This is a genomic window from Synergistaceae bacterium DZ-S4 (assembly GCA_025943965.1).
GTDB lineage: Bacteria > Synergistota > Synergistia > Synergistales > Synergistaceae > Caenicola > Caenicola nitritireducens.
The window spans coordinates 1-57,671 of the sequence record JAPCWD010000001.1 but is presented as its reverse complement, the minus strand read 5'-3'; the positions used below and the strand labels follow the sequence as shown (position 1 = coordinate 57,671).

Here is a 57,671-nt window from a genome sequence, read left to right as displayed (position 1 = left end):
CTCTGCGCCAGCCTCTGCCCGCATCCTCTTTCACAGTGTAACCCTTTTCTTTGGCTATCTTTTTTGCTTCTTCTTCTGTGTAGAACGGGCCAATCGGTTTAGTCGGATTCTGGAAAGCCTTGTCATGTTCATCCACTATTACCTGTGTGACCAACGTTACTACCGGAACGTTGCGGTTCCTGTTCCTGAGTGCATCTCTGAGGCACTGCTGGATCTGGTAGCCTATGTAGCCCTGGCTCATTGCGCCGCAGACGTCAAAGGGCATTGCCGGAAGCTTGGGATTTATCTTTTCCGCTGTTTCCTGGGAAAGTGTGATATTGCCCACTTGGGGGCCGTTTCCGTGGACAACTGCCATCTCATAGCCTTTACAGCTTATGTCAGCAAGATACTCGCAGGTCTTTTTTACAACTGCCAGCTGGGCCTCTGCTGTAGGAGGGCTCCCTGCTTCCTGCAAAGCGTTTCCGCCCAGAGCCACAACCACTTTTGTGAATTGTGAGGACATTGATCGAACACACCCCTTGGATTTCAGATTTGTCCCAATATTATAAACTAATCATCCAAGGCAGTTCAATATATTTTTTTGTTATGCCCTTTCCTACTTAATAAATTCTGCGATCCCGGAAACCGAGAAGGCGCACCAGGCCAGAAGGGCTCCCATTATCAGCGAGATCAGGCGGCCCTGCTTCGAGAAGAAGCGTCCCTGAAGGTCTCCGAAGAGAGACCAGATGGTGAAAGCCACGGCGCAGTTGAGCGTAAGAAAGAGGCCACAGAGCAGGAATATGAGTTTTGAGTCGGTCCATGGGGCGATGAAGCTCGACATGGCAGTGAAACCAAAGAGAATGACTTTCGGGTTTATAAACTGGAGGGTGAACCCGTCCCTTATACCCGGAACTTTTTCCTGCTCAATGTTTCCTTTTGACGATGCCGCAGCCTTTGGAAAGGCTATCTTCCAGGCAAGCCAGAAGAGGTATGCCGCACCGATCGATCTGAGCCATGGGAGTACCCTGGGGATGTAAGCCCCGATAAAGAGGTTGCCTAGGGCGTTCAGTATCATTACGGCGAAGAGGCCTACGGTCATGCCTGCCATCAGAGGTATCGTTTTCCTGAATCCAAAGAGGCGGGCCGTATTCATCGCTAAAATGATATTGGGCCCGGGCGTATAACAGGCCGCCAAAACAAAAGAGAGAAATGGGATCCACTGCATATCCTGACCACTGACAGCTGCTAAAGCAGCTTTTCCATTTCGTCCAGGGTTTTGGTAAATACCCGCACTACCTCTTTTATCGGTTTCGGAGAGCTCATATCCACCCCGGCATTTTTCAAAAGTTCGATCGGATAGTCCGAGCCTCCCATTGAGAGGAATTCAAGGTATCTGTCCCTTGCCGGCGCACCCTTTTTTAGTATCAGCTGCGCCAGGGCAGTTGCTGCCGAGAAGCCGGTCGCGTACTGATAAACATAGAATGGATTGTAAAAATGGGGTATCCTTGCCCATTCCATTTTAAGTGGCTCATCAATGACGATATCCGGTCCGTAATATTTTCTGTTAAGCTCATACCAGAGAGCCTGAAGCCCATCCGGAGTGGTATCTCCGCCCTCTGCCGCGCGCTTGTGCACCTCGCGTTCAAAAGAGGCGAACATAGTCTGCCTGTAGACGGTGGTCCTGATGTTCTCAAGGCGGCGGTTGAGCAGATAAAGCCGTTTTTTCTTATCCTTCGTCTCAGCTATCAGGTCGTCGAGGAAGAGGACCTCGTTTGTAGTCGAAGCTACCTCTGCCGTGAAGATGCAGTAATCAGAAGTCGGATAGGGCTGCTTCTTCCTTGAATAGTAGCTGTGCATGGAGTGCCCCATCTCATGGACAAGGGTCGAGACATCATTGAGGTTGTTTGTGTAGTTCATCATTATGTATGGATGTGTTGCGTAACTGCCCCACGAGTAAGCGCCGCTGCGTTTGCCCCTGTTGGGGAAGACATCGGTCCAGCCGCTTTCCAGTCCTTTTTTGACAATTGAAAGGTATTCATCACCCAGAGGCCTCAGAGCCCTGAACATCATTTCTTTTGCTTCGCTCCAGGATATCGCTTTAAAAGGGTCTTTCACGAGTGGAGTATATAAGTCGTACATATGCAGCTCTTTGACCCTCAGCACCTTTTTTCTCACTTCAAGGTATCTGTGGAGCGGTGCCAGGCTGGATTCAAGGGTCTCCACAAGCTTGCTGTATACGGAGACAGGAATGTTGTCGCTGTCAAGCGCGGCATCAAGGGGTGAGGAATATTTTCGTGCCTCGGCGTAAAACTTTGATGCTTTAAGCATTCCGTCAAAAGTCGCGCCGAGAGTGTTTTTCATTTCGCAGTATGGCTTGTAGAGCGACTCAAAAGCCGATTTCCTCACTGAGCGATTGCGTGAGCGGAGGTAAGAGACGGCCCTCTCTTCGGACATCTCAACTTTTTCTCCCTTTTCGTTTATTATTGATCCAAATTTCATGTCTGCATTCGTGAGCATTGAGAATACGTTGTCTGAAGTCCCTGCCATGTCTCCTGTCTTGGCAAGGAGAGCCTCCTCCGACTGTGAAAGCACATGTTCTTTCTGACGAAGAAGTTCTTTGAGGCTGAAGGAATAATCTTTGAGGGATGGCTCAGCGATAAATTCTCTTAACTTCTCTTCCGGCATTGAAAGTATCTCTGGAGTAATGAAGCTTGAGACAGCGGACATTTCAACGGCCAGTGACGATACTCTGTTTACCGGCCCCTGATATTTTGAATCCCCGGTATCCTCGTGGCTTTTCATGTTGGCGTAGACGATAAGTTTGCCCAGAGTCACGGAAATTTCATCCCTGAGCTTGAAGCATTCAAGCATGATCTTCTCAGATCCATCCAGTCTGCCCTTATAGGCCGCGATCTCGGGAAGGCGCTTTTTAACAGATTTATAGTCTTTTTCCCATTTGGAGTCGTCAGGGTATATATCTTCAAGCTTCCATTTAAAACGGTCCGGCACCTCGTCTCTTTTTGGAAGCAGCGAGCCTCCTCCAAGCTCTATTTCAATGTTTTTATCATCGTTGATGTCACTCATTAAGATCCACCCCTTTATCTCCTGCTGAACTATTGTCTTGTTTAAAAGGATAATATGCAAGCTTTTTCTGTCGTGCGTGAGAGTACTAAAAGCTATAGAATTATGGTACTCTTGTCATCATAACAGCTTTTCCAAAGATCCGGCCTTAAAGACGCTTTCTGAGTTGCCCTGGCAGATCTTTTGCTGATCATTCAGTTTCTTCGGGAGGTCATGTATTTGAAATATGATTTTGGAGTTCATATGGAAAGACGGGGTACCAACTGCGAGAAATGGGATCTTCTGGAAGAGGAGTTCGGCAGGAAAGATCTTCTGGCGCTCTGGGTCGCAGACATGGATTTCCCGGCTCCCCCGGAAGTTTTGGAGGCTCTCCATAAAAAGATCGACGAGGGTGCGCTTGGGTACCCGATAGCTCCGGACTCACTCGTTAACGCCGTCACTGAATGGCAGAGGATCCGGCACGGATGGGATGTAGGGAAAGATGCTGTGACCTGGGCGCCGGGAGTTGTAGCCGGCCTTGCCTTTTCCCTTATGGCATACACGAAGCCCGGTGACGGGGTGATCATACAGACCCCGGTCTATCCTCCCTTCTATGCAACAATAAGCGAAGCCGGCAGAAGGGTCGTCAAAAATCCTCTAAAGCGCGAAGAGGGCCGGTATGTAATGGACCTCGAAGGACTTGAAAAGCTGGTCACCCCCACATGCAGGACGCTGATATTGTGCAGTCCCCACAACCCTGTAGCGAGGGTCTGGACTAAAAAAGAACTTGAAGCACTGTCCGAGCTGGCAGTCCGTAAAGATATGCTCATAATTTCTGACGAGATCCACCAGGACTTGGTCTACAGCGACGCGAAGCACATAAGCATAGCATCCCTTTCGGAGGAGATGGCCTCGCGCACAGTCACGTTCGTTGCTCCCAGCAAGACATTCAACATCGCGGGCATGAATTCATCGGTCGCGCTTATACCCGATGAAAAATTGATGGCCCGTTATGTATCCGTTATGAACAGACTGCACCTCGGATCACTGAGCATACTTGGGCTCACTGCGATGGAGACGGCCTATTCAAAGTGCTCCTGCTGGCTCGATGAGCTAATGGCATACCTTGAAGGGAACAGGGACTTCACAGAAAAATTTGTGAGGGAGAGACTGCCGAAGGCCAGGATGGACCACCCCGAGGGGACATACGTTTTCTGGATAGATTTCAGGGGATATGGATTCGACTCCGGGACCCTGATGGAATTTCTCGTGAACAATGCGAAAGTTGCCCTCAACAACGGAAGGAACTTTGGGATCGAGGGCGACGGATTCGCAAGGATAAACATTGGGACAAACCGAGCTATGCTCAAAGAGGCGCTCGAAAATATCGCAGGAGCGCTTGAGGCAAGGTCTTAAACGATAAACAAAGATTTGACACATATAAATCAACAGGGAGGAAAATTTTAATGGCAAAAAAAGAGCCGCCCGTCCGTTACTGCCGATTCTGGGTGGATGGCAGGACATATTCGGGCAAGATCCGTGACAATTCTGTCGATATCGTTGAGGGAGACCCCTTTACAGGTCTTTCTCCCATAAGGCTCAGCTACCCGATAGAGAGGGTGAAGTTTCTGCCTCCTTTCATGCCTAAAAAGATCTGGTGCGTAGGCAGGAACTATCTGGGGCATGTAAAGGAGCTCAACAATGACGTGCCTAAGGAGCCCCTCATATTCATGAAATCTGTCTCAGCCATAATAGGGGCCAACGATTTTATCAGGATCCCTGAATGGGCGGGAAGGATAGACTACGAGGGCGAACTTGCGGTAGTCATAGGCAAGGCGGGACACAACATCAGTGAAGAGGATGCTTTCAGCCATGTTCTTGGTTACTCGATAATGAACGACGTGACCGCAAGAGAACTGCAGAAATCAGACGGACAGTGGACACGGGCCAAGAGTTTCGATACCTTTGCACCCTTTGGCCCCTCTGTCCTGATAGCGGACGAGATGCCTCAGGAAGCGGTGATACGCACGACCCTCAACGGCAAGACGGTACAGGAAGCCTCATTCTCACAGATGATCTTTCCCCTGCCAAAGCTGATCTCACACATCAGCAGATTTGCGACCCTTGAGCCCGGCGACGTGATCGCAAGCGGGACCCCGCAGGGTGTGGGGCCGATGAAAGTCGGAGACCTGGTCGAGGTGAGCATAGACGGCATCGGGAGCCTCAGGAACATCTGCGCCAGCTGAGCGAAGGCAGTACCTGGATGAATATCAACGTGGTGTGCCATAATGGTACGCCACGTTGTTTTCAGGATTTCATGCCGAGCGATATTATTTTTGTGAAGGCCTTTTCAGGCGTCATATCTACAAATTTGACCCTTTCCTCGGGGAAAAACAGGACAAGGCCTGTTGTCGGGTTGGGAGAGGTGGGAACAAATACAGTGACAGTAGAACTTCCGTCCTCCTCAGTCTCCTTTTTCGTGACAAAGCCTATCATGTAGCCCTCCCCGCAGGGTACCCTCGCCGTTCCGAGATATCCTCTCTCGCCTGCTCCGGTCGTGAAGGTCTGGACCATATCCTGGAAAGTCGAATACCAGCCGCCGACTACCGGGATCTTTGAGATGACCTGATCGACAAAATTCAGGAACCACTTCTCTTTTCTCCTAAGCTTTCTGCCGGTGTAGATCAGCATTATCACTATGATCATCGTAGCTGCGACCGTAGTCTCCACCGACTCCGTAAGCCCGAAGATCATTCTGCCAAGGGCCTTGAAAAGCAGTATGAGGTAATAAAAGATGAACACGAATACTGCCAGTGGGATGAACGCGATACATCCGAGGAAAAAATCTTTGGCTACCCTTCCCAGCTTTGACCCGGCAGCGGTCTCTCTGTCCTTTGGTTCTTTATTGCTCTCCATCGTGATCACTCCAAGACTTGTCAATTTGCTCATTTCTGGGATATCCTTAGCTCAGATGCAGCCAACGGGAGGAATCCTTAAATGTTATACCAGTTGACAAGGTTTATAGTCTCAATATATTTTACCCTTTATCACCGCCTTTCGGTCAGCGGGAAAGAGAAAATACCCAAAGACATACCCGTAATAGTTGCGTCGAACCATGCAAGTTACCTGGATCCCCCGCTGGTCGGCTATACCTTCTGTCCACGGGTGCTCAAATTCGTTGCATGGGAAAAGCTTTTCAAGTTCCCTCTTTTCGGAGCATATCTGAGGAGAATGGGAGCAGTTCCTGTCACGCCTGAGGATAAAAACAGCTCTGCAGCTCTCCTTAGGATGATCATGGGATTCATACATGACGGATACAGCGTCTACATTTGCCCCGAGGGACACAGAACAGAGGATGGTACGCTCCAGCCCCTTGAAGGCGGGGTCGCCATTCTTTCGCTCAAGACCGGAGCGCCTGTTGTGCCTGCATGGGCCGGAGGCACTTTCAGAGCAATGTCTCCCCACATGAAATATCCCCGTCCGAGAAAGCTCTATGTGGTTTACGGAGATCCCATCTTCCCTTCACAGATACCTCAGGAGCTGAATGATAAGGAAAAACGTAAATTCATTCTTGATAAAATAGAAGAATTTTTCGTGGCAATGGATGCAAAAGACAGAGAAAAATATCCCAGATAGCAGAGAATCGGACAGAATAAAGAAGGCGCTTCTGATCACTGCAGGAGTTTTCTCACTGGTGCTTGGAGGCATCGGAGTCTTCCTCCCGCTTCTTCCGACAACGCCATTTGTGCTGCTTGCAGCCGGATGTTTCGCAGGGAGCAGCCCTGATATGCACAGGTGGCTCTGCAGGTCGCGCTTTTTCGGAGAGTATATAGAGAATTATCGGACAAACGCAGGAGTCAGCAAGTCAGTAAAAATCAGGGCGATCCTTTTCCTTTGGGCAGGTCTCGGTTTGTCCGCGGCAGCTGTGCATAAGCCGCTTGTCCGGATAATTTTGGCTGTAGTCGGGGTTTGTGTAAGCACTCATCTGGTCATGATGAAGACAAAAGTTGAGAACGAGGAGATCTGTTGACCGGAATAAAGGTCCGGGTGTCGACGAACATCAGTTTATTTTCGTGCCAGGTCTTTCAGTTCCTGGAGTTCCTCAGGGGAGATATTCCCGGAGATCCATGACGAGTATACGGAATTGTTTTGGAGAAGCGGTTCATTTCTGAGCTCAGGTAACTTTTCGGCGGCCTTTTCAAATGAGGGAGTCCCTGGTATCGGCGAAAATTCGGCCAATTTTGGCTTTCCCCCCGCAGCGTGTACAAAGTCTATGGTATCCTTCACCGAAACAATGTCCTGTCCCGGAAGTCCGAGAAGGATATATGTCTCGCAGTCATTGCGTGAATAACCTGCATCAAGAAGATGCCCCACAGCTTTTATGTACTCCTCTCTTGCCACCTTGCCCGAACCCGCCCCCGCAATTTTGGGGTCGATGCTTTCAAGCGAGAGTCTGATGGTCCTGAATCCGGCCCCCTTAAGCGTCATTGCGCACTCTTCATCTATCTCCCTTACATGGAGCCCATTGGGAGTATGGAAAGAGAGGTCATCCTCATATCTTGACCTCAGTTCACGACAGAGGGGGTAAAAATACTTCTCCTTATCCAACAGCAGAGCATCGTCGTAAAATGCGAAATCTTTGACCCCAAGGGAGACCTGATAATCTGTCTCACAGAGAACGGAAAGAGCAGATCGCCTCAGATATTCTGGCCAAAGGAGGCGGGAGGCGCAGTAACTGCATGAGAGAGGACACCCGAAGGACGTCATCGTGACGCCGTAAGGGAGCTTATCATAAAGGTCCATTGCCGGGTATGGAGTGTCCGGGATCCAGTGGCCGGTGACTATGCGGTCTGCTCCAAGTTCCTTTGCATGTTCGGGGCAGAGTTTGGAATAAGTGCCTCCAAGTATTACCGGGACCTCCGGCAATTCTTTTTTAAGGATCGAAATGGTCCATTTTAGTCCGCCGTACCAGTAAGTCATGGCTGAAGTGAGAAATACTGCATCGGGCCTTGGGATCTCAGCCAGTCTTTCTTTTACACGCTCTTCGGATAGTCCGAACCGGTGGTATTTTCTTTTGATACCGCTGTACACAGGGGGCTTTTCGATTTCCTCGCAGCCGATCTTCTCGCGTCCGAAGGATCTTTTGCCGACAGCGGCCTCATGTATGCAGTCGAGCAGACATACCTCATTGCCGTTTATCCTCATCCTCTCAAGAAGATAGAGGAGACCGGCGGGCTTTGACCACAGATCGAAAAAGGCGAAGTCCTCAACAGGGGGGTTGATCCCCAGTATCCTTCGCCCTTTCATCGATAATATCTCTTTGAAGTCCATCTCAGTTGTGATCGTTCTCAAGACCTCTCACAGGCATATGTTTAGTGTCATACGGGAAGCGGTACGCAAAAAGGTTATTTGCTGATTATTGTAATAACTGCTTCATGCCCGGCTTGGTAGGGTGAAGCGACTACACCTTCCAGAGTCAAATTTGGCATATCGGCAAGATCTCCTCCGTAAAGAGACGATTCTTTTGATTTTTTCTCAAGTACTTTTCTTACCCCCGGATCAAGTTTGGAAACATCGGCAGCTGCATAAACGGTGGAGTCTTGTTTTCCTTGCATTGCTACCAAAATATAGCCGTCTCCTTGCTTTGTGAGATCACTGTACTTTGAGGGTAGAGCTTTACCATAAGAATCGTGGTAGGCTTCTCCGGCATAAAACCATCTTGGCCAGCTCCTGTTATCCGCCCAGTACATGAGCGCCGCGGCTTTCATGTTCCTGAGGTCCGATATGATCCTTGCGGCCTTTGCGGAGTCAGTCGCAGATCCCGCCGACATGAGCATCATACCTGCAAGTATTCCTATGATCATCACTGCTATAAGGAGTTCCACAAGGGTAAAGGCCCTCTTTTTTGAAAATACTCCAAGTTTTTCTCGTGGCATTCCCTTAAGCCTCCCCTTAGCTCTTTTCACTCCCCAAGATATTATATGCCTCATATATCCAAGTCAACCTATGCGACATTCCTGACCTATATCATTATGAAACAATTAAACAAGTGGTCCGACCACCAGGAACGCCAAATTTAAATTTTTAAAATAAACAATAATTGTAGTGGTTACTGATTTTACTCCTGCTCCGGCAGAGATACTCACTATTTCCCCTTTGGTCTGAACCAGTGCGGATCCGCCGCCGGTGCCAATATGCGCGGCAAATAGAGCAAAGGACCCTTTGCCGCTGAATAATCAGACTATTTAGACTATGGTTTTGCCCTTGAATTTTTCTTTTGGGCATGCTATAAGGTATACTGGGTGGTCCAGGAAAGGAGTTTTTTCACATGATCGAAACTCAAGTCTCACGGGGGACCCGTATATATGAGAAGGTTGTAGAAAAATTAAAGGAATCCATTTCAAAGGGAGAAATACTTCCGGGAGATCCGCTTCCTTCGGAAAGGCAGCTCATGGATGACTTCGGCGTCAGCAGGAGTTCCTTGAGGGAGGCCTTCAGAGTCATGGAACTGCTGGGGCTGATCGAATCGGTCCCTGGAAAGGGCCGTTTTGTGCGCCACCCCAAACCCCCCGCAGAAGACGAAAAAAATATTCGCCTTGAGGACTCTGCAGTGCTTGAGCTTATGGAGGCCCGGAGGATCCTCGACCCCGCAATAGCGGCCGAAAGCGCAATGAGGGCAACTTCATCTGATCTGACAAGGCTGCTGCGGGTGCTGACCTCCACAGAAAAGAGACTGGGAGATCCAAACCAGAGGGCTCAGTCGGATTTTGACTTCCACCTTGCGCTTGCGGAGGCGACACATAATTTTGTCTTCGTAAACATAACCAGGATGAATTTTGATCTGATAATGGCTACTCACGACAAGATCTACAACCTCCTGGATGACAAGGAAGCCTTCCTCGCCGAACACCGTGAGATGTACGAGGCTATTCTCGACCATAACGTTGAACTGGCCAGAGAAATGGCGTCGAACCACATCGACAGGATATACAAAACACTTCATAAGGGCATTGCGGCCCAGTAACTGCGGGCTGGCCGGACATAGAGCAAAAGGCAACTCGGAAAAACAATAGAAAAACAGGAGGAATCATCATGGAGAAAAGAATCAGAGAGCTGTTCCCTGAAATCGAGTGGATCAAGGATAAGGGTATGCAGGACAAGGTCGTAGCTTCTTATGTCGACGCACTTAAGACAGGCGGCTGGGAACCCGATGACATGGATAAGATCCCATTCACCCTTCTTATCCCCAACTGTCCCTTTACATATCTGGATCACGTCAAAGGCGTGACCCGCATCGCAAAGAAATCAATGGACGAGTTCAATGCCATCTATCCCGCAAAGGATCCCAAGTTCATGATGGACAACGATCTTCTCGTGGCAGGGGCACTGCTCCATGACGTAGGCAAGCTCGTCGAGTACGAGAAGAACGCAGCAGGTGAAACAGTCAAATCAACAATGGGCAAGAACCTTCGCCATCCCTTCTCAGGGACCGTTATCGCGCTTCGCAACGGATGCCCCGATGAGATCGGACACATCATCGCAAACCACGCACATGAGGGCGACGGTACACTCCGCAGCCCCGAAGGCGTAATGGTAAACAAGGCCGACTTTATGAACTTTGAGAGCGTGAAGTCGTTCCTTGGAATGAAATAAGCAGCTTCAAAAAAACGGAGGGATAACCGACATGGGCAAGACAGCAATAGTCAAGATCATGGAGCGGGCAGCAGGTAAACCCGTAAAAGTTGGAGACCGCGTATGGTGCAAAATAGACTGGTCGACCGCACGTGACTTCGGCGGAGCAAACTGCGTACTGCAGTTCGAGAAGGAAATGGGAGCTGACGCAAAAGTATGGGATCCTGATAAGATCGCATTTACTTTTGACCTCCAGGCACCTTCACACTCTGAGAAGGTTTCCGCAAACCAGAAGATAATCCGCGAATTCGCAAAGAAACAGGGCATCAAACGCGTATTCGACATCAACTACGGCATCGGACAGCACGTAATGCTTGAAGCCGGAATGATCAAACCCGGAGATGTGGTCCTCGGGACAGACAGCCACATGAACCTCCTTGGCGGAGTAGGCGCATTTGCGACAGGCGTCGGCAACTCAGACATCGCAGCCTCCTGGATCAATGGTACCAACTGGTTCCGCGTTCCAGAAACGATGAAGATCGAAGTTACGGGAAAGTTCCAGAAGGGTGTCTGCATGAGAGACCTCCTCACACATATCGTCGGAGATCTCGGTGCCGGCGGCATGGACTTCCTCGCGGTCGAGTTCACAGGCGAGACGATCGAAAACTCGACCCTTGCAGACCGCATAACCCTCTGTTCAATGGTAACGGAGATGAGCGGAAAAGTTCCTATCATCATGCCGAACGGCGAAGTCCTGAAGTGGCTCGTCGAGCGAGCCGGACCGGAAGTTGAGCAGAGAGTGAAAGAGCTTTCGGCAGACGCCGATGCAGAGTACTGCAAGGTCCTCAAATACGACGTCACCAACCTCGAACCCCTTGCGTCATGCCCGGATGCCCCGGACAACGTGAAGCCGGTCAGGGAAGTTGCAGGAGCAGTAGTAGACCAGGTCCATATCGGATCATGCTCTAACGGACGTTTTGAAGATATCAAGGCAGCCTACGATGTCCTCATGGCAGGCGGCGGCAAGGTCAGCCCGAAGGTCCGCACGATAATCACTCCCAGCACGACCGAAGTGCAGCTTGCATGCGCAAAGGCTGGAATGATCGAGAAGTTCCTCGAAGCAGGCATCGTATTCACCAACCCGACATGCGCACTCTGCACAGCGGAGCACTACGGAGCCCTCCCCAGCGGAGATGTCGGATGCTCGACCACTAACCGCAACTTCATAGGCAAGGTAGGCAAAGGAAGCCACACTTACCTTATGAGCCCCATGTCTGCAATGGCAACCGCAGTCAAAGGCGTCATCACAGACCCCAGGGACATTCTGGGCTAGAGGAGGAAGATTGACATGAGCGAAATTCTCAAGGGCAGAGCGTGGGTATTCGGTGACGACGTCGATACTGACCTCATCTACCACAACAAGTATCTTGCCGAGACAGACCCAAAGAACATGCCTCAGTATGCGTTCGAGTACTACCCCGGCAAAGAGCATTTTGCCAAGGAAGTAAAACCAGGAGATTTTGTGGTCGCCGGAAAGAACTTCGGATGCGGCTCAAGCCGTGAGCACGCGGTCTACTGCATAGAATACTCCGGCATTCCTGTAGTACTTGCCGAGACATGCTCACGTATCTACTACCGCAACGCCATCAACAACGGCTATCCTGTCCTCTTTGTAAAGGGCATCTCAGATGCCATCAAAGAGGGAAAGATCAATGACGGAGACCAGCTTGAAGTTGAACTTTCAACGGGTACCATCAAGGATGTGACCAGCGGGCATGAATTCCACGGCGATGCGGTCAGCGACCTTGAAAACGACATAATGCAGGCAGGCGGCCTTATGGAATACCTCAAGGCCCAGGCAGCTGCGAAGAAATAAGCAGATAAAGAGTAAAGCGGCTGTTAAGCATCAAAGAAAAAAATGACAGCCGCTTCACTCTTAAGACAGGCAACTCGCTTAAACGATCAGAAACTTTTAATATATTTATACAGGGAGCGTGAAAGTAAGATGGGCAAGACATTTGCCGAAAAGGCACTTGGCAGGGCGGCCGGCTACGACGTAGTAGCCAACCAGGTCGTAACAGTCGAACCTGACTGGTGCATGAGCCACGACAACGGGGCTCCGATCGCAAGAACATTCAAGAAAATTGGCGTTAAGAACGTATGGAAGCCCGAGCGCATAGTCTTTATCCTTGACCACGCAGTCCCGGCACCTTCCAGCGACCACGCGGTGAACCACAAGGAAGTCCGTGAGTTCTCCGCAGAGCAGGGCATCAAGCATTTCTACGACGTGACCAGCGACGGCGGAGTGTGCCATCAGAAGATGTGCGAGGAAGGCTTCGCTCTCCCCGGACTTATCATGGTGGGAAGCGACAGCCACACCTGCACATACGGAGCCTACGGCGCATTCTCGACCGGTATCGGGCGTTCGGAGATGGCAGCGGCATGGGCGACAGGCAAGATCTGGTTCAAGGTCCCCGAAAGCATGAAAGTTGTAGTCACAGGCAAATTCAAGCCAGGCGTTTCCGCAAAGGATTTCATCCTTAAGTTCATCGGAGATGTAAAGGCTGACGGAGCCGACTACATGAGCGTAGAGTTCCACGGCGAAGGCATCGACAACATGAGCATCGCTGAGAGGATGACCCTCTGCAACATGGGCATAGAGTTCGGAGCAAAGAACGCCGTCTGCAGACCCGACCAGAAGGTCCTCGACGCGATCAGGGACAACGCGAAGTGCGACCGCTGGGAGCCCCTCTGGGCAGACGACGACGCAGTCTACGCAGCTGAGTACCACTATGACCTCGGCGACATCGAACCCGGCGTGGCGAAACCGCACAAGGTCGACAACTATGCCCCGATCAGCGAAGTCAAGGGCACAAAGATCCACGAGGCGTTCCTCGGAAGCTGCACGAACGGACGTATTGAAGACCTCCGCGCGGCTGCAGCGATCCTTAAGGGCAAGAAAGTCGCAGTCCGTACGATAGTCATCCCCGCCTCCTGGATAGTCTACCGCCAGGCAATGAGAGAGGGACTTCTGGATGTATTCCTTGATTCCGGATGCGTCATCTGCAACCCGGGATGCGGACCATGCATGGGTAACCACGAAGGCATCCTTGCGCCTGAAGAGGCAGCCATCAGCACAGCAAACCGTAACTTTAAGGGCCGCATGGGCGACAAGGACAGCTTCATCTACCTTGCAAGCCCGATGATGGTCGCAGCATCCGCCTTAAAGGGCGAGATCTCCGATCCGAGGGAGGCGCTTTAACATGTCTGTCAAAGGTAAAGTTTGGAAATACGGAGACGACGTAAACACGGACGTTATTTTCCCCGGCAAGTACACCTACACGATCAAGGAACGCGCCGACATGGCGAAGGTCGCTCTTGAAGACCTTGACATGGAATTCAACAAGAACGCAAAACCGGGCGACATAATCGTCGGCGGCAAAAACTGGGGCTGCGGTTCCAGCCGCGAGCAGGCCGTATCATGCATCAAAGAACGCGGTATCGCAGTCATCATCGCCAAGAGCTTTGCACGTATCTACTATCGCAACTGTTTCAACGAAGGTCTTCCGATCATCGTATGCCCCGAAGCAGTTGATGCCATCAGCATGGGTGACGAGGTAGAGGTCGATTTCGAGAGCGGCGTGATCAAGGCAGGCGGCAAAGAATTCAAGTTCCCCGCATACCCTGAGTTTGTACAGGGACTGATCAAAGACGGCGGACTTATCCCACACGTCAAGAAATCACTGGGACTCGCCTAAGGCCTGACAGAAGTCAGGTATCGCAGGTTTTAGGCTGTCCGGTCGGGATCTTAAGCAGGATCTTGCTTTATGCAAACATGGACCGGATGGTTATCAAATAAAAAGTAAAAATCAAGAGGAGGAAATAATATGTCAGGCAATGCTCTGAAAGTGAAGGAACAGAAGGACCGCTACAAGGTGTGTTACATGGCCGGGGACGACTCCGGATTCGACATGATGGAGGGCGCGCTTCTGGTCCTCGAATCCCTCAATCTTCCCATCGACTGGGTCCGTGCCGACCTAGGCTGGTGCATGTGGGAAAAATCAAACAAGAAATTCGGCGAAGGCGATCCCCGCTGCAACACAGTCCCGCCCGAAACCATCAAATCGATCCGTGAGACAGACGCGACACTCATGGCAGCCATCACATCAAAGGCCGGGGTAAAGGGATTCAAGTCAGCCATTCTCCAGATGCGCCAGCTCTTTGACCTTTACATCAACCTCCGCCCTGCGAAGAAACTTCCCGGGATCGGAACTCCTCTTGCTAACGACCCCAACATCGACATCGTCCTATTCCGTGAAAACACAGAAGACCTCTACGCGGCAGTCGAATTCTACCCGCTTCCGGAAGCTATGTTTGACCTGCACAAGGGCATGGAGAGATTCAAGGGCCGTGAAGTGGCAGTTTCATGGCGCGTCTTCTCCAAAGACGGCTGCGAGCGCATAATCCGCGCAGCCTTTGAATATGCGAAGGCTACGGGCCGCAAGACCGTTCACTGCTGCAACAAGGCAAACGTCATCCGCGAGACAGACGGAATGATGAAGAGGGTATTCCTCGAGATCGCAAAGGAATACGAGCAGTACGGCATCAAAGGCATCGAAGAGAACGCCGACGCTACAGCAATGTGGCTGATCAAGAACCCGCAGGATTACAGCGTAATAGTCGCAAGCAACGTCTTCGGAGACATCCTCTCTGACGAAGCTTCACAGCTTACGGGCGGCCTGGGATTTGCCCCTAGCGGCAACATAGGCAAAGATGCAGCACTCTTTGAACCCAGCAGCGGTTCCGTGCCGAAATATGCTCACCAGTACAGGGTAAACCCGAGCGCAATGGTGCTGACATCAAAGATGATGCTCGAGTACCTCGGCCTTGACGAAGCAGCCCAGAAGATAGAGAAGGCTCTTGGCGAAGTCCTGGTTGAAAACAAGCCGGGCACACTTACATACGACGTTCTCCGTGACTTCCGCGGCGATCCCGACTGGGAGAAGAACGCAGCCAGCACCATCGACATGGCAGCAGCAATAGCCGGCAAGATCGATCCCGCATTCAAGGGAGAGAAGCTCGAAGCGGCGAAGGCTAAAGTCCGCAAGATGTGCGCGTGGGACGAGGACAGCCTCATAGGATTCAACGATTAAATCCTAAAATTAAGTCGGCTTTGCAGTTTCAGTCAAGCAGCAAAACTAAAAGATCAAAAAACTAAACAAATAAACGGCCTGCCTTCCCAGCTCTCGGTTGAGAGGGGCAGGCAGGCCGTTTCTCCATGACATCAACAGGGAGGTAAAATACCATGAATACAGCTCAGGCAGGGACTCTGGAATCAATGGACTGTCTCGTAACGGTCTCTGATACAGCCCAGGGCGCAGGCGTAAAAATACAGATAGCCGGGAGCAGTGCGGCAAGATTCAGATCAGCCATGGAAAAGAAGGTCTCTGAGGTAATCGCTTCCATGGGTGTAAAGGATATCGACATTTCGATCCAGGACAACGGTGCCCTGGACATAGTTTTGGGTGCAAGGGTGGAGGCCGCTGTAAAGAGGCTTATGGGAGGTGAGAGGTAATGCGCCGTACGATGCTGTACCTTCCGGGCAACAATCCAAACATGCTTACAAGAGGGTATCTCTTCGGTTCGGACGGTCTGATACTCGATTTGGAAGATGCCGTAGCAATGGCTGAAAAGGACACGGCCCGCATACTTGTCCAGCATTTCCTCAGGCAGGGTGAATTCGGCAGCTGTGAGGTTACAGTCCGCATCAACGGAGTTGACACCGAGTACTGGAAGGACGACCTCGCGGCCGTTGTTCCTTTCCCGGCGCTTCAGGGAGTAAGGGCGCCCAAGGTCGATGACGCTAATACAGTCAGGATGATCGATGAAGAACTCTCAATAATTGAGGATAAAAACGGCATACCTGTCGGACGAACAAAGATATTTTGTCTGCTTGAAACTGCAAGGGGGATTTGGAATGCATTTGACATAGCTTCGGCATCTTCGCGCGTTGCAGCGATAATCCCGGGCGGAGAAGACCTCACGGCAGACCTTAAGACGAGCCGTTCAAACGAAGGGACCGAGCTTGACTGGGCCCGCCGCATGCTTGTGTTCGCTGCCAGAGCAGCCGGTGTTGACCCGATCGATACAGTCTTCCCCAGGGTCACAGATGACGCGGGACTGCGCAAAGAGACGGAATTCATAAAACAGCTTGGTTTTGAAGGAAAGAGCGTCATCCATCCAAACCAGATACCGATCATACATGATGTCTTCAACCCGACGGAGCAGGAAATAGAGAAGGCCCTCAAGATAGTAGCGGCAGCGAAGGAAGCTGCGGAGCGCGGCCAGGGCGCAGTCTCTGTCGACGGAAGAATGGTCGATATCCCGGTCGTCAAGAGAGCGGAATACACACTTCTCAAGGCCGGACTTTTGGAGGTGAGGTAAGATGGCGAAGAACGCACTGGGCCGAGAGATACCTGAATTTATTGAAGGATACGGCAAAACAAAGCTCTTTCAGGGCGCATTTGCCTTAAAGCCTGAAGGGTACAGGGCAGGCGGAAAGATCCGCTGCATCGACAGCACATGCACCGATAAGCGCGTAAGCGACATCAAGGCTGCGATCGCCGCTTCCGGACTTAAAAGCGGAATGACGGTATCATTCCACCACCACCTTCGTAACGGCGACTATGTCGTCAATATGGTCATCGATGCCTGCGCGGAGATGGGGATCAAAAACCTGACCCTCTTCCCGACAGCCCTCTTCGGTGTACATAAAAAACTGATCGAACACATCAAAAACGGTGTCATTTCCAGAATAATGGGATCTGTAAACGGGCCGATAGGACAGCTTGTATCTGAGGGGGGAATGGATGTCCCTGTAGTATTGAGAAGTCACGGCGGACGCCCCCGGGCGGTCATTTCAGGAGATGTCCACATAGACGTGGCCTTCATAGCCGCTCCGACAGCCGACAAGTATGGAAATATCTGCGGCACCCAGGGTAAGTCCGCATGCGGATCGCTTGGATACGCCTTCACGGATGCCCAGTATGCCGACTGTGTCATTGCAGTAACAGACAATCTGCAGCCATATCCGGCGGCTCCTATATCGATGTCACAGCTGAACGTCGACATAGTTGTCGAAGTGCCGAGCATCGGTGACCCCGCGGGGATAGTTTCAGGAACCACGAAAGTGACAAGGGACCCCCTCCGTCTGCTCATAGCAAAATATGCTTCAGAGCTGATCGAGGCCAGCCCTTACTTCAAGGAAGGCATCTCCTTCCAGACCGGTGCGGGCGGCATACCCCTTGCAGTCACGGCATTCATGAAGGAAGCCATGATAAAGAAGGGCATCAAAGGCAGCTTTGGCCTCGGAGGCATCACGGGCTACTTCGTTGAACTCCTCAAAGAGGGATTGGTAGAAAGGCTGATGGACGTCCAGTCCTTTGACCTTGAAGCCGTTCGTTCTATAGGGGAAAACCCGAAGCACATCGAAATATCGGCCGACTGGTACGCCAACCCATGGAACTCGGGCGCAGCTGTCAACATGCTTGACGTCGTTATCCTCGGAGCGACTGAGGTCGATGTAAACTTCAATGCCAACGTAAACACCGAGGCCGACGGAGCGTTGCTGCACGGGACAGGCGGACACCAGGACACAGCCGCCGGAGCCAAGCTTACGATAATAGCCCAGCCTCTCCTCCGCGGACGCATCCCGTGTGTCACTGACAATGTCTACAGTGTTACAACTCCGGGTGAGGTAGTGGATGCGATAGTCACGGAGTACGGTATAACGATCAATCCCAAGAGGAAGGATCTTCTTGATGCCTGCTCAGCAGTAAAGGGACTCCCGCTTGTCTCGATGGACGAACTCGTTTCAAGGGCGCACAAGATGTCCGGCCCGACAGACCCCGTCGCTACGGAAGACCGCATCATAGGAGTCGTTGAGTGGCGCGACGGAACGGTGATCGACGTAGTCAGGCAGCTTAAAACGAAATAAAATCAGCCTGAAAGCCGGGTCAAGAAGCTAAGCGACGGGCCGGAACATCCTAAATGTGTTCCGGCCCGGTCTTGATCTCATAATTGTTTAAGGTCCCGCAGCGGATCCACGATCAGCAAATGGCTGTGTCTGCGGGACTCTCTTTTTTCAAAAGGACCTTGTCAATGAATATATCCACGATATCCGGGTCAAACTGCTTGCCGCGGCACTTTTTGAGTTCCTCTATAGCCTCTTCCCGGCTTATCGCTCTTTTATAAGGCCTGTCAGAAGTCATTGCCTCATATGCGTCTGCCACGTTGATTATCCTTGAATGGAGCAGTATGTCGCCTTCTTTCAGTCCCTCCGGATACCCCTTGCCGTCCCACCTTTCATGGTGCTGGAGGACAGATTCCGCAAGCGCTGCGTATTCGTCTATTGACTTCAATATCTGATAGCCTTTCTCCGAATGCATCTTTATCTGCTCGTACTCTTCTTCGGTCAGTTTATCGGGTTTGTTGAGCAAAGACGCAGGTATAACGATCTCGCCGATGTTGTGGAGCAGGGCTGTAGTTTTGAGATCAGCCGTCTCTCTGTCAGAGAGATCCATAGCATTGGCGATCCTTTCGCAGAAACCCATGACCCGTTTTGAATGATCCTGGACCGCGGCATGTTTGCTCTCTGTCAGCCTGATCAGATTTTCAACGATCGTGTTTCTCATCATTTTTCCGCTCTTCAATTTGTTTCTGTACATCGAAGATTCAGCTCTTTTAAGTACATCATAGATATTTTGGTCCTCTTCTGTTTTAACTGCAGATCCGACCGCTACTGAGGGTACCAGGGAGCCTGCGTTAGTTTCGGAAATTGCTTTGAGTATCCTTTCCGATATTTTTTCGGCACCCTCGTTGTCCGTCCGTGGAAGGAGGATCAGGAATTCATCACCGCCCAGCCGCCCCACAATGTCGTCGCTCCGGAGCATATCTCTGAGCACATTCGCTACAGAGACTATGAGCCTGTCTCCCATCTCATGCCCGAGGGAGTCGTTGATCAGCTTCAGTCCGTTCAGATCCATATAAATCATTGAAAAGGGAAGGTTTCGTCTTGTGTCAAGCCTTTTTATTGAATCATGCATGTATCTCCTGTTGTACAGGCCGGTCATGTGGTCATGGAGACTCAGGTACTCCACCTGCTTCAGCCTTTCTATTTTTTCCGTACTGTCCCTGAAGACAAGGATCATTCCCGTCACATTTCCCCTTTTGTCTCTCACAGGGGCAGCAGAGTATTCGATGAGGAGTTCATTCCCGTTTTTGGATATCAGGAGTTTATGGTCCCGGTCGTTTATTTGCTCACCTTTTTGGAGAACTTTTTCAAAATGTGACGGCATTTTGTCTTTTGTCGTATCGTCCCTTATGTCGTAAATCTCATTTATCTTCATTCCCAAAACATTTTTCAGCTTCCTCCCGGTAAGGTTTTCAGCTGCCTTGTTCATTAATGTTATCCTTCCGTTCTTGTCGGTGGAGATCACACCGTCACCCACGGAGAGAAGGGTCTTTTCGATCTGTTCTTTCTCGATATAGAGAGCCTCTTCAAGTTTCTTTCTCTCCGTGATGTCATCTGACACGACTGCGAATTGCCCGTATTTGGGTGAGTATGATGATACGCGGTACCACTTGTCGAAATGGGCAGAGTAGCTGTCGAACTGGATCGGTTCACCTGTAAGCGCTACCCTTCCGTACTTCTCTATCCAGACCTTCTCTGTGTTGGGCAGGACTTCCAGAACGGTCTTTCCTATAACATCCTCTGCCCTGAGGCCCGTCTGTTCCTCAAATTTTTTGTTTATGCTGATGAACCTGTAATCATAGGGACTGCCGCTATCGTCGCAAATGATTTCATGAACGGCCAGCCCATGGAGCATCTGGTCAACGAGAAGCTTGAAGTGCTGCTGGCTTTCGTAGAGTCTTGTCTGGGTCTTTTTGAACTCTGTCGTCTCCCTTATTATGTCTCCTGTCCCAATCAAATTGCCGGCAGAGTTATATACGGGGAATTTTTTTGAGATGATGTGCCTGTCTTTGAATTTCGGCAGGTCGATGATATTTTCTGCGAGCAGGTAATCTCCCGGTTTGAGTTGCTGCGCCTCCATATCCCGTTCCAGATAAAATTTCCCGGGATCCGCGTCCGGCGAAAACCCGAAAATTTCGGCACAGTTCTTTCCCAGGATATCCCGGGCCGAAGAATGGCCGGACAGTTTTGCGTACGAATCATTTGCGGCGACTACCTTAAGGTCCAGGTCTTTGAAGGCTATCATATCGTCGCTCTGTTCGACGAGTCCGGCCAGGTATGTGATCCTTTCCTCAGCCTTTGGCCTGGCGGAAATGTCATTGAAGGAGCACATTATGACATTTTGCCCGTTGCAGCATTCAAGGAGACAGCCGGCGTTCATTTCAACCTTTAAAGGTTCTCTTGCCTTTGAGATGAATATTGTTTCGATGCTCTCTTTTTCAGGATCGGGCGCTTTGCCTTCCTTGATAAGGACGAAATACTGTCTGCATCTTTCAAGATGATCCGGGTGTATCACATCCCACAAGGTCATCAGGCAGGCCTCTTTTTCGCTGTAACCGAGCTTTGCTTTCCAGCACTTGTTGACATACATCAGATTGCCATCCATGTCGGCACAGAAAATCAGTTCTGAAGCCTTTTCAATAAATTCACGGCACTGCCTTTCCGTGAATTTAAACGGCTTTTCCATCTCATCACCTGCATAAAGAGTCCAGGGGTAGTGTGGTGAAGATCATTACTCTCTGTCTGCTCGTTAAATTTGTAATCTAAAGCAATTATACATTCTTTTTTAATTTACAGAATAGTTGATCTTGATGTTCAAATTTTACCACATAACGGAAAGCAGCAGGATCCTTTTACTCGGAACTATTTGTTATAATCAGTAAGGCATTATTTATGAGTCAGGTCTTTATGCAGACCCAGAAAGAACTACTTGCCCGGAGGGGAGTTTTATCTTTTGAATGTGCTTACCGAGAAACTCAGGGAGGTCCTCCTGGCGGTCCTGCCGATAACGATTATAGTCACCATTTTGAACTTCACCATCACTCCCCTTGGCGCTGACCTTTATATAAGATTTATTGTGGGCGCGCTTTTGATCGTTGCAGGTCTGACAGTGTTTCTTCTCGGGGTCGACATCGGGATAACGCAGATAGGCAATCTCATGGGTGCTTCGATCGCTAAGACAAACAGGCTCCTTATCGTCATAGCGGCCGGTCTTATACTCGGTTTTGTGATATCCGTCGCGGAGCCGGATCTTCACATACTGGCTCAACAGGTGGAAAATGTGACCGCCGGCAGCATAGGAAAAGCGGGTATAGTGCTGGTCGTATCTGCAGGGATCGCGCTTATGCTGGCCCTGGGTTTTATAAGGATACTCTACAATCTAGCCGTCAACAAGATATTCACGGTGCTCTATCTTGTAGTATTTTCCCTTGCCTGTTTTACGCCGAATGAATTTATGGCGATATCCTTTGATGCCTCAGGAGCGACCACAGGAGCCGTGACGGTGCCTTTCATACTGGCTCTGGCAGCAGGGGTATCGGTACTGAAAAAAGATAGCAAGGCCTCCGAAATAGACAGTTTCGGCATGGTAGGCATAGCGTCTGTGGGAGCGATCATCGGGGTCATGCTCATGGGTATACTGTCAAAAACCGAGAAACTTACAGGGGGCCTTCCGGCTGAAGATGCTTCCTATCATTCGATAATGAGCCCTTTCTTAGAAAAACTGCCGACAGTTTCAGTGGAAGTATTATTGGCGCTGTTGCCTGTCGTTGTTATCTTTGCGGTTTTCCAGAAGCTCTCCTTCAGACTGTCATACAAAGCCGTAAGAAGAATAGTAAACGGCCTTGTTTTTGCATTTGTCGGCCTTGTCCTATTTCTTGTCGGAGTCAATGGAGGATTCATGGAAGTGGGAAGTCTTATAGGGCGAAATCTCACCCTCATAGAAAACAAAATTTATGTCATATCTGTCGGATTCATTCTGGGCCTTGTTACCGTGCTTGCTGAACCGGCCGTCTATGTACTGACACATCAGATCGAAAATGTAACGAGCGGTTACGTCAAAAGGAGTCTTGTAATGGGGACACTGAGCATAGGGGTCGGCTCGGCAGTGGCCCTTGCTGTGATCAACATCCTAATGCCTCAGATAAGTCTCTGGCATTTTCTCCTTCCCGGTTACATAATATCTATCGCAATGTCGTATTATGTACCGAGACTGTTTGTGGGCATCGCCTTTGATTCCGGAGGGGTGGCGTCGGGACCTATGACCGCAACATTCGTTCTTGCTTTTGCCCATGGAGTCGCAGATGCTGTGGAGACTGCAAGCATCCTCTCAGACGGTTTCGGGGTCATAGCGATGGTCGCCATGACCCCTATAATCGCTCTTCAGCTTCTGGGTGCGGTCTTTCAGATGAAATCAAAGAAAGAAGGTCTGAAAAGTGATGATAAATGATACAGAAAAAGCATGCTTTGAACTCATCTGGGCGATAGTGAATTTCGGAAAGGGCAGCAAGGTGATGCAGGCGGCAAAAAAATTCGGTATTTCCGGAGGGACGATATTCTTGGCCAAAGGAACGGCAAACAGTTCAATAGCTGATTTTTTGGGCCTGTCGGATATTCGGAAAGAGATAGTGCTGATGGGAGCGAATAAAATGACTGCCAGATCGGCATTGGAGGCACTTGATAAAAAGTTTGAATTTGACAGACCAAACCACGGGATAGCTTTTACTGTTCCGGTAAACGAAATGATAGGATCAGTAGGATGCAAAGCTGCTGAAAGAGAAATGGAGGAAGGGGCTGAAGAAGCGATGCACTGCTTGATAACAGCAGTAGTCGACAAGGGCAAGGCGGAAGATGTCATCGATGCTGCAACTGCTGCAGGTTCGAAGGGAGGGACCATAATAAATGGAAGGGGGTCGGGCATACACGAGACAAGCAGGCTTTTTTTTATGGACATCGAGCCTGAGAAGGAAATAGTTCTTATCCTTTCCGAGAAAAAAGATTCTGAAGCAATAGCCTCCTCCATCAGTGAAAAAATGGAGATAGAAAAACCGGGGAAGGGAATAATTTTCGTTCAGGAGGTAAGCAAAGTCTTCGGGCTGGCGAAATAAGCCCTGCCGTGCATTTACTCTTGCCGAAGCTTATGTCCGCATCTCGAGCAATATTCACCGGCGGTCTTCTTTTCCGGATCCTCTATTTCGCTGATCTGTTCGATGAATCCGGCGGAAAGTATGCCAGTAGGTACAGCTACCATTCCGACCCCCAGGAAGGTCAGTATGATGCCCACCACCCTTCCCAGAGGGGTGACAGGATAGATGTCACCATACCCGACGGTAAGAAGGGTCGACGTTGCCCACCAGAAGCCTGAAAATGCGTTCCTGAATACATCCGGCTGTGCTTTATGTTCTATCCCGTACATGAGTATTGATGCGGAGATCATAAGAATAAGGACCAGAAAGACAGAAGAAAGAAGCTGATTTTTCCTCTTGATAAGCACATCAGTTATTACATTGAGGGAATCCTGGTATCTGGTAATTCTAAAGAGCTTGAATATCCTAATGACCCTGAATATCCGAAAAGCTACCACACCGAAGGGCATAAAATTGGGCAGATAGAAAGGGAAGAAAGCCAGGAAGTCGACAATGCCCATCGGAGAAAAGAAAAATTTGAGTGCAGCGGCCGGGCGGCTGCCCTTTTCAGGGTATAAAAAGTCTGCAGTCCAAAGCCTCAGAGCGAATTCCACTGTAAAGAATATCACTGTCATAAATTCTGTTATAAACATTATTTTTTGATATTTAACCGATTCTTCAAATGTTGAAAAGAGAGCGATAAATAGATTCAGTATAATAAACGCGACCAGTGCATAATCAAACATCCTGCTTTCATGGTCGTTATCACTTCCGACCTGGATTATCTCGAAGGTCCTTTTCCTCGTAAACATATAAGCACTCCCCAAAAGAGTATTTTTATCCTGACTTTTCAAAAATAATTTTACTGCATATTTTTTATGCAAGATGTTTTTCAGAGGCAACTTCAATATCATCCGGCAAAAACTGAAAATTACGCCGGAACGGCCATTTCACCTATTAAGGACATAGTTGTGTGACTTGGTCACAAACGGTGGCAGCAGCGTCATATATAATAACTATGTAAATAAATGTTCTAAAAATTTACACTATTATAAGGGAGGCGGCAAATGGAGATGAATGAAAATTCCCACGCTTGGCTGTTCAAAGCGGTATTTCTGGGGTTTGTCTTCGCGATTTCGGTCCTCGTTATCAAGCCGGTCGGAGTTTCGACCCAGTTTTCGATGATAGGTGGAATGATCCACAGCGTGATCGATCCCTCGGTAATTACAGAAGACAGTTCACGCAAGAGCGGCTACCGCAGTACTAATCCATATTATGACAAAAGTGAAGGGACTCTTGCAAAAGAGATAAAAGAACCGCTCAACTTCCCGATGGTATTTCTGCTTGCTATCCCACTTGGAGGATTCATCGCCTGGAGCATGGATCCCAATAAGAGGAAAAAGATGTCGCAGGATGCTCTCAGAGCGCCAGGACCAAAGTCTGCCTTTGAGAAATATTACATCCGTGAGTTGTTGGGTGGCTTTATCTTCGTCTTCGGTGCCAGACTTGCGGACGGCTGTACGAGCGGCCACATGATGAGCGGTATCATGCAGGGAAGCATAAGCGGTTTTGTATTCGGGGCGTGTGCCTTTGCTGTGGCGATCCCCGTAGCCAAAGCGTTGAAAAAACTGGGATAGGGGGTATCAGAATGGATCTTTTTATCGGTCTTGTAACAGGAGCTTTATTTGGAGCCGCACTGTATCTGGCTGATGCCGCAAGTCCTGTCAAAATGCGCCAGATGCTGAGACTCGAAGACTATACGATTTTTAAGATCATACTCTTTGCAATAGGACTTTCCAATGTGCTGCTTTTCGCTTTCAACATGTTGGGGATACTCAACCTATCACACCTAAGCGTCAAGACGATGCATCTTGGAGTGATCATCGGTGGTCTTATCTTTGGAGTAGGATTCGGAATGGTGGGCTCATGCCCTGGAACATCCTTTGCTGCCATAGGTACCAATGTCTATAAACAGGCGCTTATGATCGCGATTGGAGGCATAGTCGGAGCGCTGATATTCTCCCTTATGTACGGAAGCTTCGAGGCGACCGGAATATTCAAAGCCTTCAACTTCGGAAAATTGACACTCTTTAAGATCTCCGACAAATATCCTTCTGTGACTGAAATAGGATATGCCGGACTCCTTGTAATGGGTGTATTATTTATGGCGATAGCATGGTTCATTCCTGATAAGCGCAGAGCATAAGGATCAGACACATCAGATAATTAATTATTCAAAGGGGCGGATCCTCAGGGATCGGCCCCTTTGATATACTTACATTCTGCATTTAACATAAACGTTGCCTCTCCGGCATTGTCTGTGCTATTGTTTCCGAATTAGCCCCGGCAAAAGATATTTTCTGAAAATGAGAGGGGGATGGTCCGATTGGATAAAGAAAAGAAAATGCGTATTGGGTTCATTGGAGCAGGAAAAGCCGGTGTTTCCCTCGGAGCGTATTTTCGCAGCAAGGGGATCGAAATTTCTGGTTACATGAGCCGCAGTATGAATTCAGCTATTTCAGCTGCTGAAATAACATCATCCAATGCCTTTACTGTTCTGTCTGACCTTGCTGCCTCCTCCGACATGATAATTGTTTCGACTCCTGACGGAGTTATCGGGAAAATCTGGGAAGATCTGCGAAAATACGATATCAGGGGCAGGATCATATGCCATCTCAGCGGGGTGCTCTCCTCTGAAGTCTTTGAAGGTATAGAGGCAAAAGGCTCTTATGGCTGCTCTGTCCATCCGATGTTTGCCTTCAGCGGAAGAGACGGCGATTTCGAAGATGTGGAGAAAGCATGCTTTACCATAGAAGGATCAAAAGATAAGCTGGATGAAGTCAGGGATCTCTTCCGTTGCATGGGCAACAAAACCTTTGTCATAGACAAAAACCAAAAACACCTCTATCATGCTTCGAACGTAATGGTCTCAAACTTGGTCACAGCGCTTCTGAGCATTGGCACGGAAGCCTTTGGAAGATGCGGAGTTTCAGGGGAAGAAGCTCTGGAGGCAATGTTGCCCCTTATCAAAAGAAACATCGAAAACATAGCTGAAAAGGGTTTGCCGGGCTCGCTTACAGGACCTGCAGAGCGTAATGACACAGATACGATCATGAAACATCTGGATATTCTGGAAGAAGAGGAGAGGCTGATTTACAGTCTGCTCACCAAAAGACTGGCGGAACTCTCGAGGGTAAAGCATCCCGGAAGGGATAACTCTGAATTGCTGGAACTTCTTAAAAAATAAAAATCATGCACTTGCCTGAATGAAAAAATGAAAGGACTAAGATCATGAAAAAAACAACAGCCACATTTCTTGAAGCAAAGTCAAAGGGGAGAAAGCTAGTTGTAATAACTGCTTACGACTATTCTATGTCCAGGCTTGCAGATGCATGCGATGTAGACGCAATACTGGTCGGAGACTCACTTGGGATGGTCTGTCTCGGATACAGGGACACTCTGAGGGTGACCATGGAGGATATGATCCACCATACGAAAGCTGTTTCAAGGGGAAGGGACGAGGCTCTCCTGATCTCCGACATGCCATTCATGTCTTATCAGGTATCTGTAGAACAAGCCGTCAGGAATGCAGGCAGACTCGTCCAGGAGGGGTATGCCGAAGCTGTAAAACTTGAAGGCGGAGCAGATGTAATAGACCGGGTAAAGGCAATAGTTAAGGCACAGATCCCTGTAATGGGACACATAGGACTTACCCCGCAGTCAGTAAATATTTTCGGCGGTTTTAAAGTCCAGGGCCGTCAGCTGGAGGCAGCGAAAAAACTGATCGATGATGCGAAACGCCTGGAAGATGCTGGAGCATTTTCCATCACGCTTGAATGCGTTCCTGCAGCTCTCGCCCAAAAAATAACCGAGGCAGTGTCTATACCTACGATAGGCATAGGAGCCGGGGCTTCATGCGATGGCCAGGTGCTGGTATTTCACGACATGCTCGGCATGTTCCCGGATATGAGGCCTAAATTCGTAAAAGTATTCTCCGACGCAGGGGCGTCTATGCAAGAGGGGATAAGAAAATACGCTGAAGCTGTAAGGAACGGAGCATTCCCGACAGCGGAGCACTCCTTCACGATAGATCCGGAAATAATTGAAAAACTATAGATCAGCTTTTTTTTATTTTGAAAAACTGAACAATGAAAGGTGTGAAACAGGATAAAATGATAATATCAGGCAGTGTTCAGGAAGTCAGAGAGTTAATAGGGAACTGGAAAAAAAGAGGTTTCTCCGTCGGTCTGGTACCGACCATGGGATATCTGCACCCCGGACATATGAGCCTTATAGAGAGGGCCAGAAAAGAAAATGACATGGTCGTGGTCAGTATCTTTGTAAACCCGATCCAATTCGGTCCCAACGAGGATCTGGATAAATATCCGCGTGACATGGCGCATGACAGGGAAGTCTGTGAAAAAGCCGGTGCAGAACTCATCTTCGCGCCGCAGCCATCGGAGATGTACCCATCTGACAACTTTGCCTTCGTAGACATAAAAGAACTCGGCGACGGACTGTGCGGAGCAAAAAGGCCGGGCCATTTTCGCGGTGTATGCACGGTAGTCTCAAAGCTTTTCAACATCGTCCTGCCCAACAGAGCATATTTCGGAGAGAAGGATGCCCAGCAGCTAGCGATAATAAGGAGAATGGTCAGGGATCTCAACTTCGGGACAGAGATCGTTTCATGTCCCATAGTGCGCGAACCTGACGGACTCGCGATGAGTTCGAGAAACCTCTACCTTTCGCCTGAGGAAAGAAAAGCCGCACTCTCCATATCCCGAAGCCTCGGTGAAGCAAAGGAGCTTATGAGAAAAGGAGAAAAAGATGCTGTGAAGATAAGGGATATCATAACTGCAGGAATATCTGCAGAGCCTCTCGCAAAGATAGATTATGCAGAAATAGTGGACTCATCTGACCTAAGGCCTGTCCAAAGGATAGAGAAGCCTGTGCTTGCGGCAGTTGCTGTTTATATTGGCAAAACGAGACTGATAGACAACTTTACCTTCGAAGGGGCAGCAAAATGATAATCACTATGCTTAAAGCAAAGATACACAGGGCAACAGTAACAGAATCAAACCTCCATTACGTTGGCAGCATAACGATAGACAGGGATCTTATGGAGGCGTCGGGCATACTTGAATATGAAAAGGTCAGCGTAGTCGACATAGATAACGGCAGCAGGTTTGATACATATGCAATTGAGGGGGACTGCGGAAACGGCGTGATATGCGTGAACGGTGCGGCTGCCCGCCTGGTACAGCCCGGTGATAAGGTGATAATACTTGCTTACTGCCAGGTCGATTCCAAAGAGGCAGATTTCCATTCTCCCAAAATAGTATTTGTAGGGAGCGGCAATAAGATCCTGGAGATCAAAAGTTCCGAAGAACATGGAGAGATAAGATAAAAAGGCCGGGCAGAAGCCCGGCCTTTTTATGCCGTATCAGCAGAACCGTAGGATCATCACATAGTGAGCGGTACTTCCGAGTATTACAAAAATATGGAAGAGTTCGTGAAAGCCAAGCCAGCCCGGAAGTATGTTCGGTTTTTTGATGGCATATATGATACCTCCCGCTGTGTAGAAAAGTCCCCCTGCGAGCAGCCATATCAGAGGAAGAGGTCCGCCTGCCCTGTAAAGGGGTACTATGACAAAGACCGCGATCCATCCCATTATCAGGTATACCCCGGTGTAAAGCAGTCTTGGTATATCAAAGAAGAACATCTTCATAACTATTCCGGCTGCGGCACAGGACCATATAAGGGCTAGAAGCCAGTAGCCCAGCCGCCCCCTCAGCAGGGTCAGGCATATCGGGGTGTATGTCCCTGCTATGAGGACGAATATCATGCTGTGGTCGATCTTCTGAAGTATACGTATTGCTTTTTCGGAGGCATTGACAAGGTGATATGCAGCGCTTGCAGAATACAGGAGTATCATGCTTGCCCCGAATATCGAAAAGGAGACTATCTGCCAGACGTCCCTGTTAGTTATGGCCGCATAGAGCAGTAAGATCAGCCCTGCTACCGACAGCAGTGCTCCTGCAAGATGGCTGAGCCCGCTTGCCGGCTCACGAAAAAATTTCCCCATTAGAAGCTCCTCCCAAATTCATCTGATGTGCAGACCTGCATTCCGCGCCCGGTCATCTCAAGAACGAAATCTTCGCCTAATTTTTCAAATCCTTTTACCGAGCTTGTAGTGTCTGTCAGCAGCACCAGTTTTTTGATGTCTTCCCCGTTCGAGTTGTCTGCCAGATCCCTGACGCTGTTTGCGACACAGTGCGAAAGAGCCTGTCCCGATATGGCCAGGATGTCTGTTTCATGAAGCCGCTTTATAAGTTTTTCATTGAGCTTGGTGGACGGATCTTCCGGATCCTCGACATCGGCTTTGAGTGCCGAATAATGTTCGGTCCACATATTAAGTCCTTTCAAGGTGTAGTCGACAAAAGAAAAGCGCTCTTCCCACTCAAGCAAGGCTTCATAGACAGGCTTTGCAATGTTGTGTCCCCATGATCCTATAAGGCAGTGGGGAGGCCAGATGCAGAGCACGTAGCGATCGTTTTTTTCCAGCTCTTCCACGTAGCTTACAGCCCTCTCCATGTGCCCCGGCACTGTTGTGTGCCAAAGTCCCTTTTTGAGGTCTTCCTTTGTGATCAGAGTAAAAGGATTTGGATGTCTGCCTTCAGGGTCCATCCAGAAGATGGGGTGGGCGATGTCTATAAGACGATGTGTGTCCAGAGTAACGCTTATATGGCTGACCTTATCCCTGAGTCTCTTTATTGTATCAGCAAGCCTGACGGAGTCCTCACGCGCTCCGGGCACGTAGAGGGCGCCTTTTGGATCGCAGAAATCGTTCTGCGGGTCAACGATAAGAAACTCAAGCCTTGTGCTGCCCATGAGATGCCTCCTTGGTCATGTGTCACAGTCTTTTAATATTATCACTTCCGGCCCCATATTGGAGGAGAGAGAAAAACGAAGACCATTATAAATTTTTATTGCAATAGTATTCAGAATAGAACATTTTAATTGTCAGTTTATACTAAATGTTGACAGACAGATTGCTGCATGTTATATATACTGTCAGGTCATATATAAAGCGGGAGATGACAATATGAAAACTTCTGATCTTATACATGAAAGATCTATAGCCCTTGCTGACTGCAACAACTTCTTTGTTTCATGCGAACGCCGGGTCGACAATGACCTCGACAGCCGGCCGGTCGTAGTTCTTTCTTCCAATGACGGCTGTGTGATCTCCCGTTCCAACGAAGTCAAAAAAATGGGAGTAAAAATGGGGGATCCCTATTTCAAGATAAGGAACATGCTTGCTTTCAACGGCGTTGCCATCAGGTCCACAAACATGTCTTTATACCAGGAGATATCTGCCGAAATTATGTCCCGGATCAAACTCTATACAGATGCAGTCGAAATATACTCTATAGATGAATCCTTTTTCAACATGGGGATATCAAACGTAAAAGACCCTTTATCCTACTGCCGTATGATAAAGAAAGACATATGGGACAAATGCCGTATTCCCGTATCCATAGGCATAGCGCCTACAAAGACCCTTTCCAAGCTGGCAACTGAATATGCCAAAAAAAACGATGAGACGGGGGGAGTCTTCTGGATGGACAGGGCGAGATATATGGATATGGGTTTCATGTCACAATTTGAATGTGCCGACATATGGGGCATAGGGCGTAAGATAAGCACAAAATTGGATAAGTCGGGAATAAAAACAGCTGCGGATTTTATCAAAAAAGATGAGATGTGGGTTAAAAAGACTTTTGGCATAATGAGTCTCTACACGTCATGGGAACTCAAGAGCCATCAGGCATATGCACTGGATACCGGCGGCAGGCCTCCAAAGTCTATAATGGTCTCCCGTTCGTTCGGAAATCCCATAACTACATACGAAGAGATGCTGGATCCACTTCTCTGTTTTACGGTCTCAGCGGCGAAACAGCTGCGCAAGGCCAGGCAGACGACGGGGAAAATGTCTGTTTTCATATCGACAAGCAGGTTTGATCCGGAAAAATTTTATGCCAACGGCCGCGAGACAACTTTTATAAGGCCCGTATCCCTCGACGCAGACCTCATGAGCAGCGCTGAAAAGATGTTGAAGGAGATCTTCATCCCGGGATACAAATATAAAAAGTGCGGTGTCATACTTTCTAATTTTTCAGATATTTCCGCAGGAAGGCAGGCAGCTCTCTTCGAAGAAGAAAACGGGGGAGATGAAAAGAAACTCAGGGTAGCCTCGGCCGTGGACTCCATCAACAGGGAATTCAAACAGGGCATAATAAAACCTGCTGCCCTCTTCGAAGCGCCGGAACATGAAAAAAAGTGGGCCCCCAGATCAGAGTTCAAGTCGGGGGGAGAAAGCAAAAAAGATTCTCCGCTGCCAGATGGCCTCCGTTTCCAGAACCATTCCGAAGACTTTGCTTCCTGATGAAGGGCTTGCGGCATTGATCCCCAAAACAGACTCAAACTCAGTCCCGGTAACTAAACAGCAAGATTTGTATTATCGATTTATCTCGTCATCGTGTAAAATATTACTTAAAACACAATGCCCCGATCATCAGGGTGGAGGAGAAATTATCCCCCTGCCTTGTGTAAATCGTCTCGTCATATATAGAGATCAGAATGAGATTGACTCGTTTTGCCGCTCAGACAGGAAACAGGCAGGAAAGAGGAAGGGGAGTTGCCATATGACCGAGATCACACAGAAAACGCTTGCTATAGTATGCGGGGGCGGACCAGCTCCGGGGATAAACAGCGTTATAAGTTCCGCAGTCATCGAAGCAAAAAAATCAGGCTGGGATGTTTATGGAGTCTATGACGGTTTCTCGGGTCTTGCAAAGGGAGAGAAAAATGTCGTACCGCTCACGATAGAAATGGTCAGCCGTATACACTCGGACGGCGGCAGCGTGATACGCACCTCAAGGTACAACCCGACCAAAAAAGAGGAAGACCTCCGCAGGGTGGTCGATGCGCTGATAGAGCTCAGTGTCACTCATCTTATAACTATAGGCGGTGACGATACGGCCTACACGGCTTCATGTGTTGCGGATTACGCAATGAACAAGCGGGGGCTTACCATAAGCTTTGTCCACATACCGAAAACAATAGACAATGACCTGCCGCTGCCTGAAGGTATCCCGACATTTGGCTTTGAGACAGCAAGGTCGCTGGGCACACAGCTAGTATCCAACCTCATGGAAGATGCCAAGACGACCGGACGCTGGTTCATAGCAGTAGCAATGGGCAGAACGGCCGGACATCTTGCGCTTGGCATCGGCAAGAGCGCCGGCGCAACAGTCACTGTCATACCGGAAGAGTTCTTGGGCAAGGAGCATATCCCCATGTCGCTGATAGTTGATATCCTTACAGGGGCGATCATAAAAAGGCTTGCCTCAGAAAGGAAATACGGAGTTGCAGTAGTTGCGGAGGGATTGCTTGAGAGGATAAGGGAAGAAGATCTTGAGGCTCTCAGCTGCATAGAGCATGATGACCACGGACATGTCCGCTATGCAGAGATCAGCTTTTCAAGCGTGCTCAAGCGGGAAGTCCAGGCAAACCTTGCAACGCTGGGAATAAAGATGGACATAACCAACAAGGAGATAGGGTACGAAGTACGCTGCGCCCCGCCGAATGCCTTCGACATCGAGTACACCAGAAACCTTGGATTTGCGGCGATAGAGTTCCTCAAGGAGGGCGGCACAAATGCCATGGTTTCAATACAGAATAACATGATAGTCCCGATACCTTTCGACGACATAAAAGACCCGGAAACGGGCAAGACCCTTGTTAGAAGGGTCAACACGAAATCCATCCAGTACAGGATAGCAAGACAGTACATGATAAGGCTCGAGAAGAAGGATTTTGAGCCCGGGCTTGAGTTTGTACAGCTTGCGGTCGCAGCGCATATGTCCCCCGAGGAATTCCGGGATAAGTTCGAGTATGTGACCAGATACTGACCGATCCTTTATTAGCTGTGATCAAAAATAGATGCGTGAGTTGTTTGCTCTGGTTATAAACAATTTCGCGCATTTTTCTGTATTTCGTGCGGCAGATCAAATCGATGATTTGAATATTTTTATTGTGTAATTCCAAAATTTCTGTACAATATCTCTCATTACTCTTAAAAAGAGATAAAGGGAGAGAACTTGATGCCTCAGACAGAAAAAACATTTCCACGATGGATCCCGCTGCTGGGAGGACTTCTCGGCAGTACCACCTGCGGATTGCTTCTTTATGCCTTCAGCGTATTCATCCGTCCCCTCCAGGCACAATTCGGATGGAGCGTACCCGACGTTGCGATGGCCTACGCTCTTATATGCCTGATATTTGGCCTGATGACCTTTCCTGCCGGACGCCTCAGCGACAAATACGGATCGAGGAACGTCGTCCTTGTGGGGGGAGTTATTATGGCTTTCGGCTTTTTCATGGTCTCTACGATAACTCCTCCGGATCCTGCTCTGATAGCCGCAGGCGGTGAGGCGGCAAAAGCTGCAGGCAAGAAGCCGCTCTACCTCCTCTACCTTTACTACGGGGTCATCGCGGGCTTCGGAGGCGGATGCGTCTACCTTCCTCCCATTGCCACGGCTCCAAAGTGGTGGCCTGACAGGAGGGCGCTTGCAACAGGTTTCACTGTCGTGGGACTGGGCCTGGGTTCTTTTATAATGGCTCCGATGGCTACGGGTATGATAAACCATTTTGGAAGCGCGCTGCCCGTATTCAAATATGTTGGAATAGCGATGGGAATAATGGTAGTGATGGCAGCCCTATGTCTCAAAGAACCCCCGAAAGGCTACAGGCCGGCGGGCTGGACTCCTCCCATGCCCTCTTCTTCCGGAGGAACGATCCAGTGCTGCAGGGACTACACCTATGAAGAGACAAAAAAGACACCGCAGTTCTGGCTTCTCTGGGTAGCTTACTTCTGCGGATCATTTGCCGGCCTCATGGTCATCGGCCTGATCGCCAAGCACGGCATAGATGCCATGACCCTTGTTTACAAGGCAAAAGAGGGCCTTGACGCGGCAACCGTCATACCCGAAGATATCGCAAAAGGCATAGCGATGTCTGCCTCGCTGGCTCCCAGTACTCTTGCTGTTTTCAACGCTGCAGTCCGTATTATGGTAGGCCCGCTCGCCGACAGGATGGGGACCAAGAAGATATTCACCGTTCTCTTTGCGCTCCAGACAGTTGCGATGCTTATGCTTTTCCCGGCGGGCAAAACAGCGGCTCTACTTGCCGCATGTGCAGGCCTGATCGGCTGGAACTACGGCGCGATGTTCACGCTCTTCCCGGCGACTTTGCTCCAGTACTACGGTCCGACTAACCAGGGCTCCAATTACGGACTGCTCTTTACCGCATGGGGCATCGCCGGCTTCTGTGGTCCCTACTTCGGCGGCAAACTCCAGGCCATGACCGGTTCATTCTTTGTACCATTCATCGTCTCTGCAGCGGTCCTGGCAATATCAGTGGTTATTCTGGGTATACTCAAGCCCCCCGCTAAGCTGGTGTAATTGGGGCATCTCGCGGCGCTGACTTAGCAACATTTGCGGACCCTCGCTTCGACGTATTGATATACGCCTTCGCGAGGGTCCGCTGCATGTTGCGTCGTCATCATCCACGATCTGCCCCAATTACGAGAATTAATGTTAAAACATTAAAACAGACTTGACTTAGCAAGGCTTGCGGACCCGCGCTTCAACATATTTCCAATACGTTGTCGCGGGCACCCTTTCCCACTGCGGCTGAAAACGGGGAGTCGGGAAAGGCTAGAAGAAGAGGTCCTGCTCGCCCTGTTCCAGTTTCTTAAGGCGCTCCTTTGTCAGCTCTTTTACCTTGTCGCTTGGGATCTCCTCTATCTCTTTTTCTATTACGGCTTCCCCGACCTCTTTCAGCTTATCCGAACCGTAACCGATGAGGTACTCCTTGAAAGTAAGGAGGGCGTTGGGCTGGCATATGTTTTTTATCTGTCCCGATTTTGCAAGGGACATGAATCGGTCTCCGGTGCGGCCCTGTCTGTAGCATGCGGTGCAGTAGCTCGGGATGTATCCGTCCTCGCAGAGCCAGGTAAGCACCTCGTCAGGGGTCCTTTCGTCTGAAACTTTGAACTGCGCCGTATTTTCACATTTGGGGTGGGCGATGTCCTTGTGGTATCCGCCTATGCCTGTGCATGAACCGGCGCTGACCTGCGATATTCCCAGTTCAAGGGCCCTTCTGCGGGTTTCAGCTGTTTCTCTGGTTGAGAGGATCATTCCCGTATATGGGGTCGAGACCCTGATGACGGCAATTATCCTGAGGAATTGTTCATCGGTGGGGAGATAGGGGAATTTCTCAAGATCAACGCCCTCAGCCTCTCTCATCCTGGGGACTGAGATAGTGTGAGGACCGACACCGAACATCTTTTCCATATGTTCGGCCATCATGAGCTGTGCTGTTACTTCATACTTATAGTCATACAGTCCGTAAAGTACTCCGGTGCCGACATCGTCGATACCGCCCTGCTGAGCTCTGTGCAGTGCTGTAGTGTGCCAGTCATAATTGCTTTTTGGGCCTACGGGATGCATTTTAGCATAGGTCGGTCTGTGGAAAGTCTCCTGGAAGAGGATGAAGGTGCCTATGTCTGCAGCCTTGAGTTTCCGGTATTCCTCAACAGTTGTTGCTGCAATATTTACGTTTATCCTGCGGATGGACTCGCCCCTGCTGTTCTTGTATGCATAGACGCGCTTCATGCATTCGATTATATAGTCAAGGGGCGAGTTGACCGGATCCTCTCCGGATTCCATGGCTATTCTCTTGTGACCGAGGGCGAGGATGGCATCGGCCTCCTGATCGATCTCCTCCATTGTCAGTTTTTTCCTGTGCATGAAGGGGTTGTCCTTGTGGAAGCCGCAGTATTCGCATCCGTTGATACAGAAGTTTGAAACATAGAGGGGGGCAAAGAGAACTATGCGCCTGCCGTATATCTTTTCCTTGATCTCTTTTGCCAGAGAATAGAGCTCCGCTTCAAGTTCGGGGTCTGTTATCTCAAGAAGCACCGCTGCTTCCCTGTGGGTAAGGCCTTTGCATGTCCCCGCCTTTTCGAGGATAGAGCGGACATAGTTCTTGTCCTTCACAAGTTCTTTTGCCTCTTCAAGTGTTGCAAGTATTTCCGCATCATCGATAAATGATGCGTCGTGGAACTCCTTTGGGTCGTACATTTCGATTTCCTCCTTTTTTGTCACAGCCTATATGCGGGAGGGTGCAGGAAAAGAGGCTGACAATAAAAAAGCCTTCGCGAAAATCACGAAAGGCCCGTCAGGAAAATACCGAAAACCCAAAGCGGCCCTCTCCTCCTCCCCGAATCATCAGGGAGACAGATGGTTTCCATCACTGTCCCTTTCCCCTGCGCCGGATGGTTCCGAAGCAGCAGACTATAGACTGTGAATTATATCACGAACATTATACAGGATTTATTCGAAAATCAATATAAATTAGGCCGCATTTAACACATTATTATCACTAAAGATCAGTTAAATTTTTCATAAACCGACTTTTAGCATTTGGATTTACAAGAAAAATGACGAAAAACTAACCCAGACCATGGATCCCCGATCTCGGAATGCACTCGAAATGGTTCGAGCACTAAGGTCAATTTAAAGGGTTTCCCTCACGGAAAACGGTGCTCTCCCGATCTCGGAACGCACTCGAAATGGTTCGAACACTAAGGTCAATTTAAAAGGTTTTCCTCACGGAAAACGGTGCTCTCCCGATCAAGGCCCATACCGGGATGACGGGACAGGCGGATCCTATTATTTCCAACGGATTTGCTATCGATTCCCAATCGATCACCCATTGATCCCCGATTCATGATTTTCAATAAGTTATATAATTGCACATGTCACATAGACTTGAGGAAAGCCAGTGAGAATGAGATGCATTACCCAAATTTGAAAAAGTATGGATTTAGTGAGCGTTTTCAACAGGAGGCCTCGTTTTATGAGGGGCTTTATCCTTCCCGGATCTCCGAACAGCACCGCTACATCTATAAAGTCATAAGCGAAGATGGGGAACTTCAGGCGGAAGTATCGGGAAAACTCCACTATGCTGCTGAAGGTACGATGGATTTCCCTGCCGTGGGCGACTGGGTAATGATAGACAGGACTGAAAAATGTTCGGGGAACGCAGTGATCAGAAATATTCTCAAGCGCAGGAGTTATTTTGCCCGCAGGGCGGCAGGGACCAAAGAGGATGTACAGATCGTTGCGGCAAACGTAGACACGATATTTATCTGTATGTCGCTCAATACAGACTTTAACCTGCGGCGCCTTGAGAGGTACATGTCCATCGCTTGGGACAGCATGGCCACTCCTGTTATAGTCCTCACTAAATCTGACCTCTGCGATGACCTTGAAGATAAGATACGGGAGGTCTCCTCAGTAAGTACCGGTGCTGACATCATAATATGCTCTTGTGCTGAAGAAAGAGGGATCGATGCGGTATATCCTTACATTGAAGAGGGAAAGACAATTGCCTTCATAGGCTCTTCGGGGGTAGGAAAATCGACGCTCATCAACCGCTTGATGGGAAGGGATGTCCTTGCCACAAAAGAGATCCGGGAGTCCGATGACAGGGGAAGGCATACTACGACACACCGCCAGCTGCTTTTGCTGCCTGGGGGCGGGATAGTTATCGATACGCCAGGGATGAGGGAGCTGCACCTCTACGGTGGGAACCTTGAAAAGTCTTTTGAAGATATCATTGAACTGGCTCAAAAATGCAGATACAAGGACTGTACCCACACTACGGAACCGGCCTGCGCTGTAAGAAAAGCGATAGAGGAAAACGAGCTTTCTGAGGAACGCTTCCAAAATTACCTCAAGCTTCAGAGGGAAGTAGCTTATGAAGGTCTCAATTCACGCCAACTTGAAAAGGAAAAGATCAACAGGATGTTTGGCAGCAAGGGAGAGATGAAAAGGCTGATGCGGGAGGTAAAAGAAAATAAGAAAAGGTGACCGGCGGGAGTTAACACCGCCGGTTTTCATAACTGTTTCACCCTCGTTTTAAGCAGTTGGTTTTCGCAATATATCTTACGATCGCTCAGCTACTGCTCAGCAATCGCTAAGCTAATGGTTTTTAGGCGCTGCCTTTCCGTACTCCATATATTCCATCGTCTTTTCGGCGACCTTTTCTCCGTAGAGTTTTTTCACTATGTGGAGCGAGAGATCGATCCCCGCGGAGATCCCGCCCGAGGTCATTATCTTTCCGTTGTCGACGAAACGTTTCGTGTGGTCGATGGTGACCCCCGTAGCCAGCTTCTTAACGTCGTCTATGACCGAGTGGTGAGTCGTGGCCTCAAGTCCGTCAAGGAGCCCAAGTACAGCCGGGATCCTCGCCCCCGAACAGACTGTGGCCATTACATCTGCCGATGCCTGTGTCCTTTCTATCCATTCCATGACCTTTTTCTTCTTTATCTCAGCCTTTGTACCCTCTCCGCCCGGGATGATCAGAATGTCTATCTTAGGATGGTTGCTGAAGCTGTAATCGGGGATGACGATAAGCCCGTTGACGGATTTGATCGCGCCTCCATCCTCGGAAATGGTGAATACCTTGAAGGGCTTGTGGTCGTTAAGTTCCGCCGTGGTTGAAAAGACCTCGTAGGGGCCGGCGAAGTCCAGAAGCTCGACTTTGTTAAACAAATAAATTCCAACGTTTTTCATTTGTTTTATCCTCGTCTTTCTATAAATACTTGAATCAAATCGTCTTTTTAGCATATAAGAGACGATCAGGCCGCTTTCGATCCATAAACTACACCCTAATCCATATTTGGGCAAGGTTGTGCCCATATTTTCACTTAAATTCCACTTAAGTGTCATGTGGGAAATACTGTCTTTTGTTTCGAGGCCCCGTATTTAATTCAAAGCTTCTGAAGAACCGATCTTTTAAGCGATAAATTGTGTTCGGCGAGATTGTTTTTTACTGACCAATAATTAACCTAAATGTTTCAGTCTATCGTTTTCTTGAACCTTGATACGCTGAAGGTCAGAAAGAGTATCCCCAGTGCTGCAAGGGCGGCCATTTGCTGCCAAAGTTCAGCCAATCCTGTTCCCTTAAGGAATATTCCCCTTATTATCACGAGAAAGTACCTTAGCGGATTAATTGTAGTGATCCACTGGACCGGTTCGGGCATATTGGAAATCGGAAACATAAACCCTGAGAGGAGGACAGCCGGGAAGTAGAAAAAGAAGGATGACATCAGGGCTTCCTGTTGGGTTTTCGATATCGTGGAGATCAAAAGGCCTATGCCTATGCAGGACATCAGGAAGAGAGCTGCAGAAATGAGCAGCAGCGGCATGCTTCCCCTGATGGGGATATCGAACCACTTCATGCCGACAAAGCTTACGACGATGACATCAATAAAGCAGATGGCAGCGAAGGGGAGGGATTTGCCCAGTATAAACTCAATTGACCGCATTGGGGTAACCATGAGCTGTTCCATCGTTCCGATTTCCTTTTCCCTCACTATTGCCATTGATGTCAAAAGCAGCGATGTCATCAGGAGTATGATCGCTATGACCCCCGGAACATTGTAGTTTCTGCTTTTCAGGTCCGGGTTGTACCATGCTCTGCCCTGAACATTAACGAGATCCCGGCTCTTTTTTCCTATTCCGAAGTCGGATATTATGCGTTGCGCATAGTTCATGGCAAGTGTTCCGTCATTGGAATTTGTTCCGTCAACGAGTATCTGAACAACGGGTTTTTTCCCATTGAGCAGATCCTTGGCAAAACCCTCTTTTATGTTGATTCCGACGACAGCTTTTCCTTGATCAAGATATTCCGTCATAGTTCCGTCATTGTCAGGGTATGAAATTACCCTGAATATTCCTGACGAGGTAAAGCTCTCGATAAGCTGCCGGCTTTGCACGCTTCTGTCGCTGTCTGTTACGGCCGTCTTGATAAGGTTGACATCTGTCGTAACAGCGTATCCGAATATCAGAAGCTGGATCACGGGAAGCACAAAGATCATCGCCTTCATGCGCGGATCCCTCAGGACCTGTATAAATTCTTTTATCATAAGGCGTAAAATCCTTTCTCCCATGACCGGCCTACCCCATGTTCTTTTTGAATTTTTTTATTGCTGCAGTAAGTACGATCGCTGCAAATGCACAGAGAAAAAGTATTTCTTTTATCAAAACCAAAGGATGGTTCCCTTTGAGAAAAATATCTTTCAGAATGGTGACAAAATAACGGGACTGAACTGCATATGTAATTTTCTGTATGAATACCGGCATGTTTTCAATGGAATAGAGGAATCCCGACAGCATAAATGCCGGCAGAAGGGTGAGTACGAATGCCGCCTGGCTTGCTACAAGCTGTGATTTGGCGGCCGTTGAAATGAGGATCCCGAGACTGAGCCCACCGACCAGAAACAGCGACGATACAACAAGCAGGAAAATGAAGCTGCCCCTGAGCGGTACTCCGAAGATCCAGACACCCACAGCTACTGAGATCAAAACATCGATCATTCCGATAAGGAAATATGGCGTAATCTTTCCCAGAAAAAGCTCCACCGGATGTATAGGAGTGGATAGAAGCTGTTCCATAGTGCCCTGTTCCCATTCTCTGGAAACAGTCAGCGATGTCAGAAGCGCGCTTATCACACCCATTATGATCGCTATCAGGCCGGGAATGATGAACCAGCGGCTTTTGAGTTCCGGATTGTACCAGACGCGAAGCCTGAGGTCGATCTGCCCCGAGGGATCCTTTGCACCTTTCGACTGAGAATATCTGGAAGTAATGGCCTCAGTATAACCCATCGCTATTGAGGTAGTGTTGGCATCGCTGCCATCGTAAACGGCCTGTATGTCAACAGGTTCTCCTCTCTTAACTGATCCTCCGAACCCTTCGGGAACAACGAGTACCATATGGGCGATATTTCTGTCTATAAGGCGGTCTGTTTCTTTCGTGCTTTCAACTGTACCGACGATGTCAAAATAGCCTGAAGCCCGGAATCTTTCTACAAGTCCCCTGCTTTCGGCTGTCTTATCCAGGTCATAAACGCCCATGTTGATACTCTTGATATCCAGGGTTATACCGTAACCGAAAATAAAAAGAAGGATCACAGGCATTAGGAACGCCATTGCCAGGCTTCTGGTATCCCTGAATATGTGTATGAACTCTTTTTTAATGACCGCCGTCAGCCTGCGCGGAGATACCCTTCCCTTTCTCCCATACTTCATCTAATTGTTCCCCCTGACGATATGTCCTCTTTTTCTATCAGGTGTACGAATACATCTTCGAGTGAGGGTCTGGCCCGGTCCATCGAATAGATCCCAAAACCTTTTTCAGTGAGGTATTTTTTGATCTTTTCATCATCAGAAGTCCCCTTTTCAACAGTTAAATGAAGCCCGTCGCCGAAAATAGCGGCAGCCTTGACCAGTCCGGAATTTTCAAGTATTTCCAGTGCTTCGAACGGGTCATTCAGAGAAAGCTCGATCAGCCCCGAAGGGATAGACTCTTCCCTGATCGAAGACGGGGTACCCTTAGCAATTATCTTCCCTTTGTATATGAGGGCAAGCTCGTCACAGTATTCCGCCTCTTCCATGTAGTGTGTGGTAACAAATACAGTAGTCCCTCCGCTTGCTATATCTGAAATAAGATTCCAGAAACGCCTTCTCGATATAGGGTCAACTCCTGAAGTTGGTTCATCCAGAAATACTATGGGAGGCTGATGTATAAGTGCACATCCGAGCGCCAGCCGCTGCTTCCATCCTCCGGCAAGAGAGCGGGTCATGCGGGAAATGTGTTCAGTAAGATCTGACATCTCAAGTATCCAGGACTTTCTTTCGGATCTGATGGATTTGGGTACCCTATAAATCCCAGCATAGAAATCTATGTTTTCTTCAACGGTCAGGTCGTCATAAAGAGAGAATTTTTGAGACATGTAGCCTATCTTTTCTTTGATTTCCTCCGTGCCTTTCAGGATATCGGATCCCGCGACCGTTCCCTCTCCCGAGGTTGGGAGCAGAAGGCCGCACAGCATTTTTATCGTTGTCGATTTCCCGGCACCGTTTGGTCCGAGAAAACCGAAGATCCTGCCTTTAAGGACTTTCAGTTCAATATGGTCAACTGCAGTGAAGTTTCCAAAGACTCTTGTCAGTCCCTTTACGTTAACTGCGAAAATTTCACTCATTGCACATCAACCCTCATCGCCCGGCTAACGAAGACATCTTCGAGAGTCGGCTGGGCCTCTTTTATCGTGAGATCATCAAGACCCATTATTTTTATTTCGTCTTTGATCTTTTCTACAGAAGAGTTCTCAGGAAGCCTGAATCTTATTACGCCGGAAACCAGATCAGAACTTAATTTTCCGTATCTCTCCCTCAATTCACGAAGTGTTTTCACAGAATCTGCGGAGAGGATCTCCAAAATAGTTCCTGATATAGTTTTTTTAAGCGCCCGGGGGTTGTCACACATTGTCAGCCGCCCCTCCTGAATCATTCCTACGCGCCCGCATCTTTCCGCTTCATCCAGATATGATGTCGAAACGAAAACGGTCACTCCCTCTTTGACCATCTCGTGTAGAATCTTCCAGAAATCCCTTCTGGAGACCGGATCGACTCCATTTGTCGGTTCATCCAGCAGAAGCACACTGGGCCTGTGCACCAGTGAACAGGCCAGCCCCAGTTTTTGTTTCATCCCGCCTGACAGGTCCCTGGCTTTCCTGTTTTTGAATGGCGTAAGGTTACTGAAGCCGAGAAGCCTCTCTTCCTCTGCCGTCCTTTCCTTTTCCGATATTTCATAAAGATCTCCGTAGAATCTCAGGTTTTCCAGTACGGTAAGGTCTCCGTAAAGTCCGAACCTCTGCGACATATACCCGATCCTTATCTTCACCTTTTCGGGGTCTGATACGACGGAGTGTCCGTCTATTACTATGTCTCCCTCGGAAGGGATCAGGACTCCGGCCGCCATCCGCATTACAGTCGTCTTTCCAGCACCGTCGGGTCCCACCAGTCCGAAGATCTCACCTCTGCCGACAGAAAGATCGACCTGCCGGACGGCCCAGAAGCTGCCGAAAGCTCTGCCGAGACCTGTTATTTCGATGGACCTTCCCTTGGTTTTGTTGTCATTCATGTTTAAGGTCTATGTTTACGTCAGCGGGCATTCCCGGCTTGAGCAGTCCTTCTGACGTTTCAGCTGTAACTTCCACGGCAAAGACAAGCTTCACCCTCTCTTCCGCCGTCTGAACAGTCTTGGGGGTAAATTCAGCTTCAGGTGAAATGAAAGTCACAGAAGCAGCAAATTTTTTATCCGGAAAGGAATCAACTGTAATGTCAGCTTTCTGACCCAGCATGACCCTTCCTATCCTGTATTCGGGAATGTATACCTTGACTCGGGGTCTTTCAAGGCTTGTCAGTGTAAGCACCGGTTTTCCCATAGATATCATCTCTCCGGGTTCTGCATAAACTTTTGAGACTACTCCGTCCATAGGACTTTTCAGTATGTGGTTGGATACTATTACCTCTGCTGCCTGCATTGCGGCTTCAGACTCTTTAAGCTGATTCGCGGCGGTATCTATGCTTTTCTCTCTGAATCCCGAACGGAGAAGCTCAAGCTTTTTCTGAGCTGCGTTAAGCTGAGAAGCGGCGACTTCGGCTGCTGTAATGTCCCGGTCCAGCCTCTGTCTGCTTATCGCCCCGCCGCTGAAAAGCTTTTCAGATCTTTCTGCTTCATTTTTCAGGTTATTCCAGTTCGACCTGAACTGAGCTGCCTGAGCTTCGGCCTCTGCTATCTCCTGGCTTCTGTAGCCGCTGCTGAGATCTTTTAACCTCGAACGTGCGGTTTCGACTGCGGCGGCGTTCTGACGAAGCCTTGCCTCGGCCTCTCTCTTGTCCAGTTCCGCGATAAGTTCGCCACGGTGTACAGTGTCGCCCTCATTGACCTTCCGATCCTTCAAGATGCCGTTCGCCAAAAATGACATGTCTGCCTCCGTTGTTTCTATCGTTCCTGAGGCGAATATTTTATCAGGATCTTCCCCTTTCTCTTTTAAAAAGAGAGTGTATGCCGCAAGAAGAGCTGCAGCGGCGATTATGATCAAAGGTATTATTTTTTTATCAATTTTCTTTTCCATTACCTCACGACCTCATCTTTCTCTGACTTTTTTTCATTGTTGGTCTTATCAGGGGAAAATCGCATCATTTCAGGGGAAAGTCTCCCAAGCAGTCTCAAAACATTAGCTTCGGAAGCGATCTTCTCATAGTAAGCTTTGCTGAGGCTGGCATCCGCTGACCATAGTCCCGATTCGGCACTCAGCAGATCGGTGATCGTGCTTTCCCCTGTTTCATATCTGAGCTGTTCTATCCTAAATGCCTCTCTTGCCTCTTTGAGCTGTATGGAAGCCGTTTCGATCTTCGATACCGCTTCCTTCAGGGATCCGGAGGCCTCTCTTGCATCGTTGAGAGTCTGGTTTCGCGTCTGTTCCAAATCAAACCTTGCTTTTTCAATATCTAGCAAAGATTTTTTTAACCTGTTTTTACTGACATACCCGTCCCACATTTTTATAGTTACCTGAAGTCCGGCCTGCCAGTCGTCATATACTTCCGAACCTCCTCCAATACTGCCTGTACCTCTGCCGAAGAAAGATATCTGAGGCATGGTCTCTCCCTTGATAGCTTCTGATCTGGCATAGTAGGCTTCCGTGAGAAGAGAGGATTTTTTGACAGCATGGCTGCTCTCAAGGACGTCGCTTTTTTCAATTTTATCCAATTCATCCGGTCGAGCATCGAAAGGTATGGCCGCAACGGATCCAATGGGAAATTCGTTTCCGGTAAGTGTGCCCAACAGAGAGAGCGCGTCTTTTTCAGCCTGGTCAAGGACAATGTGGTCATGCCTGGCCTGGGAAAGCTGAGTTTGCAGCCGGAGCAGGTCAAGTTTGGGTATACGTCCTTCGCTGAGCAGAAGCGTCAGGGATCGTTCCCTGTCTTCAAGTGCACCGATCCTCTTTTCGGATGCATCTTTCATATCCCGAAAATAGAGTGACCGAGAGAAGACGGATACCACGCTGTAGAGCAGATCTTGTCTTTGCTGCTTGTGATCTTCGGAAACTGCTTCAGATGTTTTTTGCGCCGACACTTTTTCAGCCTCCAGCTTTCCTCCCGTGTAGATAGGGATGTTCAGCTCGATCCCAAAACGAGTGATGTGCGTGTCGAGGGGTGGAAAAACTCCCGCTTCCCTTATGGGCACCACGGTAGAAGGGTACTCTGAAAGGGTGGTATTGGCCCACAGGTCGATCTTTGGCAACTTCATCCCCTCTGCGATCTTTACGTCTATGCCGCTCTTTTCTCTTTCAATATTGCTGCCTTTAAGGGCGGGGTTATTTTTTTCGGCCATTAGCATGGCTTCCCACAGTTCGACAGGTTTCGTATCTGTACCTTCCGGAACACTGGCGCACGCGTTCCCTGAAATCAGCAGGAGTGAGAGCAGCAGGATCTTGATGATCGTTATCTTTAGTCCCATAGATCTTCTTCCTTCCTTGGCATAGTGCAAAGACTTATCGTCCGTCCTTTTCATTATCTTTTCGGATCGCTCTTTCTATGTAACTCCAGGCCAACTCCGCCAAATTGCTCATGTCGATTTTGCCGTCGCTGAGGTTGGAAATAAGTCCGACATGCTGGGCGAAGCTGACCATAGAAAATGCTACAGCTTCAGACGAAATGTCGTTCATCAGATCTCCTTCTCTTATGCCTTTTTCAGCAATTTCTTTAAGCTTGTTCATGTAATTTCTAACTATAAAAATGACTTTTTTCTTCCGTTCAGGAGACCCAAAGACGGCCGCGTCAGAAAAGACAAGTTTGGGTATACCCGGATTTTTTCTTATAAATTCGATGTGCAGGAGAAAAAGACTCCTCAAATTCTTGCTTGCCCCGGACGATTCCATGGATATTTTCCTGACATTTTCAAAAAGAATACTATGTGTGCGGTCAAGCAGAGCGTCGATAAGGGCGTCCTTATTTTCGAAATGGCGATATAGTGCGGAAGGGACTATGCCTATGCGCTGTGCTATCTCCGATGTATTGACTCCGGCAAGCCCCTTTTCGGCGATTATTTCTAACGTTGTATCGAGTATCTGTTCCTGTCTCATTGTTGAAGTCAACCGTTTTCTTGGCATAAACAACACCTCTTAATGAAAGTGAATTCACTTTCACAAAAGTATAGTGGTCAGAAGGCTAAGATGTCAATAAGGAATAGTGTTCAAATTTCTTTCTTATTCGGTCTTATCTATTAAAAAAAAATAACCCGGCCAGGCAAAGTGCGATCCCTATTATTTGGTTGCTCGAAAGGTGCTCTTTATAGAAGATCAGGCCTATAAATATAAGAAGGATCGAAATGGCTGCGTTGGTAAGAAGAGATGCTGCACTTATGTTCCAGCCGGCGCGGTACATTTTGATGAAACCGAGCTCAATGCCAAAAACACCTACACCAAGCAGTATGCTTGTCCAGTTAAGGGATTTCATGTCCAACATGATCCCCTTGTCCTGAACGGAAAAAAGATAAAAAAAATGCTTGAGGCAGTTGCAACAAGATATGTGACAATTAACGACATGAACATATTTGCGTCGCGCGGAGTGGATTTTGAGCAAATGTGGTAAAGGGTGTTGGAGAAGATCACGATTATGACCGGTATATAGTAGTTCCACATTTTTAGATACTCTGACCTCCCGGACCGTTAAAATCTAAACCTCGGATCAGGCCTTGAAATACCCTTCTCTAGTCGTTACTATACATCACGGGAGAACAAAAATAAACTATATATTGACATACATCTATGTAATATAGTATATTTCCAAATTAAGAGAAAACACAAATAAACAATGAAGGTTGGGATGAAAAATGAGGATGCTTGAACAGTTTTTCCCTGAATTTACCCAAAAACTTGACGAGATAGATGCTATCTATAAAGAGAAGATGCCGATCGATGAAAAAACATACCAGTTTTTGTGCTTCGCCCTCTCAATAAAGGGCCGCAGCAAACCCTGTGTGCTGAAGCACTTCAAAGGCGCCCTTGAAGCCGGGGCGACGGTCGAGGAACTGAGCTATATCTTTGCGCTCACCATGAGAGAATCCGCAGGAGCTGACGACTGCTGGACCCATGATGTCATAGGAGACTGGAAGGAGATACTCGCAGGAAACATCAAATGCTCCTGTGCGGAATGACCAACAGAGGCATTTGGTTCTAACAGACCTGCATGCTATTGTAAAAACGGGGATATGCTCCCCGTTTTTTGCTTTTTCGTATAAGTGAACTGCCTAGTCCATCACACAATTTCATGCAAAAGTGTGATTTTTATCACGCTTTTATATGAAATTGTGTGATAAAATTTGACCTGACTCTGGATCAGACATATAATCCATGCAAAAGTGTGATTTATATCACACTTTTGCATGAAATTATGTGATAAGGTGTGATGCCAATGGAACGTCAAATTTTGAGTCGACTCAACCTTTGGAAAGTGAGCAGCCACAGAAAACCATTGATACTAAAAGGTGCCAGACAGGTAGGTAAGACGTGGGCTTTGAAGGAATTGGGCAGGCGCAGTTATGAAAATGTCGCCTATTTTAATTTTGAAGAGCACAGTGAATATAAACAGTTCTTTGAAAAAACCAAAGATGTTGACCGGATCCTGCAAAACCTTATGATGGCCGGCGGGTATAAGATCAACCCAGGATCGACGCTTGTAATATTTGATGAGATCCAGGAATGTCCGGATGCACTGACCGCACTTAAATATTTTTGCGAAAACGCGCCGGAGTACCATGTTGCCTGTGCGGGTTCTCTGCTTGGAATAGCCCTTTCCAAGCCGGTTTCATTTCCGGTCGGCAAAGTTGAATTCATGGAGCTCGGACCAATGACATTCACTGAATTTCTTATGGCTGACGGAGATAATAATCTCGTTGAGTATTTAGGATCGCTCGATAATTTAGAGCCGCTGCCGGATGCCTTTTTCAATCCGCTCTACGAAAAGCTTAAAATGTATTTTGTTACCGGAGGAATGCCTGAGTCAGTCTATTCATGGATCAAAGAACGTGAAACGGATCTGATAGAATCTGTTCTGTCGAACATACTTGGGTCATATGAACGTGATTTTGCAAAGCATCCCGATCCTAAGGATTTCCCCAAAATATCAATGATATGGAAGTCGATCCCTTCACAACTTTCCAGAGAAAACAAAAAGTTCATATATAAAGCTGTCAAAGAAGGTGCAAGGGCAAGGGAATACGAAGATGCGATCCAATGGCTCTCCGATGCGGCCTTGATTTACAAAGTTTACAGAAACACTGCACCCGGGCTTCCGATAATGGCATATGACGATCTTTCAGCTTTTAAAATCTATATGGGGGATGTCGGATTGCTCCGCCGACTCTCTCTCTTGTCGCCCAAAGCATTTGCCGAAGGCAGCAGGCTCTTCTCAGAGTTCAAGGGAGCACTCAGTGAGAACTATGTCCTCCAGTCATTTGTGGATCAATTTGAGGCAGTACCCCGTTATTGGGCAACAGACCATCCTCGCAATGAGGTCGATTTCATCATACAAAGAGATAACGAGATCATTCCGGTGGAAGTAAAATCCGAGAATAATGTGGAAAGCAGGAGTCTGAAACAATACAAAGAAAAATACGGAGACAAAGTATCCATACGGGTACGTCTCTCACTAAAGAACCTGAAATTTGACGGCGACCTGCTAAACATTCCTCTCTTTATGGCTGATCATGCAGATCGTCTTATTGGAATTGCAAAAGAACTTTTGTGAGCACAAGGAAGACAGTTTCACTCAAACCTTAAATGTTGCCGAAATCAACAATAAATTTGCAATCAGGATAACTTTAAATAATACCAGAGAGGAAAGAAAGGTCTTTAGGGGGGCTCATGATGGAAAGACAACAGGCAAGCGCAGGAGGGACGACCAGGAGGATCAAAAGAGATCGCAAGGAGCTGCTGTCCAGGTACGCTACGGCTTCGGTATTTCTTTACGGTGTGATAAGCGTTGACGAATTTGTCGAGGTTTTCAATCATTATGAAGATGTTAAGACAGATCCCGAAGAAGCTGTATTGGCACTCCGGAGATTAGAAAAAACAAACGACGTAGAATATTCTGTCTTTAAAGACATAATTTCCGGACCTGCCTTTCAGCCGCGTTTTATGGACTATGAAGAAAATGTGTCTTCGATTCGGCAAAGGCAAAATGGGAAACCGCGTTATTTGCCCGAAAAAGAAGAGTTTCTGCGATATGAAACGGGCGACTATACCGAACCTTTAAAACCTTATGCTGACCTGAAAGCGTATATCCTAAAAAATCGCCTGATGGAAAGGGGAGAGGGCTTAGAGGGTGTTGATGGAGATCTGATCGACCTCAAAGAAATGATACATGAAGGTTTCAATACTGTGGAGTGTTTAAAGTATTTCACGGAATCAGACTATGTGTTTGATGGAATTGATGATTTGAATAGTTTTGTTCAAGTCTTATTAGAGGTATTTAACAACACCAGAATATATGAAAACAACGGTTTCACACCCGAGGAGTTATTCAAGCGATCCGAAAGGACAAACCTTATTCCCTTTTCGGGGAAGGTTTTTGTACGCAATAAAAACCATAAGGTAGGCAGAAATGACCCCTGTCCGTGTGGAAGCGGCAAAAAGTATAAGAAATGCTGCGGGAGATGAAAAAAGTCCGATCCATCGATTTGAGTCCTCTTCGTTTTAAGCACGGGTTCTATTTAAAAGCTCATCTTAAAAGGGGCATGGAACCTGTGAGCTTGTTGACTTTTTTCCTGTCTCCGCATATTGCTAATCCAAGGTAGACGTGATCCTTTTCCGGTATCTCTGCCGCCTTGGAAATATATTCGTCGTACGTGATGCAGCCTTGTGCGACATCAGAAAAATCGACCACTGTCAGATCGTTGAATTCAGTCTTGTATAGGTTTTCTCTTAATTCTTTCAGCATTTCCCTGCTGCCCTTCAGTATGGGGACAGGTACAGTGATTATTCCAAGATGAGTTTTCTCAGAAGCGTCTGTGACATCATTCCCGACCTGTTCAGGGAAGCGTTTTCCAAGTGTCATGCCCAGGATAGCGGTAGTGTTTGCAATTACACCTGTCGGCAGCTCAGGATCTATTATCATTACACATTTTTCAACATTGCCGTTCATTCTTTAATTCTCCCTTTTCTTAAAAAACTCTTTGAATGCCAGGATCTTAACGTTACAGGTCCTTGAAAATATTCATATATTGCCTTGGTGTCAGTCCGATGAATTTCTTGAAAAAGTTTGTAAAGTGGCTCTGGTCGGTAAATCCGGTCTGCAAAGCCGCTTCTATGGGCAAAACTCCATTTTCGAGCAGCTTTTTCGCCCTGTCGATGCGAATGGTCTCGAGATAACGGTATGGAGAAATACCTCTTTGTTTTGTGAACGACCGCAGAAGGTAATACTTGCTCAAGCCTGTCAGTTCGCTCAGCTCGTCCAGTGTGATATTTTTCATGTAATTTCTTTCAAGATGGCTGCAAATGATGCCTATTTCCCTGCTCTCTTCAGGGCACGGTCTTTCCGTTTCTTTCTCACTGTGCTCCTCGATCAGCTGCTCGAGAAGAAAGAAAAAAATCTCTTCCTTTCTGAAATCCCTTTCTTCTTCCATTATTATCTTGTGAAGTTCACGAAGCAAAGGAACTTGATCACTGCGGAAGACTACAGTGGGCGAAAAGGATGGGAGATATTCTTTCCCCGTGATTTCGAAAGCCGCCTTGCACATTGTCTCAGGAGGGACATTGATGCAGCGGTAGTCGAGGGTCTTCCCGTCTGTCTGCTCACAGGTGTGATTGTCCCGGGGATTAAAAAGCAGAAGATCTCCCGGTTCCACTATGTATTCCCTGTTTTTGCACGACAGGGAGCGTTCTCCGCTTTCAATGAAGCCGATAACGTAATAGTCATGAAAGTGGTTGGGAAATTTTTGCATTATGCCCATGAAAGAATAAGCTTCTACCTTCAGTTCAGGGTCATACTTTACTGTTCTTGTTTCCTGTTGCATTTCATTTTCCTCTCTTCAAAAAAGACTGAGGTCACTTTATATGAAATCGGAACGATCTTCTTGTACGATATTGCCGTCTCTTATTTTAGTTTATTGCTCTGCCCTTACAAGCTTTTCACAGAAACTGATCCGGAGCAGTCAACCCCCATGCTTCCGGCTATCTTCACGGGTGTAAAATGTATAAATAACAGTCTGAATAAAGGTCTCGGATAAAGGATAAAAGGATAAGGTGAGAATAGAATGGATTTTTTGACGCTTGCAAAAAACAGATGCACTACTCGCGGATTTAGAGACAAAAAGATAGAAAAAGATGCGCTCAATAAGATATTGGAGGCGGGACGTGTCGCCCCAAGCGCATGCAACAGGCAGCCGCAGCGGATCATAGTTGTCGAAAAGCCTGAAAATATCAGGAAGGTAGAGAAGGCATACAAGGCCTTCGGCTCTCCCTGTGTCCTGATAGTCTGTCAGGATAAAAGCGATCAGCTGATCCGTCCCTTTGACGGAAAATGTTCGGGGGATCTTGATATCGGGATCATATGTGATCATATGATGCTGGCAGCAAGGGAGCTCAACATCGGAAGCGTCATGGTGGGACTCTTTGATCCGGTCATAATAAGAAAAGAATTCGGGATACCCGAATACATTGAGCCTACCGCTCTTTTGCTGCTTGGGTATCCCTCAGACGGATTCCTCAGTCCTGACCGGCACAGCAGAGAAAGAAAGGGCATAAGTGAAACTGTAATGTTTGAGCAGTGGAAAGACCGGTCATCCGATAATTAAAAATGGATCATATCACAGTTTTAAGCTCAAGATTTGATCCGGGAGAGAAGAGGCGCACGTAAGACTCGATATCATCCATATGAGAAATGATTTCTTTCTCATCTATCCCTGTCGGGGCGTATATCGTGTACAAAACCTGCTCCGTTTCCTCGTCTATCGAGGTCCTGCCGTCAGGTCCCCGCAAAATGCTCGAGAGAACGGACTCATCGTCAGTGATCATGATATCGCCCTGGATCGTCTTTGTCTCCCTTCCGTTCATGCAGACGTAAGACTCTTGACCTGTTGCAACTTTGAGTGAAACAGCTCCGCTGATCTTTGCGAGGTCGTGCCCCGCTGTCAGGATCATGTTTTTCATTTCAGCCATAAACATTGAATTTACGAGCCCTGAGACGCTCATGGACTTCTTCCCTTTTGCGACGGACTCGACCTGCTGGAGAACGTGGTATGTATATCCGAATTTTTTATAATATGAGACGTAAACGGACATAGGGTGGAGGGATCTGAGTTCCTGCCTCTCTATTTGGGCGTATTTCCCTCTTAGCTCCTCTTCAAGCAAAGATTTCGCCTTTTCCAGCGCCTCGCTTGTTTTTGGATTCGTAACGTTGGTAACGGCCAGAAGGCCTATACGGCAGCCGTTCGCTCTTTCATCGAGTTCATTTTTGATTTCCGGTCTCATGATCACAGCTCCCTTTGATTTTCTTCAGCATTTTCAGGCCATCTGTCTTACGGCGGGATATTTTTACTGATACGTCTTGACGACTGATTTCACAAGGACCAGCTTGCCGCCGGAATATTTGTAGACATCTTTCCTGTACTTGTTTGCACTTTCTCTGCTGCTTGAGGTAACGGTCTTCGTTTTGCTGTCGAACTCAGGCGAAGTTATGTCGTCAAGGAATTCCGCGTGGACGAACTTTCCCGATTTTTTGTCCCAAAGGAAGCAGATGTAGGGAATGTTGGGCCCGGGAGGAAGCATCGCAATGATCCTGAAGTCGTTTATCCCGTCAAAGTCCATGTCCTCAATTATTATGTCGCTCCCGGTCCCCGGTTCGGGAGAGGTCGTAGTCTCATCGCCGAAAGAGTTTACCTCCGCAATGTTTATAGTCTGGATATGCTTTTTGTTTCCTTCATGCACCTCAATATTCCTGTATCCGCCCGTGGCTGTTTCACCGAAAATCAAACCTTTAAATGTCAAAGTAAGGATGCGTTTGTCAGAGATTTCGATCTTCTTTGATATGGTGAAAGTTTTATTAACAGCCGCTAATGCGTTACCTGTAAATAGAATGGAAGCTGTTAGCAGGATCACGGTAATTAATTTTGAATTTCGGCATTTTGACATTAAAATTCCTCCTGTGAAAGAGCTTTTTCTATTATACGCGCATCTTAGGAATGTAAGGTCTATTAATACCAAAAAAATCAGACCTGATCACTCTGCTGCCTGAAGAAGAGAAGCAACTTACTGAGTCTATATCCCTTTTTGATGGACCCGCAATTGATAAAGATCCATTCAGGGAACTGTCAGAAAAATTGCTTATGTGGTCAGGCAGACTTATCAATGTCTTCGGAGACTAGTTGGAGATGAATTTGATGCCTGTGCAGATATTGTAGAAAGAGACGAGGAGCATCTGTCTCTCCCCTCGCCTCTTTCTCTCTTGCTAAGCCGTCCTTATGATGTTGGATAGCTGATCGTGTCAGGAGACTAATTGCTTACTTTTTCAAATGTCCCGAAAACCAGAGGTTTTTTGCCGCTTACCATAACTTTGCCTTTGGCGATCACAGTGTCGATGTCGATGCTGCTGTCAAGGAGACAGAGATCGGCATCCATGCCGGCCATGATCCTTCCCTTTGTCTTAAGTTTCAGGATCTTGGCAGGATTGCAGGTCAATGCCCTGATCGCCGTCTCCAGAGGAATATTCTCTCTGAAAATGCACTCTTTGATCGCTTTGATCAGGCAGCTCGACTTGCCTACTCCCAGCCCTACGTACTCCTTTTTCTCGTTGAAGATAGGAAGGCTGCCCTGACCGTCGGACGAAATCGTAAAATTATCCGGACCGACTCCCTCATCCAGCAATCTCTTTAACCCTTTGCTGAAGCGGACCTCCCCGTCGGTTTTTTCCCAGAAGTCAGGATCATCGCTCCCGGTAAAATCGATGTAGCCCCCTTCTTTGGCATAGGCCACGCATTCTTCGAAGAGCTCCTGATTCCGGTTGATGTGGGTCGGCAAAAACTGTGCCAGCGGTATCTCTGTCTCTTTAACCGCTCTCTTGATCAGGTCGATCTTTCTTCTGCCGTCCCCGAGATGGACGTTGATTATGCCTGCTTTGCCGGAAAGCATTCCTCCGACACGCGCATCCGAGACGGCCCTGACGAACTCTTCAAAAGCAGGCTGAGAAGAGCGATGGTCCGATATCGCTATCTCTCCGATGCCGATGACCTTGTCGATGACCATTATGTCCTTCATGATCTCTCCGGTTATGGTTTTTACAGGGATCCTGTATGAGCCGGTGTATATGTATGTTGTGATGCCTTCCTCTTCCAGCCCTCTTGCCTTTGCAAGCAGGGAGACCATGTCCCTTGCTGTTCCGTCAGTTCCGAGGCAGCCGACTACGGTCGTTACGCCCGCTGTTGTGAAATCGGTGAGGACTGCTTCAGGTGTCCTGGTAGAAAAACCGCCCTCTCCGCCGCCTCCCTGAATATGGGAGTGCGAATCTATGAATCCCGGGATAAGCGCTTTCCCTCCGGCATCTATCTCTGAAACTTCCACCGGGCCATTGATGTTGAATGAGACGTGTTCATCGACTGCCGCTATCTTGCTTCCGAGCAGCAGAACGTCCTTTTTGCCCAGATACTCCGGGGCGTAAACTTCTGCGTTTCTGATTATCGTGATCATTTCGACACTCACCCCCGAGATCCTTTACATATTCCGATCATTGGAAATTGATGGCAATTGCGATGATTATCGCCACTGTACCCATAAGGAAGAAGAATCCCTGCATCTTGATCTGGAATTTTGCCCAGGTCGACCAGTCTATGCGCGCGACTCCGAGAACACCGATAAGGCTTGCGGATACAGGAGTAAAAGCGTCGACAAATCCTGCTCCCATCTGATAGGCAAGTACCGCTATCTGTCTTGAGACACCCACGACATCCGAAAGCGGCGCCATGATCGGCATTGTAAGCGCTGCCTGTCCCGAGTTTGATGTGACCACGAGGTTGAAAAGGCTCTGGAAGATGTACATGCACCAGGCTGTAACGAAAGCAGGGACTCCTTTTAGGAGATTTCCTATGCTGTAGAGTATGGTGTTCAGAGCTGAGGCCACAGTCGCATCTGCACCACCGAGGACGAGGAGTATGCCTTTTGCCATTCCTACGACCACCGCGGTTCCCGCAAGGTCGGCCACCCCGCCCTGGAAGGCTGATGCCATTTCATTTATTCCCATGTTGTTAAGTTTGAAGATTACTGCGGTTACGCCTGCTGCAAGTCCCATCACGAAGAACTGAGAAGCTATCTCGGGGATGTAGTATTCCTTTTGAGTGACCCCCCAGATTATCCAAATCAGCACTGCAAGCATTTCAAGGAGAATGAGCTTGTGCCCCAGAGTGAAGCGCATCTCCTCTTCCGTCGTCTTTTCTATCTTGTCTCTGAAATAACTGTCAGAATTGTAAACGACGGAGAGTTTTGGGTCCTTCCTTATTTTCTCCGCATATAGCATCATGTAGCCTGCGGAAAGCGCCGTCACTATGCACCAGAGTATGAGCCTGAACTTTGCTCCGGATAGTACAGGTATGTCAGCGATACCCTGCGCGATCGCCACGCTGAAGGGGCTCATCCAGGAAACGGCATTTCCTACCTGCGATGCCACAAACGTCACAGTTACAGCTACGATGGAGTCATAGCCAAGTGCTATGACAAAGGGGACCATGATCATGGCGAATGGAATAACTTCCTCTGACATGCCGAATGTAGCTCCGCCGAGCGAGAAAAGGAAGAAAAGAAGAGGCAGGGCCAGCCTCTCAAGGCCCTTTGTCTTTCTGATGAAAGCATAAATTCCGGACTCTACAGCCCCGGTCTTCATAATGATGCCGAAAGCACCGCCAACCACAAGGATAAGCGCGACGATCCCGACAGCCGATCCATACTTGCTTCCGGTGACAAGTCCTTCAAATATGTAGTTAAGGAATCCGAATCCGTAAAAATCATCCGTGCCCCAAATTTTTGCAGTCTTGTGGAGCTTTTTGCTTGTGTCATAAATAGAAGTTCCATAAAGTTTGTAGAGTGCGTCGTCGTTAAGGCCAAGATCACTCAGGTCAGACTGGCTCCATTTTGCAGGATCGGTTGTGACAAACTCCTGAAGCGCTGCCTGATCGATGCCGGCCTCTTTTGCGGCATCTGCATTATCTGCAAGCTTTTTCAGTTCTGCCGAGAGATTTTCAGTGTTAAGGTTGTAGCTGTACCTGAAAGTCTCCGGCATCAGGACCGTGCGTGTCTTTGTCTCACCCGCGGCTCCCTTGTACTGGATGTCATGGACGGTGAACCTTCCTGCCGGAACTATGAATGTCAGCATCCAGCAGAAAAGCACTACAAAAAAGATGATCGCATAAGTATGTGGAGTGCGCATTTTTGTCAGTTCGTTGCCGCTTTTAAGCCCGCTGTCTTTTTTAAAAAACATCTTGATCCCTCCAATTAAATATCTCCTGCAGATGCATGCAGGATAAAAAGAGACGTTCCTCAGCCGGACTGCCGCCAATTACCAGATATTGATCATATGTTATCTTTACCTGGCGCAATATGCCTCCTTCGTAATGATATTCTATGGATCGAAGCAAAGAGTTACTCAATAAATTTTAAATAGTTAATGCTCTTTGATAAAGGTTATTAACTCAACTTTCCCACCTCAAGAATAGATGAGAAGCGAGATTTGGACCTTGAAAACTACATATAGGATCACGCGATAAAAACAAGAGGAAAGCCCCTTATGTGGTATAATTGAAATAGCGACAAATCA

At 48.3% G+C, this 57,671-nt stretch carries 56 protein-coding genes (1 of these 56 running past the window's edge); 30 read left to right on the top strand and 26 right to left on the bottom strand.

Annotation, left to right across the window (positions count from 1 at the left end; all coding sequences use genetic code 11):
• The 3 genes from arcC to pepF form a co-directional block, all read right to left on the bottom strand.
• Positions 1–502, bottom strand: the 5' portion of a protein-coding gene (arcC, locus tag OLM33_00280; protein MCW1712109.1) for a carbamate kinase. 461 nt of this gene lie to the left of the window's left edge; only the first 502 of its 963 coding nucleotides appear in the window; it begins with the start codon at positions 500–502; its stop codon lies beyond the left edge, outside the window.
• Positions 503–595: 93 nt separating this feature from the next.
• The gene (locus tag OLM33_00275) at positions 596–1,204 is read right to left on the bottom strand and encodes a LysE family transporter (protein ID MCW1712108.1); all 609 of its coding nucleotides are present in this window, start codon (positions 1,202–1,204) and stop codon (positions 596–598) included.
• Positions 1,205–1,224: 20 nt separating this feature from the next.
• Positions 1,225–3,063, bottom strand: a complete 1,839-nt coding sequence (gene pepF / locus OLM33_00270) for an oligoendopeptidase F (protein ID MCW1712107.1) — start codon at positions 3,061–3,063, stop codon at positions 1,225–1,227.
• 216 nt (positions 3,064–3,279) lie between these two features.
• Here pepF and OLM33_00265 point away from each other — a divergent pair, with 216 nt between their 5' ends.
• Both OLM33_00265 and OLM33_00260 read left to right on the top strand, forming a co-directional pair.
• The gene (locus tag OLM33_00265; GenBank protein MCW1712106.1) at positions 3,280–4,455 is read left to right on the top strand and encodes a pyridoxal phosphate-dependent aminotransferase; all 1,176 of its coding nucleotides are present in this window, start codon (positions 3,280–3,282) and stop codon (positions 4,453–4,455) included.
• A gap of 50 nt (positions 4,456–4,505) precedes the next feature.
• Positions 4,506–5,285 carry a fumarylacetoacetate hydrolase family protein gene (locus OLM33_00260; protein ID MCW1712105.1) on the top strand — a complete coding sequence of 260 codons (780 nt, stop codon included), beginning with the start codon at positions 4,506–4,508 and terminating at the stop codon, positions 5,283–5,285.
• Between the two features lie 61 nt (positions 5,286–5,346).
• On the opposite strand, the gene OLM33_00255 is transcribed toward OLM33_00260, so the two are convergent.
• Complete coding sequence (locus tag OLM33_00255; protein MCW1712104.1) at positions 5,347–5,988, bottom strand: DUF502 domain-containing protein; 642 nt, start codon at positions 5,986–5,988, stop codon at positions 5,347–5,349.
• Between the two features lie 48 nt (positions 5,989–6,036).
• On the opposite strand from OLM33_00255, the gene OLM33_00250 reads away from it, so the two are divergent.
• Both OLM33_00250 and OLM33_00245 read left to right on the top strand, forming a co-directional pair.
• Positions 6,037–6,675, top strand: coding sequence for a 1-acyl-sn-glycerol-3-phosphate acyltransferase (locus OLM33_00250; protein ID MCW1712103.1), 639 nt, complete (start codon positions 6,037–6,039; stop codon positions 6,673–6,675).
• A complete protein-coding gene (locus tag OLM33_00245) occupies positions 6,644–7,069 on the top strand; it encodes a YbaN family protein (GenBank protein ID MCW1712102.1) in 426 nt (141 codons plus the stop codon). The genes OLM33_00250 and OLM33_00245 overlap by 32 nt, the downstream gene beginning before the upstream one ends.
• Positions 7,070–7,104: 35 nt before the next feature.
• On the opposite strand, the gene OLM33_00240 is transcribed toward OLM33_00245, so the two are convergent.
• The gene (locus OLM33_00240) at positions 7,105–8,391 is read right to left on the bottom strand and encodes a radical SAM protein (GenBank protein MCW1712101.1); all 1,287 of its coding nucleotides are present in this window, start codon (positions 8,389–8,391) and stop codon (positions 7,105–7,107) included.
• A 53-nt stretch (positions 8,392–8,444) separates the two neighbouring features.
• Positions 8,445–8,975: a prepilin-type N-terminal cleavage/methylation domain-containing protein gene (locus tag OLM33_00235; GenBank protein MCW1712100.1), complete on the bottom strand. Its 531-nt coding sequence runs from the start codon at positions 8,973–8,975 to the stop codon at positions 8,445–8,447.
• Between the two features lie 392 nt (positions 8,976–9,367).
• On the opposite strand from OLM33_00235, the gene OLM33_00230 reads away from it, so the two are divergent.
• The 10 genes from OLM33_00230 to citF all read left to right on the top strand — a co-directional run bounded on the left by OLM33_00230 (position 9,368) and on the right by citF (position 18,667).
• Positions 9,368–10,063: a FadR family transcriptional regulator gene (locus OLM33_00230; protein ID MCW1712099.1), complete on the top strand. Its 696-nt coding sequence runs from the start codon at positions 9,368–9,370 to the stop codon at positions 10,061–10,063.
• A gap of 68 nt (positions 10,064–10,131) precedes the next feature.
• The gene (locus tag OLM33_00225) at positions 10,132–10,692 is read left to right on the top strand and encodes an HD domain-containing protein (protein MCW1712098.1); all 561 of its coding nucleotides are present in this window, start codon (positions 10,132–10,134) and stop codon (positions 10,690–10,692) included.
• 31 nt (positions 10,693–10,723) lie between these two features.
• Positions 10,724–12,004: an aconitase/3-isopropylmalate dehydratase large subunit family protein gene (locus tag OLM33_00220; protein ID MCW1712097.1), complete on the top strand. Its 1,281-nt coding sequence runs from the start codon at positions 10,724–10,726 to the stop codon at positions 12,002–12,004.
• 15 nt (positions 12,005–12,019) lie between these two features.
• Positions 12,020–12,547 (top strand): 3-isopropylmalate dehydratase small subunit, encoded by a 528-nt coding sequence (leuD, locus tag OLM33_00215; protein ID MCW1712096.1) that lies wholly within the window; start codon positions 12,020–12,022, stop codon positions 12,545–12,547.
• A 129-nt stretch (positions 12,548–12,676) separates the two neighbouring features.
• Positions 12,677–13,933, top strand: a complete 1,257-nt coding sequence (locus tag OLM33_00210) for a 3-isopropylmalate dehydratase large subunit (GenBank protein MCW1712095.1) — start codon at positions 12,677–12,679, stop codon at positions 13,931–13,933.
• A 1-nt stretch (position 13,934) separates the two neighbouring features.
• Positions 13,935–14,429 (top strand): 3-isopropylmalate dehydratase small subunit, encoded by a 495-nt coding sequence (locus OLM33_00205; GenBank protein MCW1712094.1) that lies wholly within the window; start codon positions 13,935–13,937, stop codon positions 14,427–14,429.
• Positions 14,430–14,558: 129 nt separating this feature from the next.
• Complete coding sequence (locus OLM33_00200) at positions 14,559–15,824, top strand: isocitrate/isopropylmalate family dehydrogenase (GenBank protein MCW1712093.1); 1,266 nt, start codon at positions 14,559–14,561, stop codon at positions 15,822–15,824.
• 152 nt (positions 15,825–15,976) lie between these two features.
• The gene (gene citD, locus OLM33_00195) at positions 15,977–16,246 is read left to right on the top strand and encodes a citrate lyase acyl carrier protein (GenBank protein ID MCW1712092.1); all 270 of its coding nucleotides are present in this window, start codon (positions 15,977–15,979) and stop codon (positions 16,244–16,246) included.
• Positions 16,246–17,115, top strand: coding sequence for a CoA ester lyase (locus tag OLM33_00190; GenBank protein ID MCW1712091.1), 870 nt, complete (start codon positions 16,246–16,248; stop codon positions 17,113–17,115). Before citD ends, OLM33_00190 begins: the two co-directional genes overlap by 1 nt.
• Before the next feature lies 1 nt (position 17,116).
• Positions 17,117–18,667, top strand: a complete 1,551-nt coding sequence (gene citF, locus OLM33_00185) for a citrate lyase subunit alpha (protein ID MCW1712090.1) — start codon at positions 17,117–17,119, stop codon at positions 18,665–18,667.
• A gap of 112 nt (positions 18,668–18,779) precedes the next feature.
• On the opposite strand, the gene OLM33_00180 is transcribed toward citF, so the two are convergent.
• The gene (locus tag OLM33_00180; protein ID MCW1712089.1) at positions 18,780–21,389 is read right to left on the bottom strand and encodes a PAS domain S-box protein; all 2,610 of its coding nucleotides are present in this window, start codon (positions 21,387–21,389) and stop codon (positions 18,780–18,782) included.
• Between the two features lie 273 nt (positions 21,390–21,662).
• Here OLM33_00180 and OLM33_00175 point away from each other — a divergent pair, with 273 nt between their 5' ends.
• Together OLM33_00175 and OLM33_00170 are read left to right on the top strand one after the other, a co-directional pair.
• Positions 21,663–23,150 (top strand): DUF1538 domain-containing protein, encoded by a 1,488-nt coding sequence (locus OLM33_00175; protein ID MCW1712088.1) that lies wholly within the window; start codon positions 21,663–21,665, stop codon positions 23,148–23,150.
• Positions 23,140–23,808: a P-II family nitrogen regulator gene (locus OLM33_00170; GenBank protein ID MCW1712087.1), complete on the top strand. Its 669-nt coding sequence runs from the start codon at positions 23,140–23,142 to the stop codon at positions 23,806–23,808. Before OLM33_00175 ends, OLM33_00170 begins: the two co-directional genes overlap by 11 nt.
• Before the next feature lie 14 nt (positions 23,809–23,822).
• On the opposite strand, the gene OLM33_00165 is transcribed toward OLM33_00170, so the two are convergent.
• Positions 23,823–24,638 (bottom strand): ion transporter, encoded by an 816-nt coding sequence (locus OLM33_00165; protein MCW1712086.1) that lies wholly within the window; start codon positions 24,636–24,638, stop codon positions 23,823–23,825.
• Between the two features lie 255 nt (positions 24,639–24,893).
• On the opposite strand from OLM33_00165, the gene OLM33_00160 reads away from it, so the two are divergent.
• From OLM33_00160 to OLM33_00135, 6 genes are all read left to right on the top strand, one after another.
• Complete coding sequence (locus OLM33_00160; protein ID MCW1712085.1) at positions 24,894–25,463, top strand: YeeE/YedE family protein; 570 nt, start codon at positions 24,894–24,896, stop codon at positions 25,461–25,463.
• A gap of 11 nt (positions 25,464–25,474) precedes the next feature.
• Positions 25,475–26,032 carry a YeeE/YedE family protein gene (locus tag OLM33_00155; GenBank protein ID MCW1712084.1) on the top strand — a complete coding sequence of 186 codons (558 nt, stop codon included), beginning with the start codon at positions 25,475–25,477 and terminating at the stop codon, positions 26,030–26,032.
• 180 nt (positions 26,033–26,212) lie between these two features.
• Entirely contained in the window at positions 26,213–27,073 is an 861-nt protein-coding gene (locus tag OLM33_00150; GenBank protein MCW1712083.1) for a DUF2520 domain-containing protein, read from the top strand.
• A 44-nt stretch (positions 27,074–27,117) separates the two neighbouring features.
• Entirely contained in the window at positions 27,118–27,942 is an 825-nt protein-coding gene (gene panB / locus OLM33_00145) for a 3-methyl-2-oxobutanoate hydroxymethyltransferase (protein MCW1712082.1), read from the top strand.
• A gap of 56 nt (positions 27,943–27,998) precedes the next feature.
• On the top strand, positions 27,999–28,853 hold the full coding sequence (gene panC, locus OLM33_00140; GenBank protein ID MCW1712081.1) for a pantoate--beta-alanine ligase: 855 nt from the start codon (positions 27,999–28,001) through the stop codon (positions 28,851–28,853).
• A complete protein-coding gene (locus tag OLM33_00135; GenBank protein MCW1712080.1) occupies positions 28,850–29,233 on the top strand; it encodes an aspartate 1-decarboxylase in 384 nt (127 codons plus the stop codon). The genes panC and OLM33_00135 overlap by 4 nt, the downstream gene beginning before the upstream one ends.
• Before the next feature lie 36 nt (positions 29,234–29,269).
• Here the strand turns inward: OLM33_00135 and OLM33_00130 are convergent, their stop codons facing one another.
• Positions 29,270–29,911, bottom strand: coding sequence for a hemolysin III family protein (locus tag OLM33_00130; GenBank protein MCW1712079.1), 642 nt, complete (start codon positions 29,909–29,911; stop codon positions 29,270–29,272).
• Positions 29,911–30,717: a cysteine hydrolase family protein gene (locus OLM33_00125; GenBank protein MCW1712078.1), complete on the bottom strand. Its 807-nt coding sequence runs from the start codon at positions 30,715–30,717 to the stop codon at positions 29,911–29,913. Before OLM33_00125 ends, OLM33_00130 begins: the two co-directional genes overlap by 1 nt.
• Positions 30,718–30,931: 214 nt before the next feature.
• On the opposite strand from OLM33_00125, the gene OLM33_00120 reads away from it, so the two are divergent.
• The 3 genes from OLM33_00120 (at position 30,932) to OLM33_00110 (ending at position 35,354) form a co-directional block, all read left to right on the top strand.
• Positions 30,932–32,275: a Y-family DNA polymerase gene (locus OLM33_00120; GenBank protein ID MCW1712077.1), complete on the top strand. Its 1,344-nt coding sequence runs from the start codon at positions 30,932–30,934 to the stop codon at positions 32,273–32,275.
• Between the two features lie 259 nt (positions 32,276–32,534).
• Positions 32,535–33,803 carry a diphosphate--fructose-6-phosphate 1-phosphotransferase gene (pfp, locus tag OLM33_00115; GenBank protein ID MCW1712076.1) on the top strand — a complete coding sequence of 423 codons (1,269 nt, stop codon included), beginning with the start codon at positions 32,535–32,537 and terminating at the stop codon, positions 33,801–33,803.
• A gap of 192 nt (positions 33,804–33,995) precedes the next feature.
• Entirely contained in the window at positions 33,996–35,354 is a 1,359-nt protein-coding gene (locus OLM33_00110; GenBank protein ID MCW1712075.1) for an OFA family MFS transporter, read from the top strand.
• A 255-nt stretch (positions 35,355–35,609) separates the two neighbouring features.
• Here OLM33_00110 and hydG read toward each other — a convergent pair whose 3' ends face one another.
• Complete coding sequence (gene hydG, locus OLM33_00105; protein MCW1712074.1) at positions 35,610–37,037, bottom strand: [FeFe] hydrogenase H-cluster radical SAM maturase HydG; 1,428 nt, start codon at positions 37,035–37,037, stop codon at positions 35,610–35,612.
• Between the two features lie 729 nt (positions 37,038–37,766).
• Between hydG and rsgA the strand changes: the two genes are divergently transcribed.
• Entirely contained in the window at positions 37,767–38,831 is a 1,065-nt protein-coding gene (gene rsgA, locus OLM33_00100) for a ribosome small subunit-dependent GTPase A (GenBank protein MCW1712073.1), read from the top strand.
• A gap of 111 nt (positions 38,832–38,942) precedes the next feature.
• Here rsgA and OLM33_00095 read toward each other — a convergent pair whose 3' ends face one another.
• From OLM33_00095 to OLM33_00055, 9 genes are all read right to left on the bottom strand, one after another.
• Entirely contained in the window at positions 38,943–39,536 is a 594-nt protein-coding gene (locus tag OLM33_00095) for a DJ-1/PfpI family protein (protein MCW1712072.1), read from the bottom strand.
• 284 nt (positions 39,537–39,820) lie between these two features.
• The gene (locus tag OLM33_00090) at positions 39,821–40,891 is read right to left on the bottom strand and encodes an ABC transporter permease (protein MCW1712071.1); all 1,071 of its coding nucleotides are present in this window, start codon (positions 40,889–40,891) and stop codon (positions 39,821–39,823) included.
• A gap of 31 nt (positions 40,892–40,922) precedes the next feature.
• A complete protein-coding gene (locus OLM33_00085) occupies positions 40,923–42,056 on the bottom strand; it encodes an ABC transporter permease (protein MCW1712070.1) in 1,134 nt (377 codons plus the stop codon).
• Positions 42,053–43,009 carry an ABC transporter ATP-binding protein gene (locus OLM33_00080; GenBank protein ID MCW1712069.1) on the bottom strand — a complete coding sequence of 319 codons (957 nt, stop codon included), beginning with the start codon at positions 43,007–43,009 and terminating at the stop codon, positions 42,053–42,055. The genes OLM33_00085 and OLM33_00080 overlap by 4 nt, the downstream gene beginning before the upstream one ends.
• Positions 43,006–43,950 (bottom strand): ABC transporter ATP-binding protein, encoded by a 945-nt coding sequence (locus OLM33_00075; protein ID MCW1712068.1) that lies wholly within the window; start codon positions 43,948–43,950, stop codon positions 43,006–43,008. Before OLM33_00075 ends, OLM33_00080 begins: the two co-directional genes overlap by 4 nt.
• Entirely contained in the window at positions 43,943–44,947 is a 1,005-nt protein-coding gene (locus OLM33_00070) for an efflux RND transporter periplasmic adaptor subunit (GenBank protein ID MCW1712067.1), read from the bottom strand. Before OLM33_00070 ends, OLM33_00075 begins: the two co-directional genes overlap by 8 nt.
• Positions 44,947–46,386, bottom strand: a complete 1,440-nt coding sequence (locus tag OLM33_00065; GenBank protein MCW1712066.1) for a TolC family protein — start codon at positions 46,384–46,386, stop codon at positions 44,947–44,949. The genes OLM33_00070 and OLM33_00065 overlap by 1 nt, the downstream gene beginning before the upstream one ends.
• Positions 46,367–46,984: a TetR/AcrR family transcriptional regulator gene (locus OLM33_00060; GenBank protein ID MCW1712065.1), complete on the bottom strand. Its 618-nt coding sequence runs from the start codon at positions 46,982–46,984 to the stop codon at positions 46,367–46,369. Before OLM33_00060 ends, OLM33_00065 begins: the two co-directional genes overlap by 20 nt.
• Before the next feature lie 106 nt (positions 46,985–47,090).
• A complete protein-coding gene (locus OLM33_00055) occupies positions 47,091–47,339 on the bottom strand; it encodes an EamA family transporter (GenBank protein MCW1712064.1) in 249 nt (82 codons plus the stop codon).
• 373 nt (positions 47,340–47,712) lie between these two features.
• Between OLM33_00055 and OLM33_00050 the strand changes: the two genes are divergently transcribed.
• The 3 genes from OLM33_00050 to OLM33_00040 all read left to right on the top strand — a co-directional run bounded on the left by OLM33_00050 (position 47,713) and on the right by OLM33_00040 (position 50,533).
• A complete protein-coding gene (locus OLM33_00050; protein MCW1712063.1) occupies positions 47,713–48,030 on the top strand; it encodes a carboxymuconolactone decarboxylase family protein in 318 nt (105 codons plus the stop codon).
• Between the two features lie 257 nt (positions 48,031–48,287).
• Positions 48,288–49,622: an ATP-binding protein gene (locus OLM33_00045; protein ID MCW1712062.1), complete on the top strand. Its 1,335-nt coding sequence runs from the start codon at positions 48,288–48,290 to the stop codon at positions 49,620–49,622.
• Between the two features lie 119 nt (positions 49,623–49,741).
• Positions 49,742–50,533, top strand: a complete 792-nt coding sequence (locus OLM33_00040) for an SEC-C metal-binding domain-containing protein (GenBank protein ID MCW1712061.1) — start codon at positions 49,742–49,744, stop codon at positions 50,531–50,533.
• A gap of 61 nt (positions 50,534–50,594) precedes the next feature.
• Here the strand turns inward: OLM33_00040 and OLM33_00035 are convergent, their stop codons facing one another.
• Together OLM33_00035 and OLM33_00030 are read right to left on the bottom strand one after the other, a co-directional pair.
• Positions 50,595–51,017: a DUF2000 domain-containing protein gene (locus OLM33_00035; GenBank protein ID MCW1712060.1), complete on the bottom strand. Its 423-nt coding sequence runs from the start codon at positions 51,015–51,017 to the stop codon at positions 50,595–50,597.
• A gap of 52 nt (positions 51,018–51,069) precedes the next feature.
• Positions 51,070–51,888 carry an AraC family transcriptional regulator gene (locus OLM33_00030; protein ID MCW1712059.1) on the bottom strand — a complete coding sequence of 273 codons (819 nt, stop codon included), beginning with the start codon at positions 51,886–51,888 and terminating at the stop codon, positions 51,070–51,072.
• 240 nt (positions 51,889–52,128) lie between these two features.
• On the opposite strand from OLM33_00030, the gene OLM33_00025 reads away from it, so the two are divergent.
• Positions 52,129–52,668 carry a nitroreductase family protein gene (locus OLM33_00025; GenBank protein ID MCW1712058.1) on the top strand — a complete coding sequence of 180 codons (540 nt, stop codon included), beginning with the start codon at positions 52,129–52,131 and terminating at the stop codon, positions 52,666–52,668.
• A gap of 7 nt (positions 52,669–52,675) precedes the next feature.
• On the opposite strand, the gene OLM33_00020 is transcribed toward OLM33_00025, so the two are convergent.
• From OLM33_00020 to yfcC, 4 genes are all read right to left on the bottom strand, one after another.
• The gene (locus tag OLM33_00020) at positions 52,676–53,344 is read right to left on the bottom strand and encodes a hypothetical protein (protein ID MCW1712057.1); all 669 of its coding nucleotides are present in this window, start codon (positions 53,342–53,344) and stop codon (positions 52,676–52,678) included.
• Positions 53,345–53,407: 63 nt separating this feature from the next.
• A complete protein-coding gene (locus OLM33_00015; protein MCW1712056.1) occupies positions 53,408–54,004 on the bottom strand; it encodes a hypothetical protein in 597 nt (198 codons plus the stop codon).
• A gap of 360 nt (positions 54,005–54,364) precedes the next feature.
• On the bottom strand, positions 54,365–55,555 hold the full coding sequence (iadA, locus tag OLM33_00010) for a beta-aspartyl-peptidase (protein MCW1712055.1): 1,191 nt from the start codon (positions 55,553–55,555) through the stop codon (positions 54,365–54,367).
• A 37-nt stretch (positions 55,556–55,592) separates the two neighbouring features.
• The gene (gene yfcC / locus OLM33_00005; protein MCW1712054.1) at positions 55,593–57,335 is read right to left on the bottom strand and encodes a putative basic amino acid antiporter YfcC; all 1,743 of its coding nucleotides are present in this window, start codon (positions 57,333–57,335) and stop codon (positions 55,593–55,595) included.
• Positions 57,336–57,671: the final 336 nt, after the last annotated feature.

Coding starts and splice junctions, on each gene's coding strand:
- OLM33_00275 (MCW1712108.1), bottom strand. CDS start 1,204: ATGCAGTGGATCCCATTTCTCTCTTTTGTTTTGGCGGCCTGTTATACG.
- pepF (MCW1712107.1), bottom strand. CDS start 3,063: ATGAGTGACATCAACGATGATAAAAACATTGAAATAGAGCTTGGAGGA.
- OLM33_00260 (MCW1712105.1), top strand. CDS start 4,506: ATGGCAAAAAAAGAGCCGCCCGTCCGTTACTGCCGATTCTGGGTGGAT.
- OLM33_00255 (MCW1712104.1), bottom strand. CDS start 5,988: ATGAGCAAATTGACAAGTCTTGGAGTGATCACGATGGAGAGCAATAAA.
- OLM33_00250 (MCW1712103.1), top strand. CDS start 6,037: ATGTTATACCAGTTGACAAGGTTTATAGTCTCAATATATTTTACCCTT.
- OLM33_00245 (MCW1712102.1), top strand. CDS start 6,644: ATGCAAAAGACAGAGAAAAATATCCCAGATAGCAGAGAATCGGACAGA.
- OLM33_00235 (MCW1712100.1), bottom strand. CDS start 8,975: ATGCCACGAGAAAAACTTGGAGTATTTTCAAAAAAGAGGGCCTTTACC.
- OLM33_00230 (MCW1712099.1), top strand. CDS start 9,368: ATGATCGAAACTCAAGTCTCACGGGGGACCCGTATATATGAGAAGGTT.
- OLM33_00225 (MCW1712098.1), top strand. CDS start 10,132: ATGGAGAAAAGAATCAGAGAGCTGTTCCCTGAAATCGAGTGGATCAAG.
- OLM33_00220 (MCW1712097.1), top strand. CDS start 10,724: ATGGGCAAGACAGCAATAGTCAAGATCATGGAGCGGGCAGCAGGTAAA.
- leuD (MCW1712096.1), top strand. CDS start 12,020: ATGAGCGAAATTCTCAAGGGCAGAGCGTGGGTATTCGGTGACGACGTC.
- OLM33_00210 (MCW1712095.1), top strand. CDS start 12,677: ATGGGCAAGACATTTGCCGAAAAGGCACTTGGCAGGGCGGCCGGCTAC.
- OLM33_00205 (MCW1712094.1), top strand. CDS start 13,935: ATGTCTGTCAAAGGTAAAGTTTGGAAATACGGAGACGACGTAAACACG.
- OLM33_00200 (MCW1712093.1), top strand. CDS start 14,559: ATGTCAGGCAATGCTCTGAAAGTGAAGGAACAGAAGGACCGCTACAAG.
- citD (MCW1712092.1), top strand. CDS start 15,977: ATGAATACAGCTCAGGCAGGGACTCTGGAATCAATGGACTGTCTCGTA.
- OLM33_00190 (MCW1712091.1), top strand. CDS start 16,246: ATGCGCCGTACGATGCTGTACCTTCCGGGCAACAATCCAAACATGCTT.
- citF (MCW1712090.1), top strand. CDS start 17,117: ATGGCGAAGAACGCACTGGGCCGAGAGATACCTGAATTTATTGAAGGA.
- OLM33_00180 (MCW1712089.1), bottom strand. CDS start 21,389: ATGGAAAAGCCGTTTAAATTCACGGAAAGGCAGTGCCGTGAATTTATT.
- OLM33_00170 (MCW1712087.1), top strand. CDS start 23,140: ATGATAAATGATACAGAAAAAGCATGCTTTGAACTCATCTGGGCGATA.
- OLM33_00165 (MCW1712086.1), bottom strand. CDS start 24,638: ATGTTTACGAGGAAAAGGACCTTCGAGATAATCCAGGTCGGAAGTGAT.
- OLM33_00160 (MCW1712085.1), top strand. CDS start 24,894: ATGGAGATGAATGAAAATTCCCACGCTTGGCTGTTCAAAGCGGTATTT.
- OLM33_00155 (MCW1712084.1), top strand. CDS start 25,475: ATGGATCTTTTTATCGGTCTTGTAACAGGAGCTTTATTTGGAGCCGCA.
- panB (MCW1712082.1), top strand. CDS start 27,118: ATGAAAAAAACAACAGCCACATTTCTTGAAGCAAAGTCAAAGGGGAGA.
- panC (MCW1712081.1), top strand. CDS start 27,999: ATGATAATATCAGGCAGTGTTCAGGAAGTCAGAGAGTTAATAGGGAAC.
- OLM33_00135 (MCW1712080.1), top strand. CDS start 28,850: ATGATAATCACTATGCTTAAAGCAAAGATACACAGGGCAACAGTAACA.
- OLM33_00130 (MCW1712079.1), bottom strand. CDS start 29,911: ATGGGGAAATTTTTTCGTGAGCCGGCAAGCGGGCTCAGCCATCTTGCA.
- OLM33_00125 (MCW1712078.1), bottom strand. CDS start 30,717: ATGGGCAGCACAAGGCTTGAGTTTCTTATCGTTGACCCGCAGAACGAT.
- OLM33_00120 (MCW1712077.1), top strand. CDS start 30,932: ATGAAAACTTCTGATCTTATACATGAAAGATCTATAGCCCTTGCTGAC.
- pfp (MCW1712076.1), top strand. CDS start 32,535: ATGACCGAGATCACACAGAAAACGCTTGCTATAGTATGCGGGGGCGGA.
- OLM33_00110 (MCW1712075.1), top strand. CDS start 33,996: ATGCCTCAGACAGAAAAAACATTTCCACGATGGATCCCGCTGCTGGGA.
- hydG (MCW1712074.1), bottom strand. CDS start 37,037: ATGTACGACCCAAAGGAGTTCCACGACGCATCATTTATCGATGATGCG.
- OLM33_00095 (MCW1712072.1), bottom strand. CDS start 39,536: ATGAAAAACGTTGGAATTTATTTGTTTAACAAAGTCGAGCTTCTGGAC.
- OLM33_00090 (MCW1712071.1), bottom strand. CDS start 40,891: ATGATAAAAGAATTTATACAGGTCCTGAGGGATCCGCGCATGAAGGCG.
- OLM33_00085 (MCW1712070.1), bottom strand. CDS start 42,056: ATGAAGTATGGGAGAAAGGGAAGGGTATCTCCGCGCAGGCTGACGGCG.
- OLM33_00080 (MCW1712069.1), bottom strand. CDS start 43,009: ATGAGTGAAATTTTCGCAGTTAACGTAAAGGGACTGACAAGAGTCTTT.
- OLM33_00075 (MCW1712068.1), bottom strand. CDS start 43,950: ATGAATGACAACAAAACCAAGGGAAGGTCCATCGAAATAACAGGTCTC.
- OLM33_00070 (MCW1712067.1), bottom strand. CDS start 44,947: ATGGAAAAGAAAATTGATAAAAAAATAATACCTTTGATCATAATCGCC.
- OLM33_00065 (MCW1712066.1), bottom strand. CDS start 46,386: ATGAAAAGGACGGACGATAAGTCTTTGCACTATGCCAAGGAAGGAAGA.
- OLM33_00060 (MCW1712065.1), bottom strand. CDS start 46,984: ATGCCAAGAAAACGGTTGACTTCAACAATGAGACAGGAACAGATACTC.
- OLM33_00055 (MCW1712064.1), bottom strand. CDS start 47,339: ATGTTGGACATGAAATCCCTTAACTGGACAAGCATACTGCTTGGTGTA.
- OLM33_00050 (MCW1712063.1), top strand. CDS start 47,713: ATGCTTGAACAGTTTTTCCCTGAATTTACCCAAAAACTTGACGAGATA.
- OLM33_00045 (MCW1712062.1), top strand. CDS start 48,288: ATGGAACGTCAAATTTTGAGTCGACTCAACCTTTGGAAAGTGAGCAGC.
- OLM33_00040 (MCW1712061.1), top strand. CDS start 49,742: ATGGAAAGACAACAGGCAAGCGCAGGAGGGACGACCAGGAGGATCAAA.
- OLM33_00035 (MCW1712060.1), bottom strand. CDS start 51,017: ATGAACGGCAATGTTGAAAAATGTGTAATGATAATAGATCCTGAGCTG.
- OLM33_00030 (MCW1712059.1), bottom strand. CDS start 51,888: ATGCAACAGGAAACAAGAACAGTAAAGTATGACCCTGAACTGAAGGTA.
- OLM33_00025 (MCW1712058.1), top strand. CDS start 52,129: ATGGATTTTTTGACGCTTGCAAAAAACAGATGCACTACTCGCGGATTT.
- OLM33_00020 (MCW1712057.1), bottom strand. CDS start 53,344: ATGAGACCGGAAATCAAAAATGAACTCGATGAAAGAGCGAACGGCTGC.
- OLM33_00015 (MCW1712056.1), bottom strand. CDS start 54,004: ATGTCAAAATGCCGAAATTCAAAATTAATTACCGTGATCCTGCTAACA.
- iadA (MCW1712055.1), bottom strand. CDS start 55,555: ATGATCACGATAATCAGAAACGCAGAAGTTTACGCCCCGGAGTATCTG.
- yfcC (MCW1712054.1), bottom strand. CDS start 57,335: ATGTTTTTTAAAAAAGACAGCGGGCTTAAAAGCGGCAACGAACTGACA.